This is a genomic window from Halalkalibacillus halophilus DSM 18494 (genome assembly GCF_000423105.1).
Taxonomy (GTDB): domain Bacteria; phylum Bacillota; class Bacilli; order Bacillales; family Alkalibacillaceae; genus Halalkalibacillus; species Halalkalibacillus halophilus.
Window position 1 is genome coordinate 437389 of the sequence record NZ_KE383978.1, and the last position, 57671, is coordinate 495059.

The 57671-nt window shown below is 38.5% G+C and carries 48 protein-coding genes, 1 pseudogene and 1 riboswitch (1 of these 50 running past the window's edge); of the genes and pseudogenes, 37 read left to right on the forward strand and 12 right to left on the reverse strand.

The features are described 5' to 3' along the window. Positions 1-243 precede the first annotated feature (243 nt). Together G532_RS0113845 and glcD are read right to left on the reverse strand one after the other, a co-directional pair. Positions 244-1572, reverse strand: a complete 1329-nt coding sequence (locus G532_RS0113845; protein ID WP_027965330.1) for a (Fe-S)-binding protein — start codon at positions 1570-1572, stop codon at positions 244-246. Next, positions 1569-2978, reverse strand: a complete 1410-nt coding sequence (gene glcD, locus G532_RS0113850; RefSeq protein ID WP_027965331.1) for a glycolate oxidase subunit GlcD — start codon at positions 2976-2978, stop codon at positions 1569-1571. Before glcD ends, G532_RS0113845 begins: the two co-directional genes overlap by 4 nt. Positions 2979-3105: 127 nt before the next feature. On the opposite strand from glcD, the gene nagA reads away from it, so the two are divergent. Further along, positions 3106-4251 (forward strand): N-acetylglucosamine-6-phosphate deacetylase, encoded by a 1146-nt coding sequence (gene nagA / locus G532_RS0113855; RefSeq protein ID WP_027965332.1) that lies wholly within the window; start codon positions 3106-3108, stop codon positions 4249-4251. Then, positions 4229-4921 carry a glucosamine-6-phosphate deaminase gene (gene nagB, locus G532_RS0113860; RefSeq protein WP_035513061.1) on the forward strand — a complete coding sequence of 231 codons (693 nt, stop codon included), beginning with the start codon at positions 4229-4231 and terminating at the stop codon, positions 4919-4921. Before nagA ends, nagB begins: the two co-directional genes overlap by 23 nt. A gap of 14 nt (positions 4922-4935) precedes the next feature. On the opposite strand, the gene G532_RS0113865 is transcribed toward nagB, so the two are convergent. Together G532_RS0113865 and G532_RS0113870 are read right to left on the reverse strand one after the other, a co-directional pair. After that, a complete protein-coding gene (locus G532_RS0113865; RefSeq protein ID WP_027965334.1) occupies positions 4936-5784 on the reverse strand; it encodes a PucR family transcriptional regulator in 849 nt (282 codons plus the stop codon). A 22-nt stretch (positions 5785-5806) separates the two neighbouring features. Further along, positions 5807-7171, reverse strand: a complete 1365-nt coding sequence (locus G532_RS0113870) for a hypothetical protein (RefSeq protein WP_027965335.1) — start codon at positions 7169-7171, stop codon at positions 5807-5809. Between the two features lie 167 nt (positions 7172-7338). Here G532_RS0113870 and G532_RS0113875 point away from each other — a divergent pair, with 167 nt between their 5' ends. The 7 genes from G532_RS0113875 (at position 7339) to G532_RS0113905 (ending at position 14046) form a co-directional block, all read left to right on the forward strand. Further along, the gene (locus G532_RS0113875; protein ID WP_027965336.1) at positions 7339-8274 is read left to right on the forward strand and encodes a nucleoside hydrolase; all 936 of its coding nucleotides are present in this window, start codon (positions 7339-7341) and stop codon (positions 8272-8274) included. 279 nt (positions 8275-8553) lie between these two features. Next, on the forward strand, positions 8554-8823 hold the full coding sequence (locus G532_RS0113880; RefSeq protein ID WP_027965337.1) for a YhdT family protein: 270 nt from the start codon (positions 8554-8556) through the stop codon (positions 8821-8823). Further along, the gene (gene panF / locus G532_RS0113885; RefSeq protein WP_027965338.1) at positions 8820-10262 is read left to right on the forward strand and encodes a sodium/pantothenate symporter; all 1443 of its coding nucleotides are present in this window, start codon (positions 8820-8822) and stop codon (positions 10260-10262) included. Before G532_RS0113880 ends, panF begins: the two co-directional genes overlap by 4 nt. A gap of 12 nt (positions 10263-10274) precedes the next feature. Further along, on the forward strand, positions 10275-11153 hold the full coding sequence (locus G532_RS0113890) for a DUF1028 domain-containing protein (RefSeq protein ID WP_027965339.1): 879 nt from the start codon (positions 10275-10277) through the stop codon (positions 11151-11153). Positions 11154-11558: 405 nt separating this feature from the next. Beyond that, positions 11559-12539, forward strand: coding sequence for a LacI family DNA-binding transcriptional regulator (locus tag G532_RS0113895; RefSeq protein WP_027965340.1), 981 nt, complete (start codon positions 11559-11561; stop codon positions 12537-12539). A gap of 10 nt (positions 12540-12549) precedes the next feature. After that, positions 12550-13449 (forward strand): ribokinase, encoded by a 900-nt coding sequence (gene rbsK, locus G532_RS0113900; RefSeq protein WP_027965341.1) that lies wholly within the window; start codon positions 12550-12552, stop codon positions 13447-13449. Between the two features lie 135 nt (positions 13450-13584). Continuing rightward, positions 13585-14046 (forward strand): flavin reductase family protein, encoded by a 462-nt coding sequence (locus tag G532_RS0113905; protein ID WP_027965342.1) that lies wholly within the window; start codon positions 13585-13587, stop codon positions 14044-14046. 246 nt (positions 14047-14292) lie between these two features. Here the strand turns inward: G532_RS0113905 and G532_RS0113910 are convergent, their stop codons facing one another. Beyond that, positions 14293-15087 carry a carbon-nitrogen family hydrolase gene (locus G532_RS0113910; RefSeq protein WP_027965343.1) on the reverse strand — a complete coding sequence of 265 codons (795 nt, stop codon included), beginning with the start codon at positions 15085-15087 and terminating at the stop codon, positions 14293-14295. A gap of 188 nt (positions 15088-15275) precedes the next feature. On the opposite strand from G532_RS0113910, the gene G532_RS0113915 reads away from it, so the two are divergent. Together G532_RS0113915 and G532_RS0113920 are read left to right on the forward strand one after the other, a co-directional pair. Beyond that, entirely contained in the window at positions 15276-16172 is an 897-nt protein-coding gene (locus G532_RS0113915) for an AEC family transporter (RefSeq protein ID WP_027965344.1), read from the forward strand. A 147-nt stretch (positions 16173-16319) separates the two neighbouring features. After that, on the forward strand, positions 16320-17165 hold the full coding sequence (locus tag G532_RS0113920; RefSeq protein ID WP_027965345.1) for a fumarylacetoacetate hydrolase family protein: 846 nt from the start codon (positions 16320-16322) through the stop codon (positions 17163-17165). On the opposite strand, the pseudogene gltC reads toward G532_RS0113920, so the two are convergent. After that, positions 17166-18071 (reverse strand): annotated as a pseudogene (gene gltC, locus G532_RS15480) (glutamate biosynthesis transcriptional regulator GltC). It lies immediately after the preceding gene. Between the two features lie 139 nt (positions 18072-18210). On the opposite strand from gltC, the gene gltB reads away from it, so the two are divergent. From gltB to G532_RS0114015, 17 genes are all read left to right on the forward strand, one after another. Further along, positions 18211-22734, forward strand: a complete 4524-nt coding sequence (gltB, locus tag G532_RS15485) for a glutamate synthase large subunit (RefSeq protein WP_035513063.1) — start codon at positions 18211-18213, stop codon at positions 22732-22734. Positions 22735-22749: 15 nt separating this feature from the next. Next, positions 22750-24243: a glutamate synthase subunit beta gene (locus G532_RS0113935; RefSeq protein WP_027965346.1), complete on the forward strand. Its 1494-nt coding sequence runs from the start codon at positions 22750-22752 to the stop codon at positions 24241-24243. 491 nt (positions 24244-24734) lie between these two features. Beyond that, complete coding sequence (gene proC / locus G532_RS0113940) at positions 24735-25523, forward strand: pyrroline-5-carboxylate reductase (RefSeq protein WP_027965347.1); 789 nt, start codon at positions 24735-24737, stop codon at positions 25521-25523. Between the two features lie 69 nt (positions 25524-25592). Next, complete coding sequence (locus G532_RS0113945; protein ID WP_342662665.1) at positions 25593-27386, forward strand: SLC13 family permease; 1794 nt, start codon at positions 25593-25595, stop codon at positions 27384-27386. Positions 27387-27483: 97 nt separating this feature from the next. Continuing rightward, the gene (locus G532_RS0113950) at positions 27484-28632 is read left to right on the forward strand and encodes an exo-beta-N-acetylmuramidase NamZ family protein (RefSeq protein WP_051189194.1); all 1149 of its coding nucleotides are present in this window, start codon (positions 27484-27486) and stop codon (positions 28630-28632) included. A gap of 16 nt (positions 28633-28648) precedes the next feature. Beyond that, positions 28649-29629: a GNAT family N-acetyltransferase gene (locus G532_RS0113955; RefSeq protein WP_035513065.1), complete on the forward strand. Its 981-nt coding sequence runs from the start codon at positions 28649-28651 to the stop codon at positions 29627-29629. A gap of 32 nt (positions 29630-29661) precedes the next feature. Further along, positions 29662-30573, forward strand: coding sequence for an N-acetylmuramic acid 6-phosphate etherase (gene murQ / locus G532_RS0113960; RefSeq protein ID WP_027965351.1), 912 nt, complete (start codon positions 29662-29664; stop codon positions 30571-30573). Positions 30574-30600: 27 nt separating this feature from the next. Then, positions 30601-32169, forward strand: a complete 1569-nt coding sequence (gene nagZ, locus G532_RS0113965; RefSeq protein WP_027965352.1) for a beta-N-acetylhexosaminidase — start codon at positions 30601-30603, stop codon at positions 32167-32169. Positions 32170-32379: 210 nt separating this feature from the next. Beyond that, a complete protein-coding gene (locus tag G532_RS0113970) occupies positions 32380-33708 on the forward strand; it encodes an ABC transporter substrate-binding protein (protein WP_027965353.1) in 1329 nt (442 codons plus the stop codon). A gap of 146 nt (positions 33709-33854) precedes the next feature. Continuing rightward, on the forward strand, positions 33855-34724 hold the full coding sequence (locus tag G532_RS0113975) for a carbohydrate ABC transporter permease (protein ID WP_035513068.1): 870 nt from the start codon (positions 33855-33857) through the stop codon (positions 34722-34724). 14 nt (positions 34725-34738) lie between these two features. After that, positions 34739-35584 carry a carbohydrate ABC transporter permease gene (locus G532_RS0113980; RefSeq protein WP_027965355.1) on the forward strand — a complete coding sequence of 282 codons (846 nt, stop codon included), beginning with the start codon at positions 34739-34741 and terminating at the stop codon, positions 35582-35584. Positions 35585-35666: 82 nt separating this feature from the next. Continuing rightward, positions 35667-36524 carry a MurR/RpiR family transcriptional regulator gene (locus tag G532_RS0113990; protein ID WP_027965356.1) on the forward strand — a complete coding sequence of 286 codons (858 nt, stop codon included), beginning with the start codon at positions 35667-35669 and terminating at the stop codon, positions 36522-36524. Between the two features lie 231 nt (positions 36525-36755). Beyond that, positions 36756-37142 carry a GntR family transcriptional regulator gene (locus G532_RS0113995; RefSeq protein WP_027965357.1) on the forward strand — a complete coding sequence of 129 codons (387 nt, stop codon included), beginning with the start codon at positions 36756-36758 and terminating at the stop codon, positions 37140-37142. Further along, the gene (locus tag G532_RS0114000; protein ID WP_027965358.1) at positions 37139-38017 is read left to right on the forward strand and encodes an ABC transporter ATP-binding protein; all 879 of its coding nucleotides are present in this window, start codon (positions 37139-37141) and stop codon (positions 38015-38017) included. The genes G532_RS0113995 and G532_RS0114000 overlap by 4 nt, the downstream gene beginning before the upstream one ends. Next, positions 38007-38996 carry an ABC transporter permease gene (locus G532_RS0114005; RefSeq protein ID WP_027965359.1) on the forward strand — a complete coding sequence of 330 codons (990 nt, stop codon included), beginning with the start codon at positions 38007-38009 and terminating at the stop codon, positions 38994-38996. The genes G532_RS0114000 and G532_RS0114005 overlap by 11 nt, the downstream gene beginning before the upstream one ends. A gap of 420 nt (positions 38997-39416) precedes the next feature. After that, positions 39417-40835 (forward strand): sodium:solute symporter family protein, encoded by a 1419-nt coding sequence (locus G532_RS0114010; protein ID WP_027965360.1) that lies wholly within the window; start codon positions 39417-39419, stop codon positions 40833-40835. Positions 40836-40850: 15 nt separating this feature from the next. After that, positions 40851-42473, forward strand: a complete 1623-nt coding sequence (locus tag G532_RS0114015; protein ID WP_027965361.1) for an amidohydrolase — start codon at positions 40851-40853, stop codon at positions 42471-42473. 45 nt (positions 42474-42518) lie between these two features. On the opposite strand, the gene G532_RS0114020 is transcribed toward G532_RS0114015, so the two are convergent. Further along, positions 42519-43604 carry an AI-2E family transporter gene (locus G532_RS0114020; protein ID WP_027965362.1) on the reverse strand — a complete coding sequence of 362 codons (1086 nt, stop codon included), beginning with the start codon at positions 43602-43604 and terminating at the stop codon, positions 42519-42521. Positions 43605-43812: 208 nt separating this feature from the next. Between G532_RS0114020 and G532_RS0114025 the strand changes: the two genes are divergently transcribed. After that, positions 43813-44247, forward strand: a complete 435-nt coding sequence (locus G532_RS0114025) for a hypothetical protein (RefSeq protein WP_027965363.1) — start codon at positions 43813-43815, stop codon at positions 44245-44247. A gap of 33 nt (positions 44248-44280) precedes the next feature. Here G532_RS0114025 and G532_RS15935 read toward each other — a convergent pair whose 3' ends face one another. Further along, on the reverse strand, positions 44281-44445 hold the full coding sequence (locus tag G532_RS15935; RefSeq protein ID WP_245570149.1) for an anti-repressor SinI family protein: 165 nt from the start codon (positions 44443-44445) through the stop codon (positions 44281-44283). Beyond that, positions 44426-44508, reverse strand: a riboswitch (cyclic di-GMP riboswitch). It overlaps the preceding gene by 20 nt. A 132-nt stretch (positions 44509-44640) precedes the next feature. Further along, positions 44641-45240, reverse strand: coding sequence for a hypothetical protein (locus tag G532_RS0114035; RefSeq protein ID WP_027965364.1), 600 nt, complete (start codon positions 45238-45240; stop codon positions 44641-44643). A gap of 287 nt (positions 45241-45527) precedes the next feature. Here G532_RS0114035 and G532_RS0114040 point away from each other — a divergent pair, with 287 nt between their 5' ends. After that, the gene (locus tag G532_RS0114040) at positions 45528-47018 is read left to right on the forward strand and encodes an APC family permease (RefSeq protein WP_027965365.1); all 1491 of its coding nucleotides are present in this window, start codon (positions 45528-45530) and stop codon (positions 47016-47018) included. A gap of 721 nt (positions 47019-47739) precedes the next feature. Here G532_RS0114040 and G532_RS0114045 read toward each other — a convergent pair. Beyond that, positions 47740-48720, reverse strand: a complete 981-nt coding sequence (locus tag G532_RS0114045) for an LCP family protein (RefSeq protein ID WP_027965366.1) — start codon at positions 48718-48720, stop codon at positions 47740-47742. Positions 48721-48732: 12 nt separating this feature from the next. Next, positions 48733-49374 (reverse strand): YigZ family protein, encoded by a 642-nt coding sequence (locus G532_RS0114050; RefSeq protein WP_027965367.1) that lies wholly within the window; start codon positions 49372-49374, stop codon positions 48733-48735. 167 nt (positions 49375-49541) lie between these two features. Between G532_RS0114050 and G532_RS0114055 the strand changes: the two genes are divergently transcribed. Both G532_RS0114055 and G532_RS0114060 read left to right on the forward strand, forming a co-directional pair. Further along, positions 49542-50681, forward strand: a complete 1140-nt coding sequence (locus G532_RS0114055; RefSeq protein WP_027965368.1) for a sensor histidine kinase — start codon at positions 49542-49544, stop codon at positions 50679-50681. A 123-nt stretch (positions 50682-50804) separates the two neighbouring features. Beyond that, complete coding sequence (locus tag G532_RS0114060; RefSeq protein ID WP_027965369.1) at positions 50805-51491, forward strand: response regulator; 687 nt, start codon at positions 50805-50807, stop codon at positions 51489-51491. Between the two features lie 41 nt (positions 51492-51532). Here G532_RS0114060 and G532_RS15490 read toward each other — a convergent pair whose 3' ends face one another. After that, a complete protein-coding gene (locus G532_RS15490) occupies positions 51533-52435 on the reverse strand; it encodes a tetratricopeptide repeat protein (RefSeq protein WP_035513071.1) in 903 nt (300 codons plus the stop codon). A 183-nt stretch (positions 52436-52618) separates the two neighbouring features. Here G532_RS15490 and G532_RS16165 point away from each other — a divergent pair, with 183 nt between their 5' ends. The 5 genes from G532_RS16165 to G532_RS0114090 all read left to right on the forward strand — a co-directional run. Next, the gene (locus tag G532_RS16165; RefSeq protein WP_156882603.1) at positions 52619-52762 is read left to right on the forward strand and encodes a hypothetical protein; all 144 of its coding nucleotides are present in this window, start codon (positions 52619-52621) and stop codon (positions 52760-52762) included. 239 nt (positions 52763-53001) lie between these two features. Continuing rightward, on the forward strand, positions 53002-54381 hold the full coding sequence (locus G532_RS15710; RefSeq protein ID WP_051189195.1) for a sensor domain-containing phosphodiesterase: 1380 nt from the start codon (positions 53002-53004) through the stop codon (positions 54379-54381). Between the two features lie 126 nt (positions 54382-54507). Further along, a complete protein-coding gene (locus G532_RS0114080; protein WP_027965370.1) occupies positions 54508-55353 on the forward strand; it encodes a DegV family protein in 846 nt (281 codons plus the stop codon). A 611-nt stretch (positions 55354-55964) separates the two neighbouring features. Then, entirely contained in the window at positions 55965-57074 is a 1110-nt protein-coding gene (locus G532_RS0114085; protein WP_027965371.1) for an ATP-dependent helicase ComFA, read from the forward strand. Continuing rightward, positions 57071-57671, forward strand: the 5' portion of a protein-coding gene (locus tag G532_RS0114090; protein WP_027965372.1) for a ComF family protein. It continues 89 nt past the right edge of the window; 601 of the gene's 690 nt are visible here — the first part of the coding sequence; it begins with the start codon at positions 57071-57073; the stop codon falls past the right edge of the window. Before G532_RS0114085 ends, G532_RS0114090 begins: the two co-directional genes overlap by 4 nt.

The window sequence follows — 57671 nt, forward strand, 5'->3', positions numbered from 1 at the left end:
GCCAATCAACCGTTAGGGAGCATCAATCAACCGTTAGAAGAGCCAATCAACCGTTAGGAAGCATTAATCAACCGTTAGGAAGCTCCAATCGCTCGTCAGGAAGCGCAATCGCCCGTCAGGGAGTCCAATCGCCCGTTAGCAAGCTTCAATAGCTCATCAACAAAGCCATCCCCTCGCCAAACCTACTTGAAAACAAGCAATCTAAAAAAACGTAGAGACACCACCGTCTCTACGTTTTTACATCTATTCCACCGCTTCTAACAATAAATCAGCAAGGTGGACTGCGCGCACGTTTTCGCTCTGGCCTTCGCGTTCAATGCCTAGTTTCATTTGAAGCAGGCAGCCAGGGTTTGTGGTTACAATCGTATGGGCGGCAGTTGCGTTTACGTGTTCCATTTTGTGATCGAGAATTTGCATGGACATTTCTGGCTGGGTTAAGTTGTAGATTCCGGCTGATCCGCAGCATTGCTCGGCGCCTTTCATCTCAACGTAGCTCACTCCATCCATGCTTTGAATGAGTTCGCGTGGTGCGTCAGCCACTCCCAATACGTTTCGTAAATGACAGGAATCTTGGTACGTAACGATCTGATTACCTAGTTTCAGTTCGACCTCTTCTAAAAATCCAACTTCGATTAATACGCTTGAGAAATCCACGATCTGTGAAGAAAATTCTTCTGCTCGTTCTCGCCAATCAATATCACCGGAAAGCAGGTGCCCGTAGTCATGTAAGAATGCTCCACATCCGCCTGCATTGGTAATGATATAGTCTGCGCCGGTTTTTTCAAAGGCTGTTATATTTTCTTTCGCCAAATCGATCGCACCGCTCTTTTCTCCACTATGCCCATGTAGAGCCCCGCAACAGTTTTGTGAATTGGGTACAACGACATCGCACCCTGCAAGCGTTAAGAGTTCAATGGTGGAGCGGTTCGTTTCATGGAATAATGTGTCCATCAAGCACCCTTTGAACATCGCAACCGTTGCTTTTACTTCACTTGTTTGACTAGGAAATTTCGCCGCGTGCATTCGATCTTTTTTCTTCGTTGGTGTTGGCAATACTCGTTCCATTTGCGCCATGTGCTCTGGGAAGAATCGCATCACGCTTAATTTGCGTGTTGTTTTTTGTAATCCAGAACGTTGGTAAAATCCGAGCAAACTGGTTGCTTGTTGCATTTGCTTGGGATTTTTAAAAAGTCCTTCTAATGTCATTTTTCGAATGCCTTTTTCCTTGATCCCTGGCTCATTTTGTTCATTTAGAATTGCTCGGGATTCCTCTAACATTTCCCCGTAGTTCACGCCCGCTGGACAGGCAGGTTCGCATGCGCGACAGCCGAGGCATACGTCTAGCGAATGTTCGACTTCTTGCATTTCATCCATTGTATCAATTTCGCCATTACGAACAGCGAGCATTAAAGAAATTCGTCCTCGAGGAGAATGAACTTCATCTTGGGTTTCGATATACGTTGGACAAGCAGGTAAACAAAAGCCGCACCGCATGCAGTTTAAAAGTTCCTCTTCCGCAATTCGTTCTTGGAATTCCGTCTCGATCTTCTCTACTGTAGCTTGTTTTGTCATGTACTCACCACCACTCTTTTTCGAGTTGACTTCGCGAAAATTTTCTCCGGATTCATAATGTTATTTGGGTCAAAAGAAGTTTTAATTCCTCGCATGGCTTCGACCCCGGCCTCGCCCACTTTCCAAGCGAGATATGGGGATTTCATTTCTCCGACGCCGTGCTCACCTGTGATTGTTCCACCTAGGTCGATGGCTTTTGCGAATATATCTTCAAAGGCTTGCTCGACACGTTCCCATTCTTCATGGTCCCGGACATCTGTTGTACAGGTGGGGTGTAAATTCCCGTCCCCGGCATGTCCAAAGGTAGCAATGGATACATTATGTTTCGCAGCAATTTCATTAATCGCTCTCACCATTGTCGCTATTTCTGAACGGGGAACAGTGGCATCTTCCAAAATGGTAGTTGGTCTCAACCTGGCCAGAGCAGATAATGCCGTTCTCCGAGCTTCTCTTAAAGCATGGGCGTCAGCTTCGGTTTCTGCGATCTTTACTTGTGTAGCTCCGTGCTTTTCGCATAACTCACTAATTAATGGCATGTCTTTTGCAACATTTTCTACGGTACCGTCTTGTTCGATCAACAACACAGCTTCCGCATCCACAGGTAAACCAACTTTTGAAAAATCCTCTACTGCTTGGATGGTAGGTCGGTCGATAAATTCAAGTGTTGCAGGAATAATCCGGTTGGAAATGATGCTTGATACCGTTTCGGCCGCTTTCTCCATCGAATCATAAACTGCTAATAAAGTTTGTTTTGCGGTAGGTTTTGGAATCAATTTTAACGTAGCCTCGGTCACGATTCCAAGGGTGCCTTCCGAACCAACAAACAGCTTAGTTAAATCATAACCGGCCACATCTTTCGCTAATTTCCCTCCCGTTTGGATGATTTCGCCGTTAGGTAAAACGACTTCGAGTGCTAACACATAATCTTTTGTCACACCGTATTTCAATCCGCGCAGGCCACCAGAATTTTCGCTAATATTACCGGCAATCGTGGAAATTTTCATTGAGCTTGGGTCTGGTGGATAAAATAAACCTAATGTTTCCACCGCTTCTGAAATATCCTGTGTGATCACCCCAGGTTGCACCGTAATCGTTAAATTTTCTTCGTCGATTTCCGTAATCGAATTCATGCGGTGAAACAATAATACGATCCCGCCTTGGGTTGGCGTTGTACCTGCTGCTAAATTCGTACCTGACCCTCGAGGTACTAAGGGAACCTTTTCTTGATTACAAAGCTTGACGATGTCAGCGACTTCTTGTTTATTTGCAGGCGCAACGACCGCGTCTGGTAGCGCTTGAAAGTTCGGTGTCGCATCGAAGGAGTATGCAAGTAGCGAGGATTTCTTCGTTTGCACATGTGGTTCTCCAACAATTTGTTTTAATTGGTCGATCCATACGTGAGCCATTATCTCCACTCCTTTAAAAAATATCTGATAAGCTTATTATAATATGAAATGATTCATGTTAAAATGATATTACAAAAATTATTAATAATTTTTAAAATATAAATTCATATTGGGTAGGTGAAAATGTATGTATGCCATTCATAATATCGTAGTTTATTTGGAAAATGAAATGATCGAACGTGGTTCTGTACTTGTTGAGGGAACTAAAATCAAGCAAGTCGCAAGGGAAAATATTCCTGCAGAAACAGTCGTAGACGGCAAAGGGTATATTTTAGTGCCGGGGATGATTGATGGACATATCCACGGGGCACATGGTACAGATGTGATGGACGAAGATCCAGGTGCGTTACAAACGATGTCTAAAAAATTACCAAAGGAAGGTACAACTAGCTTTCTAGCAACGACAATCACAAGTCCTACTGAACAATTAGATCAAGCGGTCGAACGGGTGCAAAATTTTCAACAACCAGAAGGAGCAGAGTTGCTTGGAGCTCATATTGAAGGTCCATTTATTAATGTTAAGAAAAAAGGAGCACAACCAGAGTCTTGTATTATCGACCCCGATGTCCAACAAGCAAGACGGTGGGCAAATACTGGTGTTGTAAAAGCAATGACTTTTGCGCCAGAACTGGATCAAGATCGTGCGCTTTTAAACTTTTTAAATGAACATCAAATAGTTTCCTCTGCGGGTCATACGGATGCTGATTTTGCCCAAGTGAAAGATAGTGTGGCGCATGGATTGAAACAGCTAACCCACTTATGTAACGCAATGAATGGCGTGCATCACCGAGATGTTGGAGCGGTTGGAGCTGCTATGTTACTTCCTGAAGTGAAGGCGGAAATTATCGCCGACCGGATTCATGTCAGTGATGAAATGCTTCAAATCTTATTCGAGACGGTGACACCTGAAAGGCTGATTATGATCACGGATGCTATGCGTGCAAAAGGGATGGCTGATGGTGAATATCCTTTAGGTGATCAGACGGTGACCGTTGCAAACGGGAAGGCAACGTTAGCGGATGGCACCCTTGCAGGAAGTGTCCTTACGATGGATCAAGCTGCTAGAAATATGATTGATATTTGCGGAGCATCGGTTGCAGATGTGATTCAAATGGCGAGTGTCAATCCAGCAAAGATGTACAATGTGTACGACCGTAAAGGAAGTATTTCAGAAGGAAAAGATGCGGATTTCTTATTAATAGATGAACGATACCGAATTCAAGCAACTTACTGTAGAGGAGTTAACGTCTATGATGCAAGTCATTCAAACTAGAGATTATGAAAATTTAAGCGAAAAAGTTGCGGGGATTATTTTTGATCAGCTAAAGGGTCAACCAGACTCTACGCTTGGATTAGCGACTGGTTCTACGCCTGTTGGTACGTATCAATTATTAAAAAAACAGCCGGAACATTTTATAGAAGCAACGACTTTCAATTTGGATGAATATGTTGGGTTAAAAGAGAGTCACCCGCAAAGTTACCGCTATTTTATGCAGGAAAAATTATTTAACACTGTGCCTGTAAAAGCAAGTTATATTCCCAATGGGAGTGCAACAGATTTACAGGAAGAATGTAAGTTATATGAACAAAAAATCCAAGCAAGCGGAGGCATTGATTTGCAACTTTTAGGGCTTGGGATGAATGGACATATTGGATTTAACGAGCCGGGAACTCCATTCGATTCCAGGACGCATGTAGTTGAGCTTGCTGAATCTACTAGACAGGCAAACGCTCGTTTTTTCAATCATTTAGATGAAGTTCCAACACAAGCAATAACGATGGGTATCGAAACGATTATGGAAGCTAAGAAAATCGTTTTACTTGTGTCTGGCAATGAAAAAGTACAAGCGTTTGATCGATTATTTCGAGGTGAGATTGAAGAAAAGTTCCCTGCAAGCATTTTAAGAACGCATCCGAATATTACTGTGGTTCACGATTTATAAGCATTGGGCTCAAGCTAACCGCGTAAATAATGTATGCAAAGGTATGCTTTTAAACTATCTTCAAATTGGCGTACGTCTAGTCCAGTAAGCTCATAAAATTTGTCCATACGATTTTGGACGGTGTTCCGGTGCATGAATAAGGATTTAGCCGCTAAAGAAACATTTGCTTGATGTTGGATGACTGTTTTTATTGTATGTAACAGTTCTTCGTCTTTTTCGGCCTGTCTTAAAATAGCTTGGGAAAACTGCTGCGCATCCATGAACGATAATGCTTCTAACATCACCGGAAGTAATGCATCCCTTTCTTGTGTCACTTGCATTGGGGAAGTGGAAAATACAGTTTTTGCCGTTTGAATAATCCAGGAATAGTGTAGCGGATTAGGCTGTTCGGAACATTTATCCCCTTCTAATATATATAGTTTCTGATCCAGATCACTTGAGAGAATCTCGATCATTTCGACAAAGGAGAGCCCAGTTTCTTTTTCAGCTAAAGGTTCTATGATTGTAATCAACTGTGGCTCATGAGTGAATGCGATGATTTCTTTTTCTAGAATATCAGCAATAGTTGATTGAAAACTTGCGAAATCCGTTTGAGGTGCTACTTTAAAAATCAAGTAACGAAAAGAACTGATAGAAGATGGTGCATCGCTGGATTCTCCTAATAAATATCTTTTCCAACCTTCGTGAGTACTTTGATTAGGCTGCACTGGTAAAAATATTTCTAATAGCTTTTTCCCCTCAGCAGTAAGGTCTTCGTATGGAATTCCATAGAGTTTCCCTTCCAATGTAAAGCAAAAATAGGAAGAGTCTACCGCTTCTAATTTTATTGTCGTTGGATAAAGTGATTGAAGTTGATCAAGCATCATACGCACCTCCTACATTAGATTATAACAAGTAATAGAGGATAATCATCGTCACATAACAAATTCCCCATAATGTTAGGGCGAAGATTAAATTATTTTTCGGGCCGACAGCAATGGGATTACTATTTACGAGTCCAGATAGCAGTAGGTTAAGGCCGGAAAATGGAGAGCTGATCACCGTCACCATCCAGCTTGCTAACAGTCCAAAACTCAAAATTAAATGATCATCTGCGAATTGCGACGCAGAACTAAGTGTAATCGCAATTGCTGTCATCGATATGATCGGGTGGACACCGATAAACGAAAGCAGAGTAATGATTACCATGATGACTGGGATTAGGACAAGTACATGGGAAATGCCAAGTACATCAATAAAAGAAATAATCCACTCACTAGCACCTGCGTTTAGAATAGCTGCACCGAATGCACCAGCTGCGATAAATAAAGATAATTCGTTTCCCATTGCGGGTAGTCTTTCTTGGGAAAATTGAAATAACTGTTTCAAAAACCCACCTAAACTTAAGTAAAACTGGGCCCAGATGAAAGCAACAATGGCAGCAGTAATAGGGATGATGGTTAACACAGATAAATTTGAGATGTACTCGATGGTCATAATAAGCGTTGTCATCACCAAAACGATCACACTTAGTTCTACTAATTTTCTTTTTGCTTGGCTAACTGACACATCATCTTCTGGTTGTTCGATCCCTATTTGATCTAACGGTTCGCCTGTTCGCTTTTCCATCACCACCCCAAGGACAATCCCAATTAAGGCCATGGAAAACCCGATCGGAAATAATTGGACCCATGTCACATCAAAATAAGAGATGATCAACGCAACAGAGATGAAGTAAGGCGACCACATAAACGCCATCGCGAATCCACGGCCGAGTGCTCTAACGCGAAGCATTTTGTACGACTGATACGTATTTGTGTCTGTTAACTGATACAACATAGGTACTGTACCGAGGTTCATAACGGAGCCAATCCCCATCAACGTACTTTTAAGGTAACCATATAAATGAGTCGTTGAGCGAATATAATGATTGAAAATCACTTCCATATACGCTAAATAATTTCCTTGTTTAATAGGGATAGATAGTAATGGTACAAAGATAAAAATAGCAAGGACAGAAACGTTAGTGTTTAGCCCAAGGAACATGCCATATAACCCTTCGTCTTGAATAAAGAATAAAAAGGACAAGGCTAGTAACGAACTAATTAAGATAAAAGGAACTCTTTTTAAATATGGAAGAAAGGAAACAACTGTAAGAAGTGCAAATAAGCTAACCAATATAGGAAGCAGACTATGGTTGATAAATTCTGATAATAAATAGGTGAATCCCATCAGCACAGTTGCTGCAGGGCGTATAATAGCGTACTTCATCATCTGCCTCCTTTTTAGTAGCTTTTAAACAATACTTTTATTATACATGTTTCGACATTCTAGGTTAATATAAACTGTTTATTAATAGGTATAGGTCAGATGTTGCGTTTCTTTTCTGCATGAAAATTAGTAAAATAAATTTGAGTTTAAAATAGGAGGATGTACATATGATGAACCCCCGTAAAGTAATATTGGACTGCGATCCTGGACATGATGATGCGATCTCATTGATTTTAGCCGCTGCCAATGACAAGTTAAAAATAGAAGCAATTACAACGGTTGCAGGAAATGTAGAAGTAGATAAAACAACTTTAAACGCGCTACGTGTATGTGACATTATTGGACTAGACGTTCCAGTAGCGGAAGGGTCAAACCGCCCGATGGTTAATGAAAGACAAATTGCGGAATCCATCCATGGTGATTCCGGATTAGATGGCCCGAATCTTCCTGAAGTCCCTTCTCGAAAAGCTATTGATCAGCATGCTGTTGATTTAATTATTGAAAAAGTGCTGGCGTCTGATGGGGATATAACATTAGTTCCAACTGGTCCTCTTACCAATATTGCTATGGCAATGGTAAAAGAGCCGAAAATTGTTCCTAAAATCCAAGAAATTGTGATTATGGGTGGAGGAACGTTTGGAAACTGGACGCCAGCTGCGGAATTTAATATTTGGGTCGATGCAGAAGCGGCAAAAGTCGTGTTTGAAAGTGGTGTTCCGCTTGCCGTCTTTGGGCTAGATGTTACGCATCAAGCACAGGCGACAGCTGAAACGATTGAACGATTCGGTAAAATTGATACGAAGGTTGCGGAGTTTGTCGTGGAACTCCTTCACTTTTTCAAGAAAACATATAAGGAAGTGTTCGACTTCGATGGTGCACCGATCCATGATGCATGTACCGTTGCTTATTTAATCGATCCATCCATATTTGAAATGAAACATGTGCGAGTAGATATTGAAACAAAAGGCGAATTCGCATACGGCATGACTTGTGTCGATTTATTATCAGTGACAGGCCGAGAGCCAAATGCCTATTATGGCGTAGGCCTGCAACAGGAGAAGTTTTGGGATCTCCTAGCAGAAGCACTCGCTTCTTACAAATAAATTTTAGCGGAAACCTTCTAATGAAAGCTATTAGAAGGTTTTTTCGTTTTAATCAAGTGGGAGCGGATTCACCTTGATGAATTTTGCGTTCTATACTCCCATTATTGGATTCTATAGTCCCGTTATTGATTTCTATACTCCCTTTATAAAATTCTATAGTCCCATTAATCGATTCTATACTTCCATTACGAATTTCTATCTCTTGCGCATAGGAATTTTTTCTTTACAATAGATAACAAGAATAGTTTGAAAATTTAAGTCGGAGATGAGGTGAGCCATTTGAAGCAGCAGGATCAGCGTTTTCGTATTGCGCATAAAGAGGCGTGGATTGGGTGTGGGCTTGCGGCCTTTAATATTGTTTGGTGGTATGGTTTTGCGTACACACTTGGATCGAAACCGCCTGAAGAGTACACTTACATACTAGGTTTCCCTGCATGGTTCTTTTGGAGCTGTATCGTTGGCTTCCTCGTTATGGTGATTTTAGTCATTCTAGTTGTGAAGTTTGTCTTAAAAGAAGTGCCTTTTGATGAGGAGGTGGAGCACGAATGAACTGGGAAGTGATCTTGCCTTTATTCATTTTACTATTGATTATTTTCATGATTGGCATTTGGTCCAACCGTAAAATGCGTCAGTCGAAGTCCTTTCTAGCAGATTATTTTTTAGGAAGCCGAGAGTTGGGCGGGCTTGTACTAGCGATGACAATGGTTGCTACATACGGTAGTGCTTCAAGCTTTCTTGGAGGACCCGGTGCCGCCTATACGATTGGACTTGGTTGGGTGTTACTTGCGATGACACAAGTAGCGACGGGCTATTTTGTCTTACTCATCCTAGGTAAAAAATTCGCGATTGTCACTAGAAAATTTAAAGCGGTTACTTTAATTGACTTTCTTAAAGAACGTTACCAGAGCAAAGCGGTAGTGTTACTTTCTGCGTTTAGTATTGTTATATTCTTATTTTCTGCAATGGCTGCACAGTGGGTCGGGGGAGCGCACTTGATTCAGTCGGTGACCGGGATGACGTATTTAGCTTCCTTGTTTATTTTTGCAATAGCCGTATTAATCTATGTTATTATCGGGGGATTCCGGGCAGTTGCTGTTACAGATGCGACACAGGGGATTATTATGTTCTTCGGGACTTTAGTGTTGTTAATCGGTGTGATCATCGCTGGCGGTGGCGTTCCGAATATCATGTCTGAATTACAAGCGGAGAACCCAAATCTAGTTACTCCGTATGGTCATGATGGAAATTTAACGAGTGCTTATGTGACATCGTTTTGGATTTTAGTTGGAGTAGGTGTGGTTGGGTTGCCACAAGTTGCTGTACGTGCAATGTCATATAAAGATGCCCGTTCCATGCACCGTGCACTCATCATTGGAACGATCGTCGTAGGGTTTATTATGTTGAATATGCATTTAATTGGTGTCTTCGCTAGACCTGTCTTACCAGGTATAGAAGCAGCAGACCAGGTCATTCCGCTGATTGCCCTCGAGACGCTTCCGCCATGGGTTGCTGGGATTGTTCTTGCAGCTCCACTGGCGGCGATGATGTCAACTGTCGATTCGCTATTGCTACTAGTTAGTTCCTCGGTCGTTAAAGATGTTTATATGAACTATATCCGACCAGAGGCAACCTATCAACATATTAAAAAAGTAAGTATCGGTGTCACTGCTGTTCTTGGTGTAATTGTCTTTCTAATGGCAATTGAACCACCGCAATTATTAATTTATTTAAATTTATTCGCGTTTGGAGGACTAGAAGCTGCTTTTATTTGGCCGGTAGTCCTCGGCCTATACTGGAAATATGCAAACAAACATGGAGCGATTGCCTCAATGGTTGTCGGGATCGGCACTTATATACCGATCTATTTATACAATGATACGTATGGAAACTTATTAGGGGTTCATGCAGTGACGATTCCTGTTTTCTTATCACTTGCAGCCTTTATCCTGTTTAGTTTACTTTATAAAAAGGAAGCGTATTACTACTAAGGAGGTTATACGATGGGAAAAACACCAGATAATCTAGTGGCTACTTTTTCAATCATAGGACACGATCCAGAAACCGGTGAACTAGGAATCGCCGTTCAATCCAAATTCCTAGGAGTAGGAGCAGTTGTCCCTTGGGCAAAAGCAGGAGTTGGGGCAGTGGCTACCCAATCGATGGCAAATATGGCATATGGTCCAGACGGCCTTGAACTATTGAAAAATGGAAAGTCAGCACAAGAAACACTTGATGAATTAGTAAAAGAAGATCCAGACAAAGCAATGCGACAAGCTGGAGTAGTTGATGCGCACGGCCGATCTGCGACATTTACAGGTGAAAATTGCTATAGCTGGGCAGGAGGCGAAACCGGGGATCACTTTGCTGCACAAGGAAATATTTTAGTAAGTGAAGCAACTGTAGATGTAATGGCCTCCACTTTCAAACAAACGGAAGGAACCCCACTTGCAGAGCGTCTCATCCAATCCCTGCAGTCAGGTCAAAAAGCTGGGGGAGATTCGCGCGGTATGCAATCTGCAGCCCTGCTAGTGGTGAAAGAAAACGCAGGTTATGGTGGAAATAATGATCGTATGATTGACTTGAGAGTTGATGAGCATATTTCTCCAATCGATGAATTGGAGCGAATCTATCACTTACATCAACTATATTTTACACAAACAAAACCGGAAAATATTTTGGAGATTGACCATACAATGAAGTTAGCCTTAATCGAAAAACTAGCTTCAACCGGATTCCTAGATACAACGAGTGAAGTAGAAGAAGAAGATTTTTACCAAGCACTAAGAAGTTACATTCACTCTGAGAACTTTGAAACTAGAGAACAGATTCGCGGGAAAATAGATCGTCAATTGTATGATTATATGACGAAGCAAGCATAATTTTCGAAAAACCATGCTAGTTTACTAGTGTGGTTTTCGTTTCTTCAAATGCTTCAAACAATAGAGTAAGAATATATTGTGTTCTAAATTTTCACAATCTATTTACTTCTACTAATCCTCCTTTGAAAGATTGATTAATACATGTATTTCCTTTAAACTGGTTATTTGTGTCAACCAAAAGATAACCATCCAAAAATATTTTACGAAAGTACATTTGTTTGTATTGAATGCTATATTCTCCTTTAAAATTCCAACTACAAGACGCAATCACATAAGTTAAAATCTATCTAATATAGATATATGAGAAAAAATATCTACATAATTATGAGCATAAAGTCACAAAAAGTTGTACAATGAAACATAGGATGAAATCGATTAATTCATTTATAAGAGGAGAATAATAGAATGACAACCATTCGGGACGTGGCGAAATTAGCTTCTGTGTCGGTTGCGACCGTTTCACGTGTATTGAATAATAGTGGCTATGTGAATGAGCTGACTCGCGAAAGAGTAAATAAAGTAATTAACGAATTAAATTATCAACCTAATTCTATTGCTAGAAGTTTATATAAAAAAGAGACGAAAACGGTTGGATTCATCGTACCTGATATATCCAACCCATTTTTTCCTGCACTGATCCGAGCTGCAGAAGATTATTTAAATGAACAAGGTTTTACCATTATTTTATGTAATTCCGATGAAGACGTTGAAAAAGAAGAACGCTATTTATCTATGATGAAGCAGAAGTATGTCGACGGGGTATTAATTATTTCTGATTATCTAACGGCTGAGCAAGTCAAAGAGGCACCTATGCCGATTTTAGCATTAGATCGTACGGTCGATGACGATGTCCCAACCGTTCTTGTCGATAATTATCAAGGTGGTAGAACTGCTACAAAACATTTAATGGAGATGGGTTGTGAACGGATTGCTCATATCCGCGGACCGGAGCATATTGAAAATGCGAATGACCGTTATGATGGGTACTTGAACATCGTTCGTGACACCGATTGGTTTGATGATAGTTATGTTGCTCAAGGTGGCTATCAGTTGAATCAAGCGAAGGAAGCTGCGACAAAACTGCTAACAGAGAACCCGTCCATTGACGGAATTTTTGCAAGTAATGATTTAATGGCATTAGGAGCTTTAAAAGCAGCAGAAAGATTAAATTTTAACGTTCCACATGATGTGAAAATAATAGGGTTCGATGGGATAGAATGGACGAAAGCAACAACACCTGAGCTATCAACGATGTCTCAACCCCTATATGAAATTGGTAAAAAAGCTGCATCTCTATTAGTTGAAATCATTCAAGGCAATAAAATAGATCAAAAGAAGTTCATCTTTCCATTAACATTAGAGAAGCGAAAATCAACAGAAAGATAGGAGGTAGGTTATGCCAGTCAAAATAACAGTGATTGGAAGCATAAACATGGATTTAGTCACATCTGCAAATCGTTTTCCTAGTAAAGGGGAAACCATCATGGGTGAAGACTTTAAAACAATCCCTGGAGGAAAAGGTGCAAACCAAGCAATTGCTGCTAGTAAACTAGGAGCTGAAGTTACGATGATTGGCTGTGTCGGTGAGGATGCCTTTGCAAAGGAGTTAATTGAAAACTTTGAGGCGAATGGCATTGACACTACCTCCATTCAAAAAGTTCAAGAACAACCAACAGGAATTGCATCGATTACCATCGCAGAGTCTGATAATCATATTATCGTGGTTCCTGGTGCTAATCATGCTGTCCAACCGAAAATGATTGAGGAATACAAAGATATAATTATAAAAAGTGACCTTCTATTGCTTCAACACGAAATCCCGCTAAACACAGTTGCTTTTATTGTAGATCTTGCTTATAAAAATGGAACGGATGTTGTTTTGAATCCAGCACCTGCACATTCCATCCCTTTGGAAGTATTAGAAAAAGTAAAATACCTTACACCGAATGAACATGAATTATCGGAGATTTTAGATGATGAGGAAAAAACATCATTTTACCGAAACAATCGTGAAAAATTTATTGTGACACAAGGTGGAAAAGGTGTGGAGTACTATCAAGATGGCCAAGAGCAACACGTACCGGGATTTGATGTGGACGTTGTCGATACAACAGGAGCAGGAGATTCCTTTAATGGTGGATTTTCCGTTGCTTTAGCCCAAGGAAAATCTTTAGAAACATGTTGTTATTACGGAAATGCCGTTGGTGCTTTATCCGTGAGTAAATTAGGAGCACAAACTGGCATGCCAACACATTCTGAAGTAGAAGCATTCCTAGCATCATACCGCTCTCTCTAACCTTCGACACGCTTTACTTTTAAGGATTGTCGAAATTTAGTATGATTAAGGATGGCAAGTGCAGGTTCGAATAGTTGCCAAACTGCATACATTGATATATATGAGTCGAGAGATAGAGAGAAGGGAGAGAGACGTATGGACCAACGTGATTTTCGCCACTGCATGGGCAGGTTCGCAACAGGCGTGACAGTTGTGACATGTGAAACGGAGGAAGGAACGCATGGATTCACCGTCAATGCATTTACATCTGTATCACTGGATCCGATGTTAGTTTTAGTTTCCGTAGACCGTAATACGAAAGCATTAGAGAAAATGAGAAATAATAACTTCATTGTCAATATATTAAATGATCAGCAAGAAGATGTAGCGATGCATTTTGCTGGAAGACCAAAAGAGGATATGGATGTTGAATGGGAAAAATCAAACCAAGGTCATCGCATCAAAGATAGCCTAGCATATATTGAATGCTCTCCGTGGTCAGAATATGATGGTGGCGACCATGTACTATATATTGGTGAAGTGAAGAATTTCGCATACCAAGAAGGAAATCCATTAGGGTATTATGGTGGAAAGTTTGCTGATTTGACTGAGAGGTAAATACTATTGTAGCGACCGTTCAAGTGGAACGGTCGTTTTTAAAAAGGTAAGAAAGCATTGGCCATAAAAGGTTTCTGGATATATACGCAAGAATTCTGGATATCCCCTCCACAATTCTGGATATAAAAAAATTCTCGTGGATAAGTGAGAAAATTTCTGGATATGAAGCGGCTTTTCTGGATATCGACCTACTATCCTTGATAAAAAAATACGCAAAAGGACGGTAATTTATATCAAGCAAAATGACTAATCATGTTTGTAAAGGTGAGGAACACGACTATCAAAAATTGGCACATTTTTACGAACTTCATCGACTTTCTCTAACTCTATCGTCAGAGAAAGTACCTCTTCTTGATCCTGACTACCTAATTTCAATACTTCTCCCCATGGATTTACAATCATGGATTTTCCGCAAAATTCAGTCCCGTCATATGTTCCAATGCGATTTGATGATACCACGTACATTTGGTTTTCAATTGCTCGAGCAATTTGAAGGTGTTGCCAATGGTTGGTACGAGCTTCCGGCCATTCTGCAACAATACAAAGAACTTGAGCGCCTGCTACGGCTAATGGGCGAATTAATTCTGGAAAGCGTAAGTCGTAGCAAACGATCAAGCCAAACTTGAGGCCGTCTAACTCAAATACTTCTGCAGGTTTTTTTCCGCCTTCCAAATAACTTGGTTCATTTAACATAGGAACAAGGTGAGCCTTATCATATTGATAGACGATTTCCCCTTGACGATCGACAACAAAAGCAGTATTAAAAATACCATCTGACTTTTTATTGGCTATGGATCCTGCGATAATATTGACTTGATATTTTGATGCTAGATTTTGAATGAATGGCATGGTAGGTTCGCCGTCTTGATCTGCGATTCTTTCTAAATCAGAAAGCGTATAAGCAGTCGTCCACATTTCTGGAAGAACAATGGTGTCTGGAGAATTGTGCATCATCTCCTTGTGGATCCATTGATTCACATTCGTTCGATTTGCTTGTGGGTCACCCGGAACAATATCCATTTGGAAAATAGAGAAATTCATGTTCTATCCCTCTTTTCTGTATTAAAAAATAAATCTTCTGATCATATCATACAGTTGAAATTATTGATAAATCAAACGATAATAATTTGTTAACCATGTATTTTACATAACTCTATGTGATAATAAACCATACTTAGCCATTACATTTGCCTAGAAAAAAAGAGAAAAAAGAAAGGAAGGTGAAATCGTTGCAGCTTTTTGCAGAAATTATTTTGCCGATTATCGTAATCTTCTTGATCGGTTACTTATTGCAAATATGGAGAAGGCTTGATGTTCGTTCTGTGTCGGCAGTGACCATTTATATATTTGTTCCTGTTTTAGTGTTTCAAACGTTTCTAGAAGCGGATTTAGGCGAACGATTCCAAACGATTGTCACCTTTTGTTTTCTTTTATTAGCAGGGCTTTTGCTGATTAATAAATTAATCTCCTATTTATTTAGATTCTCTCGAGATGAAGAAAGTGGAATTGTCTTGGCAACAGCGTTTATGAATGCTGGGAATTATGGCGCTCCTATTATTTTATTCGCATTTGGACAAGAGGCATTTGTTATTGCAGTTATTTTCATGTCGATTCAAACATTAATCATGAATTTCTTTGGGGTGTATTATGCTTCAAGAGGTTCTAGTGGTATTCGTTTTGCATTTATTTCCGTAATGAAAATGCCTGCTACCTATGCAATATTGCTTGCGTTTACGTTCCGCGGATTCAACTGGGAGTTAGGAAGCAATGTGATGGAAATGGTTGATTTCATGGCTGCAGTTGCTATTCCACTAATGATGGTGGTGCTCGGAATGCAGCTTGCGAATATTTCTATTCGAGAGTTTGAAATTGGTAAAGTCACGATTGGAACGATTGTACGGCTAGTGATTTCTCCATTGCTCGCTTGGGGTATTGTGACCATGTTGGGTGTATCGCCGGAAGTTGCGAGCGTATTAATCATTTTAAGTGCAACTCCTTCTGCAGCGATCACGACTATGTATGCGCTTGAGTTTAGAGCTCGTCCTGAATTAGTCTCAAGTGTAACTTTAGTAACAACTGTGATTAGTATTGTCACGATTTCTATCTTATTATCTGTTTTAGTGTAAATGCCCGTTTTATTTACGTTCCTTTCTATAATTTTATACAAAATAATACTTGAAAATACAATTAATATAGTTTGCTTACCGATTCTTGTCTAAGTTGAATGATTTGGTGGTAAACTACATGTAGAAACATAAAGAGGAGGACAACCGATGCGCTTAGTAGCATTTAATTTTATGAAACAAAACTACTGGGGGATTGAGAGGGATGGTGGAATCTATTACTCTGCAAAATTAGTTAGTGTGTTTCCGACACTTCTATCTGTAATAGAAAATGCACCAATATTAGATTTGGAATCAGAAATCCATCAATTTATCCCGCTTGAAGATATTGAAATAGAACCTCCATATATTCCGAAGAAAAACATTATATGTGTGGGGAAAAATTACCCGGAACATGCAGCAGAAATGGCAGATGGAAATGATAAATCTGCACCGGTTGATCCAATGATTTTTACAAAGTCCTCTGGAGCAGTGATAGGGGCAAATCAAACAATTGATGCCCACGCGACACAGACATCAGAGCTTGACTATGAAGGAGAACTCGCAGTTATTATCGGTCAAGATGGAAAGAATATTGACCGGGAAGATGCGCTTGATCACGTTTTTGGTTATTCCATTATTAATGATATCTCTGCTCGTGATTTACAAATTAAACACCAACAATATTTTCGTGCGAAATCGCTAGATACTTTTGCTCCTTTTGGTCCGGCGATTGTGACGAAAGATGAAGTTCCGAACCCACAGGACCTTAAAATCGTCACTCATGTGAATGGGGAGAAGCGACAAGATGGCCGAACAAAGGATATGATGTTTTCTGTCGCAGAATTAATTGAAGTGATTTCAGATGGAATGACTCTTCATGCAGGGGATGTAATTATTACTGGATCACCATCAGGAGTAGGAAAAGGGTTCAATCCACCTAAATATCTAAAAGCTGGAGATGTCATTGGCGTAGAAATTGCCCCGATTGGCACATTAGTTAATAAAGTGGAGTAATTACCACCCAAATTGGTTCAGCTTCTTATAATATTCTAATAAAAATTCTAAGAAAATTTGTTCAGATGGTGCTACTTCGCGGTGACGAGGTAGCACCATTCCTATAGAACGACTCAATTGTGGTTCGATGACTTCAATTGTTTTTGTTCCTCTCGCTTGTCCATCACTTAAGCTAATCTCAGGTAGTAAACTTACCCCTAAACCAGCTCCGACTAACCCTTTAATCGTATCCACATCTTATCCTTCAAAGGCTGTTCGAGGCTGAAATCCAGATTGCTTACATGCGCTCATAATTAAGTCGTACATAATATCCCCTTGCCTATACATTACAAATGGGTCATGCCTTAACTGATCTAAACGTAAATGCTTTTCGCTTGCTAAACTGTGAGTAGCTGGCAAGACAGCTGCAATGGTTTCAGTAAATAAAATCTCACCTCGAAGATCTTCATCATTTAACGGGACAGGAGAGACAAAAGCAACGTCAATTTGTCCAATCTTTACAGCATCTTTGATTTCTTGAATAGACCCTTGATGCAACTGAAATCCGATTTGTGGATGTTCTTTACGAAATTCAGTAATAACATTAGGTAATTTCTTTGCAGCTAAACTAGTAGGAAATCCAAGGCGGATCGTCCCTGATTCTGGATTTAAGAACTCGACGATGTCATGTTCTGCTTTGTTTAGTTCTGTTAATGCATTTCGAACACGCTTTAAAAAGATTTCCCCGACAGGTGTTAAACGGATGTTTCTACCACCCCTTATAAACAAGTCGACCCCTAATTCACTTTCCAGATTGGCAATTTGCCTACTAACGGCAGACTGAGCTACATGTAAAGAAGCGGCTGCTTCACTTACATGTTCTAATTCTGCAACTTTTATAAAATATTTTAATTGTCTTAATTCCATGTATATCAACCCTTCAGCACCTATCATCTCAATATGCGATTAATTCTATCGAATATATATATTGAAAGCATAACAGAAAAAACATATGATAGAAATACACGACTTTCTGAAAATTTACACAAAATGATGAGGTGAAACCATGATACGAACTGGACTTCCAAAAAAGCAAGGATTATACGACCCAAAGCATGAAAGTGATGCTTGTGGAATTGGTTTTGTTGCACAAATTGATGGTGTTTCGACTCATCAAATGATCCATGACGCGATCACGATCCTAGAAAGGTTAGAACATCGAGGAGGTCGTGGGGCAGACGAAGAAACTGGCGATGGTGCCGGTTTGATGATGCAAATTCCAGATGAACTTTTTCGTAAAGAGTGGAATAACCTCTTGCCGGAAAAAACACAATATGGAGTCGGAATGATCTTCTTACCACATGAAGAAGCGCGTAGAAAGCGTGTGGAAGAGATTTTTAATCATACATTAGAAATGGAAGGCTTACGTTTAATTGGGTGGAGGGATGTTCCTGTAGAGCCTAATGCAGTGACGGAACGAGCTCGCGAAACGATGCCTTTTGTGAAACAGATATTTATTGAAAGGTCAGCTGGATTCAAAACGGAAGAAGCTTTTGAACAGCACCTTTATTTAATAAGAAGAATTGTAGAGAAACGTGTCTTAGAAGATGAGGACTTACAAAAGGGTCCTTTTTACGTTGCAAGCTTTTCACCACGAGTGATTGTATATAAAGGAATGTTAGCTCCAGAGCATATGTCAGCATTCTATCAAGACTTAGCCAATCCATTAGCGAAGACATGCTTTGGAATGGTTCACTCCCGTTATAGCACGAATACTTTTCCTTCTTGGGAAAGAGCGCACCCAAATCGAATGTTAATGCATAACGGTGAAATTAACACGATTACAGGTAATGTGAACTGGATGCGGGCAAGAGAAACTGCTGCCAAATCACATGTATATGGAGATCGTCATAAAGAGTTATTGCCGGTAGTAAGCGAAACGGCAAGTGACTCAGGTATGTTAGATCAAGCTTTTGAATACTTGGTGATGAATGGTCGTTCGCTATCTCAGACTGCCATGATGATGGTGCCAGAGGCGTGGGATTTAAATGATCAAATGACAGACCCAGAGCGTGCCTGTTATGAGTATTTAAGCTGTATTATGGAGCCGTGGGATGGACCTACTGCGATTGCCTACACAGATGGCAAGAAAATTGGGGCGTCGATTGACCGAAATGGATTGCGCCCAGCGAGGTATTATATTACCGATGACAGAAGAATTATTTATTCCTCTGAAGTTGGTGTATTAGACATCGATCCAGAAAGCATTGTGGAAAAAGGTCGATTAGGCCCTGGGGACATGATGTTAATTGATCTTGAGGAAAATAGGGTTCTATATAGTGGTGACATTAAAAGAGAATTGGCGGAGAAGTATCCATATCGTGACTGGTTGCAACAATCACTTGTTCAGTTGAGTGGATTACCAACTAAAAACCTGCAAGAACCTTTAGTTGAAGCTGATTTAATCAAACACCAGTTAACTCATGGTTATACCAAGGAAGAAGTAATGAAAAATATCCTTCCAATGGTCGAAGAAGAGCGTGATCCGATTGGGTCCATGGGGAATGATACACCGCTTGCGGTTTTATCTGAGCGGCCGCAACTTTTGTTTAATTATTTTAAACAGTTATTTGCGCAGGTGACAAATCCACCGATTGATGCGATTCGAGAGAAATTAGTAACTTCCACAACTTCTTACTTGGGGCCACGTGGAAATGTATTAGATGACGGACCAGAACATTGCCAGCGAATCAGGTTATATACACCGATCCTTCAAAAGCCGGAATTCGATGCGGTTATTCATAATGATCGAAGTGATTTCCGATTTGAAAAGATATCGATTTGCTATCCAGTAACAGATGGGGCGAAAGGGTTGGAAAAAGCCCTGGATCAGTTATTTATCAAAGTTCAGCGTGCCATAAATCAAGGCGTTTCTATGGTTATTTTAACTGATCGTAAAATGGATGAGAATCATTTAACGATCCCGTCTTTACTAGCGGTTAGTGGTTTACATCACTATTTAGTTCGTAAAGGGTTACGTACGAAAGCGAGTTTAATTGTAGAAACGGGAGAAGCGCGGGATGTGCATCAATTTGCATCCTTAATTGGATTTGGAGCAGACATGATCTATCCATACGTTGCTTACCGTTCTATTGAGCAGTTGATCGACCGGGAATACATTACTGACTTTTCGCTTAAAGAAGCGGTTTCTAGGTATCGTGATGCAGCAACAAATGGCATCGTAAAAGTAATGTCCAAAATGGGAATCGCAACAATTCAAAGTTACCGTGGAGCACAAATATTTGAAGCAGTTGGAATAAGTGAACAAGTCATCGAAAAATACTTTACCGGATGTGCCTCTAAAATCGGAGGGATCGATTTAGAAACAATTGCACAAGAATCGATCTTACGTCATCAAAAGGCATATGAAACGGATGATGTTTATTTACCATCAGGTGGAGATATGCAGTGGCGAAGTGATGGAGAATACCACTCCTTTAACCCGAAAACCATTCATACCTTGCAGCACGCAGCGCGTATGAATGATCCGAAAAAATATAAGAAGTTCACAGAGTTAGTTTCGGAAGAGAAGATTACGTATTTACGTGATTTATTAGATGTTAATTATCAAGGGAAAACAGCTATTCCGGTAGATGATGTGGAACCAGTGGAAACGATTTTTAAACGATTTAAAACAGGTGCGATGTCTTATGGTGCCTTAAGCCAAGAAGCGCATGAAATGTTAGCAATCGCGATGAATCGAATCGGAGGAAAGAGTAACAGTGGTGAGGGCGGTGAGGACACGGACCGCTTTACGCCTGATGAAAATGGAGATTTAAGAAGAAGTGCGATTAAACAAATTGCTTCGGGGCGATTTGGGGTTACAAGCTACTATTTAAGTAATGCAGATGAACTTCAAATTAAAATGGCTCAGGGAGCAAAACCAGGAGAAGGCGGACACCTTCCAGGTAAAAAAGTGCACCCATGGATTGCGAATGTGCGTAAATCAACGCCAGGTGTTGCTTTGATCTCGCCTCCACCGCACCATGATATCTATTCGATTGAAGACTTAGCGCAACTTATTTATGACCTGAAGCATGCCAACACAGACGCACGGGTGAACGTGAAATTAGTTGCCAAGGCAGGCGTTGGAACGATTGCTGCGGGTGTTGCAAAAGGTAAAGCTGACGTAATTTTAATCAGTGGCTATGAAGGCGGAACGGGTGCATCACCAAAGACTAGTATCCGTCATGCCGGCCTTCCATGGGAACTTGGTTTAGCAGAAGCGCATCAAACCTTAGTACTTAATGATTTGCGAGCTAAGGTTCGTTTGGAAACGGACGGAAAGCTTATGACCGGTAAAGATGTCGTGAAAGCAGCCATGCTCGGTGCAGAAGAGTACGGTTTTTCAACAGCTCCGATGGTAGTATTAGGTTGTATTTTGATGCGAGCTTGTCATTTAGATACTTGTCCCGTAGGAATTGCCACACAAAATCCAGAGTTACGTAAAAAATTTACGGGTAGAGCAGATCATGTTGTAAACTACATGACTTTCATCGCAGAAGAAATCCGTGAAATTTTAGCTGAATTAGGGATGAAGTCTTTAGATGAACTTATCGGGCGTACTGATCTACTAAAAGTTCATGAAAAAATGAAGGCACATCCAAAAGCAAAACATTTATCCTTGGATCCATTGCTAACAGAAACGAAAGAAGATTGGAAAGCGTTGGAGCGAGTTTATCGAAGTGAATATAATGAACATCACATGGATGATGTGGAATTAATTCCAGAAGTAATGAAACAATTAGATCGTCACGGCAGTGCAGAACTCAACCTTCCAATTGGAAACGTTAATCGTACAGTTGGAACAACACTTGGCCATGAAATTACGAAAATGCATGGAGAACACGGCCTTTCAGATGATCAGATTCGTTTAAACTTCACCGGTTCTGCAGGTCAAAGTTTTGGAGCGTTCGTGCCAGCGGGAATAACTTTATCCGTTACAGGAGACGCAAATGACTACGTTGGCAAAGGGCTTTCTGGTGGAAAAATTATTGTAAAACCTCACCAGCCACCGTCCGTTCACCGTATGGCTGAAACAATTATCGGAAATGTATCCCTATTTGGGGCTACGAGTGGTGAAGCGTATATCAACGGTGCAGCAGGAGAGAGATTTGCTGTAAGAAATAGTGGCGTTCATGTTGTTGTCGAAGGTGTAGGAGACAATGGCTGTGAATACATGACAGGTGGAAGTGCTGTCATCTTAGGTTCGATCGGTAAAAACTTTGCTGCAGGTATGAGTGGAGGTACCGCTTATATTTGGAATAACGATGAAAAACAAATTAAAGATTTATGTAATGGTGAATTGGTTGTATTTGAACGACTGGAACGAACAGAAGAATTAGATCGTGTGAAACAAATGTTGGAAAATCATGCGCTTCACACAGATAGTAAGCGAGCAAAATATATTCTGAATAACTGGCAAGAACAATCGAGTCAATTTATTAAAATCATTCCTAAAGAATTTAAAGAAATGCTTGAGAAACAAAAAGATCAAGAAGAAGCGGAATCAAGTCCAGCATCATCTTAAGAAAGGAGGGTTTCGATGGGCTATTTAACTGGTTTTATGGATTATAACCGAAAAGATAATCAAACACGCGACCCGATTGAAAGAATTCGTGATTGGGAAGAGTACTCCATTCGTATGGAAGAAGATGAGTTTAAACGGCAAGGTGCAAGGTGCATGGATTGTGCCACACCTTTTTGCCATACTGGAATTGAATTTGACCAATCTTATTTAGGTTGTCCAGTAAATAATTTTATCCCCGAATGGAATGAACTAGTTAGTGACGGAGATTGGAAGCACGCACTAGAGCGTTTAGAAGAAACTAATAATTTTCCGGAGTTTACTGGACGTGTTTGTCCCGCACCATGTGAAGGATCTTGTACATTAGCGATTAATGATGATCCTGTAGCGATCAAATCAATTGAAAATGAGATTATTGAAAGAGGATTTGAAAATGGTTGGGTCGAAGCGAACCCTCCGGCACATCGTACAGGTAAAAAAGTGGCCGTCATAGGTTCAGGGCCTGCAGGATTGGCAGCAGCCGACCAATTAAATCACCACGGACATGAGGTGACGGTTTATGAACGAGATGATCGACCAGGCGGGTTATTAATGTACGGCATTCCGAATATGAAATTAGAAAAAGAAACGATCGAACGTCGTCTAAATGTGTTGAAAGAAGAAGGCATTCAATTTGAGTGTAATGTGGAAGTCGGAGTGGACATAACAGAGGCAGAGCTTCGCAAACAACACGATGCGATTATTGTATGCACAGGTGCTCAGGCGCCAAGGGATGTTCCAGCAGATAATAGAGAAAGCAAAGGCATTCATTTCGCAATGGACTATTTAAAAGAGTCCACGAAAGCATTAGAAACAGATCCTGATACAGCATCAATTCATGCTCGTGGCAAGAATGTGATTGTGATTGGCGGCGGAGATACAGGGGCAGATTGTGTAGCTACTGCTTTACGTCAAGAATGTAAACGTGTGGTTCAATTCGGTAAACACCCAGCAAGCCCAGAAGACCGAACGGATGATAACCCTTGGCCTTTATTCCCAATGACATTCAAATTAGACTACGGGTATGAAGAGTCCTTAAAAGCGTATGATGAGGACCCAAGAAAGTATGAAATTCTCACCCAGTCGTTTGACACAGACCCGAATGGAAATGTCGTTTCTCTGAAAACAATCGGTGTAGAAAAAGTAGAAGAAGACGGAAAATTAGTCACTGTTGAAATTGATGATAGTGAGCAAGAATGGGAAGTAGATCTAGTATTGGTTGCGATAGGATTTACCGGTCCGGAAAAAGAAGTCCTGGACCACTTCGGCCTAAAGTTAGATGAACGTGGCCGTGTTTGGACAGTTGATGGAACAGAAGATTATTCCACAAACCAAGACGCAGTATTTGCTGCAGGGGACGCCCGTAGAGGCCAGAGTCTAGTCGTATGGGCGATCCGCGAAGGAAGGGAAGTAGCAGAACAATGTCACAAATATCTCGTTGATGAAAAAGAAACAAGCTTCCAAGCGATTTAATTTAATATGGAGAAGCGACTCGGACCACTAAATAATATGCGATTATTTAGTGGTCTTTTTATGTTGTCAGAGCTTGCCGGCATAAGGAAGTAGTATTCGGGTGAAGGGGTCGTTATGCCGGAATAAGGGAGTGGGATTCAGGTGAAAGAATGTTTATGCCGGCATAGGGGAAGGGTATTCAGGTGAAGGAATCGTTTTGCCGGCATAGGGTGGTCTTCAGTAGAAAGAAATAGCATGCCGGCATACGAGGAAGGGAATCGGGTGAAAGAATGTTTATGCCGGCATACGAGGTGCTATTCAAGCGGGAAGGGCGACTTGCCGGCAAAAAAGGTAGGTGTTCGGGTGAGTAGCTCTTATTGCCGGCAAACGCTCGGTTACGTATTGTTCGCTCCCACGCAAAAATGCTATTTGATAACGAACTTATTTGTTCTTTTATAAAATTTCTATTAAACTATACTCAACTGATTAAGTTAATTAGAGGAGGTTTTGAATTGAGCAAAAAAATAGGTTTTGTCGGATGTGGCAAAATGGCTCAAGCGATTATAAATGGAATGACTAACTATGGTGGTATAGATTCGGAGAGAATTATTGCTTCTGCAGTTAGGGATGAAACAATTGATCAGGTTCAAGAAAATTTTCATATAGAAATTGGTTCTGATAATAAAAAAGTCGCTCAAGAAAGTGACATTTTATTTTTAGCAGTAAAGCCTTATCTTTATCCGCGTATTATAGATGAAATTCGTAAAGAGGTAAGTAAATCGACGATCATCGTGACGATTGCAGTTGGGGTCAAGTTAAAAGATATTGAGCTTGCTTTCGGGAAAGAAACGAAAATTATTCGTTCAATGCCAAATACCCCATCACTTGTAGGCGAAGGGATGACGGTGTTTAGTCCAAACGATCATGTTTCAGAAGCAGAAATTGCAGAAGTGCACGAGCTGTTTAACGGATATGGGCAAGTAGAACAGGTGGAAGAAAAATTGATGGACGCGATTCCAGCTGTCAGTGGATCGTCGCCTGCTTACGCTTATATCTTCATAGAGGCTTTAGCAGATGGAGCGGTCAAACAAGGTATCCCACGTGAAACGGCTTATAAATTAGCTTCGCAAGCCGTATTAGGTGCTGCGAAAATGGTCTTAGAATCTGGGAAGCATCCTGGGGAATTGAAGGATCAGGTTTGTACGCCAGGAGGTTCCACAATTAAAGCAGTGGATGCACTTGAACAAAATGGTTTCCGCGGAGCCGTGATTCAAGCAATGGATAAATGCTCCGGAAAATAATAGCTTTTCTTTTTACTCCCCTTCTTAGACTTATTTCGATATAATATATACAAACTAATACAGAAGGGGGTGCCACTATTGACTGGTGAAATGATTTTCGTTGCGTTAATGATTGCCATCATGCTTGTTTTTTTATTAATGGAAATTGTTCGACCGGATGTAGTGGTGCTTGTCGTGTTAGGGATTTTTATCGTAACTGGAATACTTACGCCTCAAGAAGCCCTAATTGGATTTTCTAATGAAGGGATGCTTACCATTGCCCTTTTATTTGTGGTCGTTGGAGGCATCCAAAAAAGCGGAATCATTAATCGATTCATGCATAACTGGTTATCACAATCTAAATCACGCATGGGACTGGTAGGGAAATTTTTCGCACCTGTATCCTTTGCGTCTGGTTTTTTAAATAATACTCCAATTGTTGTTACGTTTACACCTGTCATTCGGGAATGGTGTGAGCGAAATAATATTTCCCCTTCCAAATTTCTAATTCCTTTATCATATGTAACAATCCTCGGTGGTACCATTACGTTAATTGGTACATCAACGAATATTATTGTCCATGGCCTGCTTAGAAGTTATGGTTACGAAGGCTTTTCTTTCTTTGAGCTAGCAATCATTGGTGTGCCGATTACGATTGTTGGTTTCGTCTATTTATTCACCATTGGCCTTAAAATTTTGCCTGAGCATAAAGGTTTTAGCCAGCAGGTTCGAGAAGATACAAAAGAATATTTAGCAGAAATGGTAGTGACAGAGGAATTTGCTTATAACAATCGTTCTGTGAAGGCTGCCTTATTTGAACATTTGGATGGTATATATCTCATCGAAATTTTAAGAGGGGAAGAGCGAATTTACCCGGTTCGACCGACAACGGTAGTCCGAGCAGGAGATCAATTAATTTTTAACGGGAAAATTTCAACGATTGCTGACCTTGAGAAGATTAAAGGGTTAGAGGTGGAGACAGGATCTACATTTAAACTTGACGATCTCAAAAAAGAGAATGGAGAAACTCAGTTAGTCGAAGCGGTTATATCGCATGAGTCTTCGTTAATAAATAAAACCATTCGACAAGTTCAATTTCTAACACGGTTCCAAGCAGGAGTAATCGCTGTTCACCGTCAAAACAAATTAATCAAAGGGGAAATTGCCGACATCGTTTTACGTCCAGGCGACGCTCTTTTGTTGCTTACGAATAAATCATTCCTAACTAAGTATGAGCATACAAGCAACTTTTACGTGCTCTCTCCCTTAGATCCACCGAAAGTGTTGCAGGAAGATTTTCGAAAAGGAATCTTCTCCCTAATTTTATTAATAACTATGATCATTTTCGTTTCCATAGGGATGCTGACGATGTTTAAAGCAATGGCATTAGCAGCGATTATTTTATTATTTACAAAAGTAGTGTCTCCAGAGGATGCAAAAGATTATATTCATTTTCCAGTTTTGTTATTAATAGCTGCCGCCATAGGGGTAGGCTCTGCCATGCAAGAAACTGGACTCGCTTCGTTAATAGCAGAAAATCTATTATTATTTGCTGAACCATATGGTATTTTTATTATCATTCTCTTAATCTACTTATTAACTAATATATTTACAGAATTAATTACAAATACCGCCGCCGCAGTTCTAATGATCCCGATTGGATTGGATATCGCCTCCATGTTGAATATGGATCCACTTGGCATCGCGGTCACGATTGCGATCGCATCGTCAGCAAGTTTTATCACACCAATCGGGTATCAGACCAACTTAATTGTTTATGGCCCAGGTGGATATTCTTTCTTCGACTATGTCAAAATTGGCTTCCCACTTAGTATGCTAGTGATGTTTACGACTACGGTTATTGTTTATTTTGTTTGGTTTTAACTAATAGAACTTGAAAAAAGGTTACAATAAATTTAAAATAGAAATGAAATATTATTTCATTTCTATTTTTTTATGGTTAAATAAGGGGTGCTGTCTAATGATCGAAACTGGTCTTGAAAGGTTGAAAAACGGAGAATATCCGGAACTTATTGATAAGAATATCGGCTTGATTATCAATCACACTTCTGTTGATTCTAAGCTCCAGCTTAGTTTAGATCTATTGGTGGAAAAAGGTTATAACATTACTGCTATTTTTGCCCCAGAACATGGGATACGCGGGGATGTAGCAGCTGGTGAAAAATTTGAAGATCAATATGATGAGCATACAGGGGTGCCGATCTATAGTTTATATGGTGAGCAGAGACGTCCTACAAAAAAAATGTTAGGTAAAGTGGATGTACTTTTGTTTGACATACAAGATCTTGGAGTTCGATTTTATACATATATTTATACTTTAGCATATTGCATGGAGGAAGCAGGGAAATTCAGTATACCAGTCTATGTGCTCGATCGACCTAATCCAATTGATGGTATTACGCTAGATGGAAATATTGTTGAAGATGAATATTCATCTTTTGTAGCAAATTATAAACTTTTATTAAGACATGGGATGACAGTTTGTGAACTCGCAAACTATTTCAATGAAGAATTCAAGATGAATGTTGACTTGAAAATAGTGAAGATGAATGGTTGGAAAAGGGAAATGAAATATGAGGACACCGGACTTCCGTTTGTAATGCCCTCTCCCAATGCTACAGGGAAGGATATGATGGAAGTTTATCCGGGGACTTGTTTCATAGAAGGGACAAACATTTCTGAAGGAAGAGGTACGACAGCTCCTTTTCGTTGGATCGGTGCTCCTTGGATGAATGCAGAAATAGTTAAACAAAATTTTGAAGCTCTTAATTTACCTGGTGTCCACTTGCGTCCTGTAACATTTACACCTCTTGCTTCTAAATTTGAAAAGGAAGCTTGCCAAGGAATCGAAGTGCATGTTTTGGATCGTACTCATTTCAAAGCATTTGAAACAGGAATTTTACTTGTTAAAACTATTTATGATCTTTACCCTCAACATTTGAACTGGATTCATACAGAAGGTGAATTGTTTTTTGATCTGCTTTCTGGTACAGATCAAATCCGAAAAAGGATCGAAAATGGGGAAGAACTCACAAAATGGCTATCAAGCTATAAATCTGAAGAAATAAAAGCATTTAAACAAAAACGAGCATCATACTTACTTTATTAGCTTAAGAGGTGAGAAATTGGTAAAAGTTAAATGGGATTTTATTAAGGAAGAGCAAATTGAAAAGATGGTTAGTCTTTGGAATAAGGAGTTAGGTGATACTTACCCAATGCGAAAAGCTCTTTTCTATCAAAATAGTGTTAAAGATGAAAATGTATTCGTAGATGGTTCCTTGTTACTAATGGACGAACAGGATGAAGTAATTGGTTTCATTGTATCTAAATATCCACAAACAAACCGAGCAAAAAAACTCTTGCCTGGTAATGGACAAGTAGGGTGGATTCAAACTCTAATCATAGCTCCATTATACAGACAAAAAGGATATGGAGAGCACTTATTACAACACGCAGAGAAAAAGTTAATGAACCTTGGTGTTACGAAAATTAATATCGGGCGTGATCCATTTCATTACTTTCCTGGGGTACCCTCTCGTTATCCATGTGTACAGAGGTGGTTTGAAAAAAGAGATTATTTACATACTGGAACTGTTTCTGATTATCATCGTGATCTAAAAGAAAATCCAGTTCAGAAACGGCGAGATCCTTCGAATTTAAAAATCCGTACTATTGAGATGGAAGAGTTAAAAGTATTACTAGAATTTATGGAACATTCTTTCCATGGTCGCTGGGAATATGAAGCATGTATATACGCGGATGCCGGGGGAACAGGAAGAGAATACGTTGTAGTTTTTGATGAAAAGGATGAAATGATTGGATTTTGTCGGGTGAATGATCGTGCAAGTACAATTATAGGTCAAAATGAGCAATGGTCTAATTATTTTGAAGATCCCGTGGGTGGAATAGGTCCTTTAGGAGTCATTTCAGAATATCGTGGGCGAGGATACGGGCAAGAAGTAGTTCAAGCGGCAATCGAAGAGCTTGAAACAAGAGGAGTCAGACATCTAATCATTGATTGGACTGTACTTGATTCTTTTTATCGAAAGTTTGAATTCGAACCGATTTGGACGTATCAACAATTACAAAAACAAGTTGAAGTATAGAAATATTTTAATAGAGAGAATTGGTGGTTACCATGACAGAACAAACGATTGCACAGTTAACAACAGAGTCAAGAAATCAACGTACAATCGGTATTGACCAAATGACTATAAAACAGATTGTGAAAATAATGAATGAAGAAGATCAGTTGGTGGCAACTGAAGTTAATCGTGAATCAGCTGCTATTGAATCAACTATTGAAAAAGTTTATCAAGCAATTAAGGGTGGTGGAAGGTTGCTATACATAGGTGCTGGAACAAGTGGGCGATTAGGTATCTTAGACGCATCTGAGTGTCCCCCTACATTTCGAACGGACCCTGAAACAGTGCAAGGTATTATGGCTGGTGGAGAATCTGCAATGTTTCAAGCAGTTGAAGGGGCAGAGGACTCAGAAAGTGCTGGGCGTTCAGATCTTGATAATGTAAGTATTACACACAAGGATATTGTGGTTGGTATAGCAGCAAGCGGAAGAACACCTTATGTTATTGGAGCTTTGAAACATGCAAACAAGATTGGAGCAGAGACAGTAGCATTAACATGTAACAAAGGTTCGGAGTTAAGCAAACATTCCTCGTTAGCAATCGAAATAGAAGTAGGGCCAGAAATCTTAACAGGTTCTACAAGATTGAAATCTGCTACTGCGCACAAAATGGTGTTAAATATGATTTCAACGATAACTATGGTAAAGCTAGGTAAAGTCTATGAAAATTATATGGTAGATGTCCATGCATCGAATGCAAAACTAAATGAAAGAGCTATGAATATCGTAAGTTCCATTACAGGGGTGTCTCTTGATCATGCTTCAGAAACTCTTAAAGAAGCAGAATATGATGTGAAGGTTTCCATCGTAATGATTTTAGCTGGGGTTAATTTTAATAATGCAAAGGGATTATTGCTTGAACACAATGGATTTGTCCGAGATGCTATACGAGCGAGCATGATTTAACGGTTCTCCAGAAAGGAAACGATCACGATGAGCGAATTAGAATTAAGAAGAATGGTAGGTCAAATGATAGTAGCTGGCTTTGAAGTAGACCATCCTGCTGAAATACCAGAATCTATTAAAGACTTAATTGAAAAAGATTTTGTCGGTAATATTATTTTGTTCACACGTAATATCGGGTCTATTCGTCAAGTGAAACAACTAACATACGAATTGCAAAAAACAGCGTCAGAAGCTGGACATGAGCAACCGTTATGGATTGCAACGGATCAAGAAAACGGCATTGTTAAAAGGGTTCATAAAGGAATAACTGAACTTCCAGGTGCCATGTTGATAGGTGCTACAGGAGACACTTCTAATGCATACGAAACGGGAGTCATAACTGGTGAAGAGTTGTTGTCATTAGGAGTTAATTGGAACATGGCACCTGTTGCTGATGTCAATAATAACTCTAACAATCCGGTAATTGGTGTTCGTTCGTACGGTAAAAACCCGCATCATGTAAAATTTTATGCTAATCAAATGGCAGAAGGGTTAAAGCAATCGAATGTATTAGCTACATATAAGCATTTCCCAGGTCATGGCGATACCTCTTCAGATTCACACTTAGGTATTCCGGTAGTTAACCATTCCATTGAACATTTAGAGAAAACCGAATTAGTGCCTTTTTCATATGCAATTACTAATGGTGCTGAAGCAATCATGGTGTCGCATGTTCATTATGATGCATTTGATGGTGAGTCAGAAACACCAGCAACACTTTCTAAATCCATTATAAAAAACTTTCTGCGCAAGAAACTAGAATTTGATGGGTTGGTGGTTACAGATTGTATGGAAATGGATGCCATTAGTAAAACGGTAGGCACTCCTAAGGGGGCGAGTCTTTCCATTCAAGCTGGTGCTGATCTAATTACAATTTCACATAAAACAGACGTCCAAAAAGAGGCAATCGAAATGATTCTAAGTGATCTAAACAAAGGTGAGCTTTCTGAATCAAATATAGAAGAATCGTATCAACGGATCAAACAGGTGAAAGCTCGTTATTTAGATTGGAAGACTACTTTAAACTCTAATCAAAGCTTGGAAGAATCATCATTGAATAGCAAAAAACATCAAAATATAGCAAAGAAAATCTACCAAAGTGGTGTAACCATTATAGGACAAGAACAAGCCCTACCGCTTAAAGTAGATGCAGAGGTCCGTACTTTATTGATTATTCCTAAAGAGATGTCCAAGACAATGGCAGAGGATGGTTTTGATCAATTGGCTACTTTTGTTGAGAAAGTTAAGTTTTTCGAACCTTCCGTTGAGGTAGTATCACATCAAAAAGCCCAATCAAATACCTGTATGGACTATGATCGTTATATCATCATAACTTCCTCTGCAGTTCAGGATGAGGAACAACAAACTTTAATTCATCAATTGAATAACCAGTTTACAAGTATAATAGCTATAGCTGTAAAGAGCCCTTACGATCTTCATATATTACCTGAGGTAGATTTATTTGTTGCTACTTACGAAGCTTCGGTATCCGCACTTGAAATGGCTGCATCAGCATTGTATGGCTATGTAGAGGCAAAAGGAAAGCTTCCAATCTAGCTGTAAAAATTAAATTGTGCAAATGAAATAAAATTTCAGAAAAGTGATTGACTACTGTAATAGAATTTAATATACTGAAGATGGTTTCGATGGCAAACTTTGTTACATTCATTCTAACTGTGTCGAAAATCAGTTATGAAAGCGCTATATTTATACATAAAGAATGTTTGTAAAAAAGTATTTTTTAAAATAAGAGAGGGGATTTATCAATTGAATAAAAAACTTTTACTATCCATTTTTGCAGCAATGTTACTATTGTTTCTAGCCGCATGTGGAGGCGATGACGAAACAGACGAAGGTCAAGAGTCTGCTAACGATGAAGAATCTGGTGAAGAAGCAACAGAAGAACAAGAAGATGTAACAATTGAATTTTGGACAATGCAATTACAGCCAACTTTCACAGATTACATTCAGGGAATTATCGATGATTATGAGGAAGAGAATCCTCACGTTACAGTAGAATGGTTAGACGTTCCTGCTGCTGACTTAGATACAAAAATCTTAGCAGATGTAAGTACAGGTAATGCTCCAGACGTTGTAAACCTAAATCCTACTTTCGCATCTCAACTTGCACAATTAGATGAGTTAGTTGACATGGAAGAAGCGGTAGATCAAGAAGACAAGGATAAATATGTGGAAGGTGCTTGGGAAGCGAATAATCTACATGGCGTTACCTTTGCGATTCCTTGGTATTTATCAACACAAGTTACATTAAATAATGAATCAATCTACGACGAGGCAGGATTAGATATTGACAGTCCTCCTGAAACTTACGAAGAAGCAAGAGAGTATGCAGAAACTGTAAAAGAAGAAACTGGTAAATACGGTTACTTCCCATCTTTAGATCTATCTTTAACGTTACAACACATGGTTAAGATGGGTGCTGATTTAACAAATGAAGATGGTACAGAAGCGGCATTCAATACAGAAGAAGGACTTGAAACGTTTGAATATTTCACAGATCTTTTTGAGAGAGATTTAATCCCTCGTGAAGCACTAGTTGGTGACCAGCGTAACACGATCGATATGTATCAGGCTGGTGAAGTAGCGTTCTTCGCAGGATCTCAGTTTATCTCTCAAATTGAAGAGAACGCACCAGAGCTATATGAAAACACAGTACCTTCTCCAGCAATCACAGGTGATTCTGGTAAGAAAACAATTAGTGTTCAAAACGTAGCTGTACCAAGTCAAACGGAGAATCAAGAAGTTGCAGTTGACTTTGCGTTATTCTTAACAAATGCAGAAAATCAATTTGAATTCACACAGTTAACTCCAATTCTTCCTTCAACTCTTGAAACATTAGAAGACCCATACTTCACTGAAGTTGATGAAGATGCAACAGCAAGCGATTTAGTGCGAATTGAATCAGCTGGTCAATTAGAGGATGCTGAATTACTGGTACCTCCAATGGACAATTACACAGACTTAAATGAATCGATTTATGATGCAATCTCAGCAGCAATGTTAGGTGATATGACACCTCAAGAAGCTCTTGATCAAGCGGAAGAAGAGTGGAATGAAATCTTAGCAGAAGAATAAGGAAAGAATGTAAAGATATTCACTAATAAAAGTTGGGGGATCCCGCATCCCCCACTTTATTTTTTTATTAAATTGTAAAAGTATTTTAATGAAAGATTCTTCATCTTTACATACAAACGCGATGAAGCAATAAAGAGGTGAAATTATTGAAGCAGCATAAGTTAACACCATATTTATTTTTACTACCAGGAAGTGTTATATTAACCGTTTTCATATTCTACCCGATGCTTCAGGCAATCTGGATGAGCTTTACAGAATATAATATGATTACAGATGCTGAATTTATAGGCTTAGAAAACTATGAAAACTTATTTGATAGTGACGTGTTTTGGAATGCATTAACTAATACCTTTATATACTTAATAGGTGTTGTTCCTGCATTAGTTATTTTACCGATTTTCTTAGCAGTTTTAGTGAACCAAAAGATAAAGGGAATTGGCTTTTTTCGATCAGCTTACTACATTCCTGTTGTAATTTCACTAGTGGTAGCTGGTATCACTTGGGATTGGGTCTATCGTGAAAATGGAATCTTGAACTACATATTAGATTATTCAGGAGTAATTGCTGAGCCAATTCCATGGTTAACTTCCCAAGACACTGCGATTTTTGCAGTTATGGCAGTGACTATATGGAAAGGGATTGGCTATTACATGATTATTTATCTAGCTGGTCTTCAATCGATTCCTCATGATTTATATGAAGCTGCTGAAATGGACGGAGCTAATTGGTGGCAGCAAGTTACTCGAATTACGATTCCTATGCTTATGCCTTTTGTGTTAATTGTAACAATTATGTCTACTATAGCTGCAATGAAGGTGTTTGAGGAAATCTATGTTATGACAGGTGGAGGACCTGCTAGAAGTACAGAAACCCTTGTATTCTATATTTACTCAGAAGCATTTGAGAAATTGAATATGGGATATGCTGCAGCTGGTGGTGTAATTCTCTTCTTGATCACACTTGTGATTTCATTAATTAACCTTAAATTTATGGGCAAAGACAGAACGAAAACATAAGGAGGGAATCGAAAATGGCAGTTGAAGCGAAAGATAAGAAATCAATTATGAAGAAAATTTTATTATATACACTACTAGTTGGTGTGGCACTGTTTATGATTGGTCCCTTCATATGGTTATTAGCAACAGCTCTTAAATCACCTGGGGAAAACATATTTCAGTATCCACCAACATTGCTACCGGAAAATCCAACGTTAATGAACTTTGTTCGAGTAATGGATACCTTCCCATTCTGGAGATATTTATTTAATAGCGCAGTGGTAGCGGTTATGACAGTGTTTTTAAATGTATTGTTTTGTTCACTAGCTGCATATCCTCTAGCACGTATGAAATTTAAAGGACGTAATCTTATATTCATATTAGTTTTGAGCACAATGATGATTCCGTTTCAATTACTAATGATTCCAGTTTATGTGATTTCATTGGAGTTAGGATTACAAAATACTTACTTAGGTATGGTCTTGCCACATATTACAACAGCTTTTGGTGTATTTTTAATGCGCCAAGCATTCATTACAATTCCATATGAATTAGATGAATCAGCTCGTATGGATGGTGCAAACGCCTTTCAAATTTGGAGAAAGATATTAATGCCATTAGTAAAGCCCTCTATGGTTACGCTTGCGTTATTTACGTTCGTTTCGGCATGGGGAGACTTCTTATGGCCATTAATTATTGTTAGTGATCAGAGTATGTATACACTACCATTAGGTTTGAACATGCTATCAGGCACATTTACTTCTGACTGGCGATTAATCGCAGCAGGGGCTATTATTTCTATGCTTCCAATTATTATTATTTTCCTTGCTTTACAGCGATTCTTCATCAGTGGAGCGATGAAGGGTGCCGTTAAAGGATAGGTACTTTGGCAAAATATTTGCAATATGTTTATAATAATAATGAATTAGATGTAAATGGAGGTTTCTTGAAAGGAGCAGTTGAATGACACACTTAAAGGGTGGATTAGTCATTTTAAAAGAAATGGCTGATCATTTACCCCCTTCTGAACAGAAGATTGCAAACTATATTTTAAAGAACCCTGAGGCATCGATTATGTTAACAGCTTTGATGCTTGGTCAAAAGAGTGAGACAAGCAGTGCAGCCGTGATTCGAATGTGTAAGTCGCTTGGATTTAAAAGTTTTCAGGAGTTAAAGCTACGAGTTGCCGGAGACTTGCAGGTAGAAAGTTCAACAGAATATCGAGATATAGAGCCGAATGAAAGTAACCGGGAAATTATCGATAAAGTAACATCGAATACATTACAAACCATTAAAGACACCGTAGATATTTTAGATGTGAAAGAGCTGGAACAGGCAATTTCAATACTTAGAGAAGCATCTTCCGTTACGTTTGTTGGTTTTGGTGCTTCTTATATTGCGGCCATAGATGCAGAGCAAAAGTTTGTACGAATTAATAAGAATGCTCAGGCATTTTCTGACTTGCATATGGCGGCTACTTCTGTTGCGAATAAAGGAAAAGAAGATGTCGTCGTTGGCATATCATTTTCTGGTAATACAGTGGAAGTAGAAAAGGTTCTACGCCTAGCAAAAGGAAAAGGTGCGAAGACAATCAGTATTACGAAATATGGAAAGTCGAAAATCAACGAGTTATCCGATTTAAGTCTATACACTTCTGCTGCGAAAGAAGCGACTTTTAGAAGTGGGGCGACAAGTTCAAGAATTGCGCAGCTACATGTCATTGACATATTGTTCATGTGTCTTGCCTCCGCTCAATATGAAGAAACGATTGAGCACTTAGATGAAACGCGAGAAGCGATCTCATTTATTAAAGAAGATTAAATAGGAAATCCATCAGCTACTTTGGCTGGTGGATTTTTTTATGAAAATAGTAATGAGTAGAACATTTCCAACAATGAGTAGAACGTGTTCAACAATGAATAGAACTTATTCAACAATGAGTAGAACCTCCGCTCAAAGCAAGTAGAATGTACAGTTTCTTATTAAAAAAAGTGTTGCAAGTGTATTAGGTAATGTAGTACACTTGATACAGTTGAAAACGAGGTGATTTTGATGCACATTATGTTAGATCCAACGAGCCGTCAGCCGATCTATGAGCAAATCGTTCAACAAGTGAAGGCCAGGGTCTTGCAGGGAGTGGTTATTGCCGGAGATAAAGTTCCTTCTGTGAGGGAAATGTCCGCAGAATTGACTGTGAATCCTAATACAGTAAGTAAAGCTTACAAAGAGTTGGAGCGTGAAGGTTTATTTATTACGTTTCGTGGAAAGGGTACGTTTGTCAGTGAAAATGTCTTACAGCTTGTGCAAAAACGCGAGGTGAAAAGTTTGAAGTTGCAAACGGAGAAACTAGTTCAGTCTGCGCACGATGTCGGAATTGAATCTACTGAAGTGAAGAAGTGGGTAGAAGCATTTTACAAGAAAGTAGGGGAGAAAGAATGATTGACGTGAAAGATATGTCTAAAACGATACACCAAACAGAGATCTTAAAAGATGTTCATTTTCAAGTGCATCCAGGTACCGTTACTGGAGTTGTAGGACGAAATGGAGCGGGGAAAACAACCTTGTTACGTTTAATCTCAGGAATTTTAGAACCTTCAACAGGGGTTGTAGAGGTTAATCAAAATAATGTATTTAAAAATCCTGAGGTGAAACATAATATAGTATTTGTTCCGGATTCCACAGATGCATTAAAAACTTACAGCATTAAAGAGATTGTTAAATTCTATCAAGTAGTTTATCCGAATTTTGATGAAGATTATTATTATGGTTTATTGGAGCGATTTAACTTTAAGAAAACAGGTAAAATCAAACAATTCTCTAAGGGGCAAAAAGCCCTGTTCTCTTTAATTTTAGCCTTTTCAACGAATGCAAGCTACATCCTGTTAGATGAGCCAACAGATGGATTGGACGTCATCATTAAAAAACAAATCTTGCAATTTATTGCTGAACAGGTTTCAGAGAAGGATGTCGCGGTCATTATTTCTTCTCACCGTTTAGATGAGTTAGAGCGCATGGCGGATCATATTGTCGTATTAAAAGATGGGGCGGTCGATTCAGAGATGTCGATGGATAATCTAAAAGAGCAATATCGAAAAGTACAAATAGCTTATCAGCAAGAGTTTCCTAAACATATTGAAGAACGGGTTGAGGTGCTCACTCATACAGGGCGGGTAGCCGTTGTATTGATGGGGGCAAATGACCATGAAACAGAGGCCCTTATTCAAGAAGAAGGACCAATTCTTTTTGAAGACTTACCTCTTACGTTAGAAGATATTTTTGTAGCTAAATTAGGAGGTGAGCTGTATGTTTCCTAAAGCGTTGTGGATGAAAGAATGGAAACACGCATCCGTTATTTGTTTTTCTTTACTGTTAACATTCATTGTGGCCTACCCTGTCATGATTGGAACACAAATGGATACTTGGCGTGGCATGATGGAAAATGATCCTGAGATGTGGCAGCAAGTACAATCGAGTTATGTGAATATGGCTTTTGGTTTAACTTTCCTTACAGTCATTAGTGTAGTTGTTATTATTTTATTAGCAGGATTTTTAATCGGGCTCGAGAAAAATACAAAACGCCATGACTTTACGATGGCACTGCCTTTTTCAAGAGCTAGCATGTTTATCACGAAATACTTATTGGGATTAATCACCATATTGGTCAGTTACAGTGTGGCGTTTTGGTCCGGTTATTTGGTTGTTTATCAGTCAGAATTTCAAGCTGTATTATCTGAACTGAACGTTTCCCAAACATATTTATCACCTTTACTCGCATTTTTTGTTATATACTCATTTGGAATGATGATTGGAACAATTAGTGGAGAAATGAAATCTCAGCTCGTATTAACATTTATCTTTCTTATATTCCCACAAGGAATTTTTATGTTGGTCTATGGACTGTTTTTTGCACACGGGGTTAACATGGATTCGACCTATGGAAATGAATTTGTATTTAGAGATATCTTTTGGTTTAGTTATCTTGATCCAGTTCAATTTGATATTAATCTAATTTATCCATTGGTTGGAGGAATCTTGTTTACGGGAATCGGACTGTTCTTGTTTACAAAAACGCAGTCCGAATATAGTGGTGAGTTCCTAATGTTTCGTCATTTACATCCTGTATTTGCGATTGGGATTCCGATCTGTACTGGTCTTTTCGGTGGATACATGTTGTCAGGTATGGTAGCCTATAATGCCTCTTCTGTTGTGATGATCAGTATGTATTGGTTAGGATTTATAATCGGTATCACTTTCGCATGGTTGATTACAAGGAAGTTATTGAAAAGAGCTTAATAGGGAAGGAGTCAGCATAGTCGTGCTGGCTCTTTTTTTAATAGGTTGGCGACATGGTATTGTAGTTACAATCCGGCGATCAAGTGCTCTAATCAGGTGAGAGAATTGTTATGCCGGCAAGGGAGCGAGTATACGGGTGAAGATTTCGCTATGCCGGCAAAGGGAGGCTCCAATCGGGCAGAAACGTTGCTATGCCGGCAAACTCAAAAAAGGGTTTGCATTCAACGTGAAGTGCAAGCATTAATATATGTGTCAAGTCTGCCTGGTCGCGATAATCATTCAAATATCTTCTTATAAAGCTATTAGAGTGGAGTTCGTTCGACAAAAATCGATATTTCTTCTGAATATTCTACATTAATCATTCGAAATAAAGGCTGGAATAGCGTAAAATGGGTTCATTAACTATAGGAGGATTCATGCATGAGTTGGTATATTGGGTATTTTATTGTTTATTTTAGTTTTGTATTTGGAATTGGAATTTATTATTTCTTTAAGGTTAAAAATTCAGATGATTATTTAATTGCTGGGTGGAATATGGGCTTCTGGCCGATTGTTGGTACAATCATTAGTACTTTTTGTGGTGCAGCAGTATTCATAGGTTGGGTGGGTATGGGATTCACTGTCGGGATGACAGGATTTTTTCAATTTGCGCTACCAGCGTATGTGTTTACATTAATTTTAGTCGTTTTCTTTGCAAAACAGCTTAGAAGGCAGAAACTGTATACTTTAGCTGATCTATTTAGTGAAAGGTTTGGAGGCAAGTTAGGTGTCTTTCCTTCTGTGTTATCTGCATTTATTTATTCGGTTCCAACACTAGCCTTACAGATTGTTGGTATGTCGACGGTATTTAATATTGCTTTCGGTTTTTCCCCTACAACTGGCTTGTTGGTTTCGTTTGCATTAATTTTAGGCTTTACGATATTAGGTGGATTACCTGCAACAATTATAACGGACGCGATTCAATCGATTATTTTAACAGTTGGAATTGTTGTCTTATTTATCGCTAGTTTAAATTACAGTGGAGGTTTTTCAGAAGTACTTGAAAACACTCCGGTTGATTACTTAACACCATTTGGACAAGAGGGTGCATTTGCCGTACTCGTCTTCGCTTTATCAGTTGGTCCGTTCTATTTAATTTGGCAATCTACATGGCAGCGAATTTTCGCTTCTAAATCAGAAGAAGTAGCTAAAAAAGCAGGGATCACAGCGATTGCTATTGGTACAGCAATATCTATTTTGCCGTATGCAATTGGGGTCATGGCACGTCGTTATGTCCCGGCTGATATTGATCCGGACTTGATATTTTCTTATGTCACGGTGGAGCTACTACCACCGATGATTGGTGGACTTGTTTTAGTCGGCTTATTATCTGCCCTAATGACAGGTGCGGATTCGTTTATTTTACAAGGTAGTTCGAATTTGACCCAGGATTTATATGCAAGATTAATTAACCCTCACGCAGACAATAAGAAAATGATGTTTGTATCGCGAATTAGTGTGGTTATTATTGCGGGGCTTGGCCTCATATTAGCGTTTATGGTTACAGATATTATTACGTTGTACCAGTGGGCATTAAGGTTATCTGCGGTTACTTTAGTTTTACCGTTCTTAGCCATTATGTTCTGGAGAGGTGTTACGACTAAAGGTGTACTTGTTTCCATGATTGTTTCTGCAATCGTTACAATCACCTGGCCGTATTTAAACACGCCAATTGATGAAACGTTAATAGGTTTCGGTACTTCCTTATTTTTACTTGTGATGGTTAGTTTAGTTACGGATCACTCTAAGAATGAGAATATAAAAGCTGTATATTATGAGAACTTTAATACAAGAAATTAAAGGTAGGAGAATGACATGAAATACGATTTAATTATTCATAATGGGACCATTCTAACGATAGATGAACAAAAAATTGCAAAAGCAGTAGCTGTGAATGATGGAAAGATTGCACAAGTGTGGACAAGTTCGTTTGATATAAATAAGGAAAATGCTGACCAACACTATGACTTAAATGGCCAAACATTAATTCCTGGATTTATTGATACCCATAACCATATTTTGATGTACGCTAAAATGAAAAAACAAATTTATTGCGGAAATCCTCCGCACCAAAATGTGGAAGAATTATTGACAACTATTCGTACCCAAGCGGATGAAACAGAACCAGGTGAATGGATTATTGGTTGGGGATATGATGACACGATGTTAGAAGAACAGCGTCATATTATTAGAGATGAAATTGACACTGTTGCACCTGACCACCCTGTTTTTATTCGTCATATATCTGGGCATCTAGCTGTTGTTAATTCAAAGGCTTTGGATCAATGTGGAATAGAGGATTCTGTGCAAGACCCATCTGGAGGGCACTTTGGTCGAACAGCTGATGGGAAATTAGACGGGGTGCTCTATGAGTTACCTATTTTAGAAATGGTTATGAAGCATTTTAAACCGATTGAGAAGAATGAATTGAATGATTTAATGGTAGAAGCAGCAGAAGATTACATTCGTGAAGGGATAACGACAAATACAGATGCTGCTGTTGGTCTTGATGGAGGTTATCAAGAATTTAAAGAACATATGAATGCGGTGACAGATGGGCGTTTCACATTAAAAATGCGCTATATGGTCATGGACGCGGTATTAAATGACGCTCCTTTTAAAGATATGACCGCAGAGGAAGTAAATGCTTATATAATTGATCAATCAAAAGGACAAGGAAGATTTGATAGTGCAAAGTTCTTTCAAGACGGGTCGATTCAAGGGTATACTGGTGCTCTTCGAGGAGGGTACCATTTAGATCCTGAACATAATGGGGCCTTGATCCATGAACAGGTTGATCTTGATCAGATGTTCTTGAAAGCACATAAACGCGGGTTTCGTATTGCATGTCATGGAAATGGTGACTTAGCAATTGAATCCATCATTTCATCTTTAACAAAAGCATTAGACGAAGTACCACGTAACCATCATTTGCACCGGGTGGAGCATCTACAAACTGCGCGTGAAGAGGACTTAAACCGAATGCAGGCATATGATATTGCTACTTCGCTTTTCATTAATCATGTGTATTATTGGGGAGATCGCCATAGAAATATCTTCTTAGGACCTGAGAGGGCTCAAAAATTAGATCCATTACAAAGTGTGAAAGATAAAGGTTTGTTGTACACATTACATTCAGACAATCCAATCACTCCAATTTCTCCTTTATTTTCCATATGGGCAGCGGTGAATCGAAGAACAAAAGATGGACATGTTTTAGGTGAAGAAGAGCGCATCTCAGTGGAGGAAGCATTGAAAACAATGACTATTTACGGTGCGAAACTTAATAACACAGAAGATGAGAATGGATCTATTAAAATAGGAAAAGCAGCAGATTTTGCTGTCCTAAGTGATCATCCATTTGAAATTGATCCAATTGAACTTAAAAATATCCAAGTAGTTGAGACTTTTATTTCAGGGAAAAAGCAATTGAATTAAAAAAAGCGATTGGGAGCTATTACAGCTACCCAATCGCTTTTTATATTATTGATAGGAATCTTTGTTCCGAAGCTTATAGATTCTGTACATATGGCTTACCAACACTTTTGACACGGCAAATGTTGGTACAGCGACAATCATGGCGAGTATGCCACCAAACTGTGCTGCAAATAGTAGCAGGAATATAATCGTAATTGGATGAATCTGTAATTTTTTACCCATTACTTGAGGGGAAATTAAGTTACTTTCTAGTTGTTGTACGACAATGACAATAATCACAACAAGCAATGCTTGGAATGGAGATTCTAGTAACCCAACGATTACAGCTGGGAATGTTCCAATCCATGGTCCGATAAACGGAATGAAGTTGGTAAATAGTGCAACGAATGCAAGGATTAAAGCAAATCGTAAGTCGATAATCAAGAAGCCAATATAAACTAAAACACCTACACATACGCTTACAATGATTTGACCTTGAATATAAGAGCTTAAGGCATCATCCATATCTTCTAAAATTTCATCTACTTCATCACGATAGCGAGTAGGGAAGAATCCTAGCACCCTGCGTGGTAAACGCTCTCCATCTTTTAATAAGTAGAAAAGGATAAAAGGTACAACGATAATGGCAATAAGGATATTTGCAATAATTCCTAGATAGGTAGTGATTTGTGAAGCAATGGTTGAAATAATCTCTGTTAGTCGAGACTCTAAGTTTTCAAACCAGTCGGTAATCGCATCTTCCTCTGGAGAGAAGCGGGAGAACCAATCACTGTTCTGGATGTTCAGGATCATTTGATTTGCGTCGTCTACTAATTCTGGCATGTTATTGACTAGATTTTCGAACTGTTTTTGAAGCTCTGGCGCAATCAACATAATTAATCCAGTTATAATTCCAATTCCAGTTAAAAATACGAGTAACACTGCGAGTGGACGAGGCATTTTTTTCGATGCGAAATCCACTAATGGGCGTGTTAAGTAGTATAGAATTCCTGCGAAAATAATTGGGATAAATAAAGTTTGAAATAGTACAAAGATCGGTTCGAAAATAAATTGAACTTTCGTAGATAAAAAGATTATTAACAAGACAATAATAAGTCCATATCCAATTCGAAACCATTTCCCATTCGGCATACGTCCACCTTCTTTCAGCTACAGCTATTTTAGTCAATAGAGAGGATTAATCTTCCAACGTTCGTATTCGTTATCATTATATCTGAAAAGTAGCTATATTATAAGTCAAAACTATTTTAAATTTCCAGTCTTTTTCACTTTCATTTTCATGTAACATGTTGCATAATGTTAATAACAGAAAATTCAAACTATGAATGAGGTGGTGTCGATGCGGTCCGTTAAGATGTTAAAGCCATATTACGTGAAGAAAGATGATCGATTTGTTCGTGTGATTTTAGCCTTTCAATACTTTTCTATTATCATGGAAGATAAGGTGTATCACTTTATTCCCCTTGAATCGAGGGAGATAATTCTGGATCGCACAAATAGACAAATTGTGAATCAACATGATTTGTTTGTTTTTCAAAAAGGAGTTAGCTATATAAAAGTTCCTTTAAAAGAACTAATGAAGTTTAACTCTTTTGAAGAGCAATTAAACGAGATTACAGATGAGTTTTTCGGTGAGGAAAAGAGCAATGTTACTAAAGTGGAGTTGGACTTAGTAATGACAGAACTTGAGCAAGTGAACTATGATCGGTTAATTGACTTGGCACTTAAAAATGGGGACCGAGATCAATTTATTGCACTTACTAGCAAACAGTAAAACAAGAAGCGAGTACTGCTCGCTTCTTGTTTTTTATTTCTCAATAAACCTTCTCACTTCTTCTTTTGTTAATCCTAATGATTTTGCAAACTGCATTAATTTAATCCACTCTCGGTCTAATGATTCTTTCTTTTCTTGGTTTTTAATTTCCATTACAATCATTAAATCCTCCCCATGATGAGGCAGTATTGCAATCATAGGTTTCCCCTTAGACCAATAACTTTGCGCCGCTCCTTTTCAGAAACTTAGCCTTTTTCTACACCGAAAGTTTTATTATCTTTATTGTAATGGTTTACTTGGGATTAGATAAGCCCCTTTTCGTCCAAAAATATCTACATAAATAGAGGGGAGGATCTATAAAAGGTGATAATCTTGTCATATAATATAGAATTTTCAAACTTCTTCATCATCTAACCATGTATTTACTTGTTCTGTAATTAAGTTTTCGATCTCTTTTTTCTTTTCCTGAAATAGTTGATTCATCTTTTCTTTCTGTTTTTCTTTTAAATAGGGATCTTCAATTTTAGTGAGATCGTTTAAAATTACTTGATTAAATTTTTCGTCTGCGTTTTCTTCTAATTCCTTAAATTCTCGCTCATACTTCATCCATAAAGCCCCTTGGGATAAGATATTCATGTCAGGCTCATACTCTTCTTGAAAGTTTGACTTAATTAATTCTAAGTCACGTAAAATCTCTTCCTCTAAAAACACAAAGCTTTCATTGACCTTTTCGACAGCGCGCTCGTCTTCCTCACTGGGAAGAAATTGTGGGGAGCCATTTGTATGTTCCACCGAATGACTTTGTGTTTCACTTGAGCCGAAGTTCTCTTTAGAAACGGTCATTTTCGGAGTTCTATCTGGAAGTTTAGAAGAAGGGAGCTGTGTTACTATTGCTTCTTCTTCATACATTTCATAATCTAAATCAGTTGGTATGTAATAATAGCAAGCGGTGATTAATCCAATGGAAAGTAACAAGATGCAAAATTTCTTCAAGTGTAGTCCTCCATTTTTTATTTCCATTCTTACCACGTAGCAGTCTGTATATACGTATAATTCGTATAATTTACACAAAAATACTGTTTATAATGCCTTTTTTTCCTGATTTCTCGCTATAAGGGCCGCATTCTTTATTTTTTAAAATAAGATAAAACTGATACAATGTTACAGGTAATACTTTGTTATCCGAAATATCTTAATATAGCAAAAATATTGTCTATTTTTTTGAAATTGGGGTAAACATTTGTATTACTACAATAAAATTTTTTAAAGGAGTTTTCACATTGAGTGACCCCGGAAAGTCATTAGAAAGACAGAAATTAAGTAAAACCCTTAAACCACATTGGGTTTGGGCGATTGCACTAGGTTCTTCCATTGGTTGGGCATCATTTGTTATGCCAGCTACATGGATGGGACAAGCAGGACCACTTGGAGTAATTCTTGGTTTAACCATTGGTGCATTCCTTATGGCAGTAATCGCGATTAGTTACGGTGTATTAATTAAAAATTATCCCGTCTCTGGTGGAGAATTCGCCTATGCATTTATTGGATTAAGTCGAATACACGCCTATATTAGTGGGTGGTTCTTGACGCTTGGTTACATATGTATCGTAGCGTTGAATGCAACAGCCTTTTCCTTAATGTTGAAGTTCATATTCCCAAGCTTTATTGAACAAGTGAAAATATATGAAGTCGCAGGTTGGGAAGTATTTTTAACAGAAATAATAATTGCAACAATATTAATATTTGTTTTTGCATTCTTAAATATTAAAGGGTCCGGTTTATCTGGTCGTTTACAGTTTATTTTTGTTTCGATCTTATTACTTGGTGTTATAACAGTTACAGTATTAATGACTTCAAGTCCAGATACTTCGTTTAGCAACTTAAGTCCAGCATTTGCTCCAGAAGTTGGGGCTATGGCAGCAATCATGACGATGGTAGCTATTGCGCCATTCGCATATGTTGGTTTTGACAACGTTCCTCAGGCAGCTGAAGAGTTTAAGTTTTCATCTAAAAAAGCACTGACATTAATCATGCTTGCGATTTTCTGCGCAGCTGGTATTTATTCCTTAATGATTGTTGCAACAGGTGTAGCAGCACCTTGGCAAGAGATTTCAGGAGCAAACTACTTGTGGGGAACTGGTACAGTCGTTGAAGAAGTTATAGGTACAGGTGGATTAATCATACTTGCTACAGCTTTAACGATGGGGATCTTCACTGGTTTAAATGGTTTCTTGATTTCAGCAAGCCGTGTGTTATTTGCAATGGGCCGAGGAAAAGTTCTTCCTAGTGCATTTGCAAAATTACACTCTAAGCACAACACGCCTTACTTAGCGATTCTATTCGCGGCAGTTGTTGCAATCATTGCACCATTCTTCGGAAGAAACGTACTTGGTTGGGTGGTAGATATGTCTTCTGTTGGTGTATCCATTGCATATTTCTACACCACCTATACAGCATTTAACTTACTGAAGTGGAATGAAAATGATTCAAGCTTTGATCCGAATATTCATGTTGCATCTGCATGGAAGAAAGTAGTTGCAGGGCTCGGTATGGTATCTTCCTTAGGATTCTTAGCTTTACTTCTTATTCCAGGATCTCCTGCAGTACTTGGTATAGAATCCCTTGTAGCCTTAATTATTTGGGTTGTACTAGGTTTCATATTCTATATCATTAGACGTAAAGAATTAGGAAAATATACACGAGATGAGTTAGCATACTTGATTCTAGGTAAAGAAAAGTTTCATTTGAAAAAAGAAGGCGACGATAAGTAGCAAAAAGCTCAGGGTCACTCTAAATGTGATCCTGAGCTTTTTTATATAAGTTACTATTGGCCACAAAAGATTTTAGGATATAATTTTTTTATCTCGTGGATAAACGAGAAGAATGCTGGATATGATGTGGTTGTTCTGGATAATGACCTATCTTTCTTGAGTGAAGTTTTAATGATACCCTAGAATTTATAGTGGTATATCTTAAGTGTGAAAATATATTGCCGGCATAAGAGTTGTCTTTTCGGGTGAACGGCAAGCTTTTGCGGGCGGGAAAATGGATTTGCGGGTGAAGGTTCTATTATGCCGGCAAAAGAATGCAATATACAGGTGAACCGTTTTGTATGCCGGCATAAAGCAGTATTCATGGCTCGACACCTTTCCTATAAAGCACCATATATTTCCTAAATACCCCTCTTATTTATAATAATTATAAAAAGTTGCGAAAATACTCGCAAAAAATCCAAATTTTAATGATATTTAATCGATAATTTTTCAACCTCAAACCTATTGTAAACGCTATACAACTATATTAAAATAAAGAGGACCTCGATCATAAAGGTTGATTTGACGCTATCTTATTTTCTTTGCCACTCGTTTATGCGAGTGGTCTTTTTTTGGTCAAAATTATACTTTGTCTATTTCGTGACAGACCATGCATCAATAATAAAAAACAAAGCAGAATGTAGGATCTACTACATTCTGCTTTATTTTGTGCATCTTATTAACTCTGATCATCAGGTTTTTCTTTATTAGCTATTTGACTTGAAATATTTAAGTGGGTTTTAAGCTTATCACTGATATCTACTACACTGTTTTCATCAAGTTGGTAATAATATACACCATTATTCATATAGTCACTACCATTTAATTGGTGCTGTTCAATGTTGAGTCCGTCTTTAGAAGTAACGTATTTATGCATATCTACTAATTGATTAAAAGCTAAGTTTGTATTCATGTTCGACCCAACAGATTGTATGATCGAATTATATTTGGTGATAGAGGAGAAAGATAGTGTCTCATCCAGAATAGTCTCCACTACTTCCATTTGTCTTTCCCCGCGTTTTAAATCATTATCATTTTTGCGTGTTCTTGCAATCGCTAAAGCTTCTTCCCCATTTAAAATTTGCTTTCCTTGTCTTAAGACGATTTCCCCTTTTTCATCATTACTATTACTTTCCTCTAGATCGTAAGGGACATCAAAAGGAATACCATCGATTGCATCAACTACTTCGACGAAAGCCTGGAAGTCTAGTCGAACATAGTAATCTACTGGTATATCTAGTAAATCTTCAACAGCAGTCACTGTTCCATCGAGACCATCATATGCGTGTGTATGGTTTATTTTATCTTTTTCAAGTTGGTAAGGTACGTCAACATAAGAGTCACGTGGAATGCTTACCATATTTATGGAATTGTCGTCCTTATTGAAAGTTGCAAGAATGAGTGCATCTGCTAGATTAGCTTCATCAGTCCTAGAGGTTGCATCATCAATACCAACGAATAATACAGAGATATTATCAACTTCAGGGTCAACTTCCTGATCTCGCTTCTCTGAAACATTCCCTCGCTCTAAATCTTCGAACGACTCTGTCACAGCTTGATCGGCCTCTTTGTAAACGTTGGTAGCATATACTCCTAACCCAACAAAGGTGAAAATAAGTAAAACTAAAACACCTATCAATATTTTATATTTTAAAGACATGCTTTTTCTCCTTTAAATGTCTGCTCTCTCTTTTTCAACATATTTATTATCTTTACATTCTATACCCGCTTTGCCACTTGTCAAATCCATTACCCAAGATTGGAAAGCTTCCGTATTGGAAAAAGGGACTAAAACATGGAAGGTGACATTCTCAGCATAAATGATATCGTCGATTAAATGTTCATTTCCACGTAATTCATTCTCAAGTTTTCCTATTAAATCATACGTTACATGGATATGTATCTCTTGCATCAATGAACATTCCACAATGCCGATCTGTCTAAGTGCCTCTGAAACAGAAGTAGAATAAGCACGAATTAATCCGCCTTTGCCTAACTTTATTCCCCCAAAGTATCTAGTAACGACAACGGTTGTATCTTTCAAGTCCATTTGTTTTAAAACTTCAAGCATCGGTACACCAGCCGTTCCACTTGGTTCGCCGTCATCATTTGCCTTTTGGATAAGGTTTTGTTCCCCGATCATATAAGCAGAGCAATTGTGGTTCGCTTGGTTATGTTCTTTTTTAATTCTTTGTATGAAAGCTTGTGCTTCTTCTTCCGTTTCCGTTCGTTTCACATAGCCAATGAATCTCGATTTTTGAATATGAATTTCATGAAACCCTTCTTCTTTCACAGTTAGGTAATGTTCTAGCATTCGGCAAATTCCTCCTAAAATATAAGTATATAAAAAAGTTTAAGTGATATCAATTTTTAAATAGGTTTATATCTGCTTTTCAAAAGGAATCATGATACTATATAATAGAAAACCCCCATGAATAAAGTCTTAGTTTCGAAACGTTTGATGTAATGGAGGATCATAATATGAGTAAAAACCAGGACAATAATCGTGCTTTAGATGAAATAATTGAAGAAATGGTCAATGTCGTCTCGAACAGCAAACAAGAGATCTTTGAGCTTGGGGAAGATTCCAGAAAGCAACAAGAGGCTCTGGCGAATGAAGTTGTAGAAATAAAGCGCAAAGTGCAAGTTATGATTGATGAAAATGATCAACTAGAACGAAAATTAAAACTTTCTAGACAACGCTTAACTGAGGTCAGTCGTCATTTCGATGAATTTTCAGAAGAAGAAGTGCGAAAAGTCTATAATGATGCCCATGAATTACAAACGAAGCTATTAGTTCAACGCCAACAAGAAACAGGATTAATTAAAAGGCGTGATGAACTGGAAGCGAGGATTAAATCGTTAGATGGAAGCATCGAACGAACCGAAAATGTAATGAGTAAGATTACTGTAGTCTTAACGTATTTAACGCAAGATTTTCAGTCTGTTAATGAAACAATTACTACTGCACAAGATAAATACGACTTTGGGTTACAAATTATTGACGCCCAGGAAGAAGAACGCAGGAAGTTATCTCGTGAAATTCATGATGGGCCGGCTCAAATGTTAGCAAATGTACTCATTCGCTCAGACATTGTGAAGAAAACCATACGTGAACGTGGTGTTGATGAAGCCATGCGCGAAATGAAAGAAGTAAAAGAAATGGTTCGAAGCTCTCTCTATGAGGTACGCAGAATTATATACGACTTACGCCCAATGGCACTGGATGATTTAGGTTTAGTCCCGACATTACGTAAATATTTATCAACAATGGAAGAATACCATTCCATTAAAATAGAATTTCAATCAAAAGGAAAAGAATATCGTTACAGCCAAAAATTCGAAGCTGCTGTGTTTCGCTTAGTGCAAGAAGGGGTACAAAATGCATTAAAGCATGCCGGAGGAAGTTTGATTTCGGTGAGGTTAGAGCAAACTCAAAGTAAATTGAATGTTCATATAGTTGATAATGGAAAAGGATTCGATCCGGATGTGAAGAAAGATGGTTCCTTTGGACTTATGGGAATGCGTGAGCGTGTAGAAATGCTTAATGGCGACTTTAAAATCAGTTCTGAGCCAAATAAAGGGACGAAAGTGATTATATCTATGCCTGCTGTTTTTTGATGAAATACAAATGAAATACGTTTGTAATAGGTATTTAGATGGTCTTATTGTATAATGAATTTGTTTTCAATTTTAAAAAAATGACAAAGAATATAGATGAATGTTTCTTAAGGAGGAAAAAACATGGCTACGAGTATAGTATTAGTTGACGACCATAAATTATTTCGTGAAGGTATAAAGCGTATTTTAGAATTCGAAGAAGATTTTCAAGTAGTTGCAGAAGGTAGCGATGGCTCCGAGGCTTTATCAATAATAGACGAGCATAGACCTGATATTGTAATCATGGATATTAATATGCCAGATGTGAATGGGGTAGAAGCAACGAAGCGTTTGATTGATCGATATGAAGACCTTCGTGTAATCATACTCTCTATTCATGATGATGAAGCATACGTAACACATGCCCTTAAATCAGGTGCACTTGGATATATGTTAAAAGAAATGGATACGGATGAGTTAGTGGAAGCTATTAAGATCGTAAGTAGTGGTGGGTCTTATGTACACCCGAAAGTTACTCATAATTTAGTTAAAGATTATCGTCGTGTTGCGAATGAAGGAAATGGTGGTTCTTCTGCAGGCTTTACGTATGTGGAATACCGGAAACCGTTACATTTACTAACACGTAGAGAATGTGAAGTACTACAATTAATGACAGACGGAAGAAGTAATAGAGGCATTTCAGAGGATCTATTTATTAGTGAAAAAACGGTTAAAAACCATGTTTCAAACATTTTGCAAAAAATGAATGTAAATGACCGAACACAGGCTGTCGTAACCGCAATTAAAAATGGTTGGGTAGAAGTAAACTAAATATAGGTGGAAGCTCCAGTTGAACAGACTGGGGCCACTTTTTAGTTATCTTCATTAGATGAATGGCTATCAAAATCGTCTAATTTCTCTTGTACTTGATCTACTAAGTGGTCATTTTTTGATAAATTAAATATCGTTTTTGCTTGAGTTAAATACTTAATGGCAGCTGGAGCATTATTCATTTCTTCGTTCACTCTGCCGATAATAAATAAAAGATAGCCTAATCCATACATAGAATCTTGTTCTTTACATACTGCCATACCTTCGTTTGCATATTCTATTGCATGGCTGAAGTCTTTTTGTAAGAGATAAAGTCTTGCGATATTGTAATTTAAGTTAATCTCCATTTCGTAATCTCCATGTTCAGGAAGGAGCTGTAAATATCTCAGAGCTTCGTGATATAACTTCAAAGCTTCTGAAAAATTATCACGGTCGATAAATATATTTGCTTTGTTAGTTAAAATTTTAATTTCGCGCTTCGAGAGAAAGTTGCGTTTGATTTTACGAATTCTTAAAGCTTGTTCTAACAAATTTAAGGCTTCAGAGTAATTCTCTTCTATATATCTTTTACATAATGCGGAATGCCATAGATAAAATTGTTCAAATCGAGGATTTTCTCTCAACGGTGAATTTTCTTCCCGTTTCAACAAACTCCTTAATTGAACGTAGTCCTTGTTATATACAAGTTTTCTCGCCTGATGTTCTACCTCTTGCAAATAATCTGTCCGGTCACTTTCGATTCCATCATAAAAATAACTGACATTTACTTCTAGTCGATCAGCGATTTGAAATAATATATCCGCTGCGATCATGGAAGAGCCACTTTCAATTTTACTAATATAAGCCTGCGTACAAATGCCTTCACATAGCTCTTTTTGTGTTAATTTATAGTGTTTACGAAGATCTACAATCCTAGTTCCAATAATCTCCTGAATTCTCTCCATGTTAACACACTCACTTTTTTTACAAAATTTATCTCAAAGTATTCCTATGTTTATATTTTCAGAGAAAATCAAAGAAAATGCAACTTAAATACCTATAATTCTGCTCAAATCCTTCTACATCAACATCTTACGCGTTTTTAATCCATGCTATGATGTATATAACAAGGTGAAAGGAGCAGGCAAATGAAAAAATTATTAATGGTTGTAGCTGTCCTTTTTGTATCATTCAGCCTTTACGGTGGAAGTATTGCTCAAGATCATACAGCAAGTTTTGATGTAGAGATCATGGGCAAGAAAGATAAGAATGACTTAGGTTCCCTTGATTAGTTTGGTGTTATCGCTATCTAACACATTAAATCATGCTATTAATTACTCCAGCTTACATTCCATTAATAATCCATTCACCTCTCGAGGCTACCTTTTGTGATGAAGGTAGCTTTTCTTTTCAAATTTATCTAGTTTTTTCGACAAATTTTGTTAGAATAGACATATCAATGTGAAAATAGATGGAATATTTAGATATTTTGAACGGATCATTCATAATCGAATGTAGGGAGGGCCATGCAATGAAAGAAAACAACGTAGATGCACGATATCGTCTACCACCTAAAGAATTTGCGGAAGGCTACCAAGAAATCACTTACCCATTACAGGCTGGTAAGTCCTTGAGAGAGGTTTTAATGCACACCATTCAATTTTTTGAGAAAAAGTTAGGCAAAGCTTCGTGTGCACTTTTAATCTTAGATGAAGATGAAAATAAGTTTATTGATTGCTTGAGCTATTCCATGGAAGAAAGTCGTTTTGACAATCTAAACTTTCAGCCTGTTCACCACCAGATGGGTTCGTTTGGCCCTTCTGTTATACGAAGAGAATTGGTGGTCAGTTCCAATATCCTTCAAGATGAGCGTTGGCAAGGGTATGAAGAGATAGTTAGTGAACAAGGCTTACAATCTTCCTGGTCCATACCTGTTTTATCACCAAATCGTGATAAAGTAGTTGCCTCTTTTACGGTTTTTTCTGAACAGCAAGAAGAGCCAACGGAAGAAGAAGTAATGTGGGTAGAAGCTTATCATGAACTATTGTCTTTAATGGTAAATAATTATATTGCCACTGAATTTAACACGGTAAAGATTCCCCTTCAGCGAAAAACACCTAAAAATGTGGAAGAAAAAGAGGAGAGTCGTGAAGATACCGTAGATAATTTAATTCGCATTGCGTTAAACCGAGGACAGTTCATTCCATATTATCAGCCAATTATTAGTAAAGATGAAGAAGAAATGTACGGAGTCGAAGTTCTTGCAAGATGGCTGCACCCGGAAGATGGTATCAAACAACCAAGTAGTTTTATATCCGATGCAGAAGAGCAAAAACTTATTCATCATATTGATGATATGGTGTTTCGAAAAGCTTGTATCGATCTAAAACGAATGATGGAACAAGTGAATCAGACCTTTAGGGTGTCTGTAAATGTATCCGCACTAAACATCATGCATCCTAAATTTATTGAACGCATCAAATCAGTACTATCAGATACTGGATTCCCACCTGAATTACTTTCAATTGAAATTACCGAATCTGCACTAATGAAAAACTTAAAGGACGTCGCAAAGGTAATGACTGAATTGAAAGAGTTAGGAATTCGTTTTTCTATTGATGATTTTGGAGTAAGTTATTCTTCCTTGAATTACTTGAAGTATTTACCAGTAGAATCTATCAAATTAGACCGAACCTTTGTAAATGATATAACGGTAAATGCAGTTGATCGACAAATTTGTAAAACGGTAATCCAATTAGCAAAAGATTTAAAGATGAACGTCGTAGCAGAAGGAGTAGAAACATCTGAACACCTGGAAATTATCCGTGAGTTTGGGTGCAATATATTCCAAGGCTATTATTTTAGTAAACCAGTAACCTATGAAGAATTAAAATACTTTTTATTAGACTAAAAGGAAAGAGTGCGGATCAATTCCGCACTCTTTTTATCATTAGTAATAGAATTTTATTTTTAACGGAAAATTACGGTGCATTATAGAGGTGTTTCATGTAAAATATGTCATAGGGAGGTAGGAGATATGAAAACAGCAGTATTGACTGATAGTACGGCATACATACCTCAACAAGAGTTAGATAAAAAGAATATTTTTATGGTGCCGCTTAGTGTTACATTTTCAAATGAATCTTATAGAGAAATATACGATATCACAACTAGTGAATTTTATGAAAAAGTAAGAGAAGAAGCTGATCTTCCAAAAACAAGTCAGCCTTCTGTAGGTGATTTTACTACGAAATATGAAAAGATTGCAGCTGACTATGATGCAGTTATTTCTATTCATCTATCCAGTGGAATAAGTGGCACATACCATGCCGCAGTAAGCGCAGGGGATATGGTGGACAACCTCGAAGTGTATACATTCGATTCTGAAATTAGTTGTATGGTGCAAGGCTTTTATGTTTTAGAAGCTGCTGAAATGGCGAATAACGGAGCACACCCCGCTCAAATCATGGAACGCTTAAATGAGATGAAAGCAGACACAGATGCCTATTTCATGGTTGATGACTTAAGCCATTTAAAACGCGGTGGTCGCTTAACAGGAGCACAAGCAATGGTTGGTAGCCTCTTGCAAGTTAAGCCTTTACTATTTTTTGAAGATAAACAAATCGTACCATTCGAAAAAATACGAACAAGTAAAAAAGCATATAAACGTATGGAAGAACAACTTGCAAAAGCAGCAGAAGGAAACGAACAAATGAAGGCCGTAATCATCCATGCCGAGCGAGAAGAAATCGCAAAAGAATGGAAACAACAATTAGAACAAAAATTCGACAATGTTGATTTCATCATCAGTTATTTCGGTCCCGTAATCGGCACTCACTTAGGTGAAGGTGGAATTGGCCTTGGATGGTATAAGGTTAAATAGTTTGGCTTAGGAATAATCATTAGGGGGCGCTTGCCTAGAGTTTTTTTCAAAGAGTCCCCCAAACATGACTCTCTTAATTTGTATATTTAGTAACAAACCTATTAAAATCGTAACTCAATTAATGGCTATTTGCGTTTAACGGGCGATAGGAAAGAGCTAACGGTTGATAGAGCAACGTGAAGGTTGATAGAAAAGACTTAACGGTTGATAGAGCAACGTGAAGGTTGATAGGAAAGACTTAACGGTTGATAGAGCAACGTGAAGGGCGATAGGAAAGACCTAACGGCTGATAGAATTAATAACGAATGATAAGATAATTCCTCCCCCAATTCACCTCCAATCCAGAAAGGAAAATAACCATGCAATTACCCCCACTTCTCCAGCAATATGCCTTTAAGTATTCGGGTAAACTTCTAACTTATCACGAACTGAAAATCTCGAGACGGATTCTAGATTATTTACTGCAGCATCAATACCTCACTATTACTCCAGGAATTACAGAAAAACTCCTTTTTACAACATGCAACCGCTGTATGAACCGCCAATCACATTTATTCGGAAAAATCCCCTCCAAAAAGAACTTCATAATCTACTGTAAAAATTGTATTCAGATGGGACGTGTCAGCACAAATGAACCTCTCTATAAGTGGTCCGGTCCGTCTGTTACCAACGATCAAATCAAAAATCCTCTTCACTGGAAAGGGGAGCTTACTTCACTTCAACAAAAGGCTTCTGAATCTATAACGAATACGATCAAACTGAATAATCAAGTGGTTATTTATGCAGTATGTGGAGCGGGCAAAACGGAAATGCTTTACCAAGGAATTGCTGAAGCAATCTCACATGGAAAAAGAGTGTGTCTTGCTACTCCAAGGGCGGATGTAGTAAAAGAGTTAGCTCCACGTTTCCGGAGGGACTTTCCACTTCTCCAAATAGCAGCCTTATATGGTGGAACGCAGGATCAAGATCATAATGCTCACCTCGTGCTAGCAACTACACACCAGCTACTCCGATATCAACAGTCCTTTGATGTCATGATTGTTGATGAGGTGGATGCTTTTCCTTTTCATCGTGACAAGACACTTCCGAAAGCTGTAAATCGAGCAGTAAAAACAAAACATGCGAGGATTTATTTAACGGCTACCCCCAGGTTAGATATGAAAGTGAAGATCGCTCTAAAGAAACTACCGGTTGTTTCCATTCCAATGAGATACCACGGATACCCACTTCCTGAACCAATCTTTCAAAGTGTTTTCCAATTAGAGAAAAAACTCACTGCAAACAAACTTCCTGAAAAATTTAAACAATGGATTCGAGATCGTCACCAGCTTCAAAGGAGGTATTTAATATTTGTGCCTACGATCCAGCTTGCAGAAAATTTATCAAAATTGTTAAAAGGAATGCCTCATGTGCATGCAGCCAGTCCTGATCGAGACTATTTCATTGAACGGTTTCGAGGAAATAGAATTCGAGCGTTAATAACGACGACGATTCTTGAGCGGGGTGTCACCTTCCCTTCTATAGACGTTGCAGTATTACAAGCGGATCATCATGTATTTGATGAAGCGGCTTTAATCCAGATTGCAGGGCGGGCAGGAAGGAGTGCGGACGATCCCCATGGGAATGTTTCCTTTTTCTATGAGCAAAAAACAGAAGCGATGGTTGGTGCGCTTTCTTATACGGAAAATAAAAATAAAGAAGCGAAGGTGTGGCTAGAATGATCTGCTATTGCTGTCTTGAAAAGGTCGAAGAACCAACTACATGGGGAACCTTCCTAACATTCACACACAAAACAATTTGTTCTTATTGTGAGGACCAATTAGAAAAAGTTTCCTTTCATCATTGTTCCAAATGTGCCAAGGAAATTCCACGTTCAAAGCTGATTTGTCGGGATTGTGTACAGTGGAAAAACCTATTTGAAGAAGATCCTTTAGTGAAAAACATCTCTCTTTATCAATACAATGATTTTATGAGAGAAATAATTGCCAAGTTCAAATACAGAGGGGATTATGAAGTTTCCTACGCTTTTCAAAATCAAATGCAACAATCTTACGAGCATCACTTTAAAAAGCTTAAATTAAACATCGTCCCCATTCCGCTAAGCGACTCCAGACAGAAAGAAAGAGGCTTCAATCAAGCGGAAGCACTTGCACTTCATTTAGAAAAAACTCCTCTAACAAACCTTCTTTACCGAAAAGAATCCTTCCATGAAGAAAAACAATCCAAACGGTCAAAGTTCGAACGGATCCATTCTAATCAAACTTTCTACACTTCGGCAACAGTGCCAGAAAATATTTTGTTGATTGATGACTTATATA

What these genes read in the sequence shown, in the direction of transcription:
- G532_RS0114020 (WP_027965362.1), bottom strand. Translation starts at nt 43,604, where the DNA reads ATGCCGAATGGGAAATGGTTTCGAATTGGATATGGACTTATTATTGTC.
- nagB (WP_035513061.1), top strand. Translation starts at nt 4,229, where the DNA reads ATGATGCAAGTCATTCAAACTAGAGATTATGAAAATTTAAGCGAAAAA.
- G532_RS0114005 (WP_027965359.1), top strand. Translation starts at nt 38,007, where the DNA reads ATGTTTCCTAAAGCGTTGTGGATGAAAGAATGGAAACACGCATCCGTT.
- G532_RS0114080 (WP_027965370.1), top strand. Translation starts at nt 54,508, where the DNA reads ATGAAAACAGCAGTATTGACTGATAGTACGGCATACATACCTCAACAA.
- panF (WP_027965338.1), top strand. Translation starts at nt 8,820, where the DNA reads ATGAACTGGGAAGTGATCTTGCCTTTATTCATTTTACTATTGATTATT.
- G532_RS0113905 (WP_027965342.1), top strand. Translation starts at nt 13,585, where the DNA reads ATGGACCAACGTGATTTTCGCCACTGCATGGGCAGGTTCGCAACAGGC.
- G532_RS0113895 (WP_027965340.1), top strand. Translation starts at nt 11,559, where the DNA reads ATGACAACCATTCGGGACGTGGCGAAATTAGCTTCTGTGTCGGTTGCG.
- G532_RS0113980 (WP_027965355.1), top strand. Translation starts at nt 34,739, where the DNA reads ATGGCAGTTGAAGCGAAAGATAAGAAATCAATTATGAAGAAAATTTTA.
- G532_RS0114045 (WP_027965366.1), bottom strand. Translation starts at nt 48,720, where the DNA reads ATGTCTTTAAAATATAAAATATTGATAGGTGTTTTAGTTTTACTTATT.
- rbsK (WP_027965341.1), top strand. Translation starts at nt 12,550, where the DNA reads ATGCCAGTCAAAATAACAGTGATTGGAAGCATAAACATGGATTTAGTC.
- nagA (WP_027965332.1), top strand. Translation starts at nt 3,106, where the DNA reads ATGTATGCCATTCATAATATCGTAGTTTATTTGGAAAATGAAATGATC.
- G532_RS0114050 (WP_027965367.1), bottom strand. Translation starts at nt 49,374, where the DNA reads ATGCTAGAACATTACCTAACTGTGAAAGAAGAAGGGTTTCATGAAATT.
- G532_RS0114060 (WP_027965369.1), top strand. Translation starts at nt 50,805, where the DNA reads ATGGCTACGAGTATAGTATTAGTTGACGACCATAAATTATTTCGTGAA.
- G532_RS16165 (WP_156882603.1), top strand. Translation starts at nt 52,619, where the DNA reads ATGAAAAAATTATTAATGGTTGTAGCTGTCCTTTTTGTATCATTCAGC.
- G532_RS0113950 (WP_051189194.1), top strand. Translation starts at nt 27,484, where the DNA reads ATGATCGAAACTGGTCTTGAAAGGTTGAAAAACGGAGAATATCCGGAA.
- G532_RS15490 (WP_035513071.1), bottom strand. Translation starts at nt 52,435, where the DNA reads ATGGAGAGAATTCAGGAGATTATTGGAACTAGGATTGTAGATCTTCGT.
- G532_RS0113935 (WP_027965346.1), top strand. Translation starts at nt 22,750, where the DNA reads ATGGGCTATTTAACTGGTTTTATGGATTATAACCGAAAAGATAATCAA.
- G532_RS0114085 (WP_027965371.1), top strand. Translation starts at nt 55,965, where the DNA reads ATGGGACGTGTCAGCACAAATGAACCTCTCTATAAGTGGTCCGGTCCG.
- G532_RS0113890 (WP_027965339.1), top strand. Translation starts at nt 10,275, where the DNA reads ATGGGAAAAACACCAGATAATCTAGTGGCTACTTTTTCAATCATAGGA.
- G532_RS0113875 (WP_027965336.1), top strand. Translation starts at nt 7,339, where the DNA reads ATGATGAACCCCCGTAAAGTAATATTGGACTGCGATCCTGGACATGAT.
- G532_RS0113920 (WP_027965345.1), top strand. Translation starts at nt 16,320, where the DNA reads ATGCGCTTAGTAGCATTTAATTTTATGAAACAAAACTACTGGGGGATT.
- nagZ (WP_027965352.1), top strand. Translation starts at nt 30,601, where the DNA reads ATGAGCGAATTAGAATTAAGAAGAATGGTAGGTCAAATGATAGTAGCT.
- G532_RS0114055 (WP_027965368.1), top strand. Translation starts at nt 49,542, where the DNA reads ATGAGTAAAAACCAGGACAATAATCGTGCTTTAGATGAAATAATTGAA.
- G532_RS0113995 (WP_027965357.1), top strand. Translation starts at nt 36,756, where the DNA reads ATGCACATTATGTTAGATCCAACGAGCCGTCAGCCGATCTATGAGCAA.
- G532_RS0114025 (WP_027965363.1), top strand. Translation starts at nt 43,813, where the DNA reads ATGCGGTCCGTTAAGATGTTAAAGCCATATTACGTGAAGAAAGATGAT.
- G532_RS0113870 (WP_027965335.1), bottom strand. Translation starts at nt 7,171, where the DNA reads ATGAAGTACGCTATTATACGCCCTGCAGCAACTGTGCTGATGGGATTC.
- G532_RS0113845 (WP_027965330.1), bottom strand. Translation starts at nt 1,572, where the DNA reads ATGACAAAACAAGCTACAGTAGAGAAGATCGAGACGGAATTCCAAGAA.
- glcD (WP_027965331.1), bottom strand. Translation starts at nt 2,978, where the DNA reads ATGGCTCACGTATGGATCGACCAATTAAAACAAATTGTTGGAGAACCA.
- G532_RS15710 (WP_051189195.1), top strand. Translation starts at nt 53,002, where the DNA reads ATGAAAGAAAACAACGTAGATGCACGATATCGTCTACCACCTAAAGAA.
- G532_RS0114000 (WP_027965358.1), top strand. Translation starts at nt 37,139, where the DNA reads ATGATTGACGTGAAAGATATGTCTAAAACGATACACCAAACAGAGATC.
- G532_RS0114015 (WP_027965361.1), top strand. Translation starts at nt 40,851, where the DNA reads ATGAAATACGATTTAATTATTCATAATGGGACCATTCTAACGATAGAT.
- G532_RS0113990 (WP_027965356.1), top strand. Translation starts at nt 35,667, where the DNA reads ATGACACACTTAAAGGGTGGATTAGTCATTTTAAAAGAAATGGCTGAT.
- G532_RS0113910 (WP_027965343.1), bottom strand. Translation starts at nt 15,087, where the DNA reads ATGAATTTCTCTATTTTCCAAATGGATATTGTTCCGGGTGACCCACAA.
- G532_RS0113865 (WP_027965334.1), bottom strand. Translation starts at nt 5,784, where the DNA reads ATGCTTGATCAACTTCAATCACTTTATCCAACGACAATAAAATTAGAA.
- murQ (WP_027965351.1), top strand. Translation starts at nt 29,662, where the DNA reads ATGACAGAACAAACGATTGCACAGTTAACAACAGAGTCAAGAAATCAA.
- gltB (WP_035513063.1), top strand. Translation starts at nt 18,211, where the DNA reads ATGATACGAACTGGACTTCCAAAAAAGCAAGGATTATACGACCCAAAG.
- G532_RS15935 (WP_245570149.1), bottom strand. Translation starts at nt 44,445, where the DNA reads ATGATTGCAATACTGCCTCATCATGGGGAGGATTTAATGATTGTAATG.
- G532_RS0114010 (WP_027965360.1), top strand. Translation starts at nt 39,417, where the DNA reads ATGAGTTGGTATATTGGGTATTTTATTGTTTATTTTAGTTTTGTATTT.